General features: G+C 48.6%; 49 protein-coding genes and 1 pseudogene (2 of these 50 running past the window's edge). 20 read left to right on the top strand and 30 right to left on the bottom strand.

Features of this window, described 5'->3' with window-relative positions; translation table 11 throughout:
- Together folK and ACYU8Y_RS11815 are read right to left on the bottom strand one after the other, a co-directional pair.
- A protein-coding gene (folK, locus tag ACYU8Y_RS11820; RefSeq protein WP_460937348.1) for a 2-amino-4-hydroxy-6-hydroxymethyldihydropteridine diphosphokinase crosses the window boundary here: on the bottom strand, positions 1-410 show its 5' portion. 67 nt of this gene lie to the left of the window's left edge; only the first 410 of its 477 coding nucleotides appear in the window; its start codon is at positions 408-410; its stop codon lies beyond the left edge, outside the window.
- A 115-nt stretch (positions 411-525) separates the two neighbouring features.
- Positions 526-2,334, bottom strand: coding sequence for a hypothetical protein (locus ACYU8Y_RS11815; protein ID WP_460937346.1), 1,809 nt, complete (start codon positions 2,332-2,334; stop codon positions 526-528).
- A gap of 1,006 nt (positions 2,335-3,340) precedes the next feature.
- On the opposite strand from ACYU8Y_RS11815, the gene ACYU8Y_RS11810 reads away from it, so the two are divergent.
- Positions 3,341-3,595: a transposase gene (locus tag ACYU8Y_RS11810; RefSeq protein ID WP_460937344.1), complete on the top strand. Its 255-nt coding sequence runs from the start codon at positions 3,341-3,343 to the stop codon at positions 3,593-3,595.
- A gap of 297 nt (positions 3,596-3,892) precedes the next feature.
- On the opposite strand, the gene ACYU8Y_RS11805 is transcribed toward ACYU8Y_RS11810, so the two are convergent.
- Entirely contained in the window at positions 3,893-4,897 is a 1,005-nt protein-coding gene (locus ACYU8Y_RS11805) for a formylglycine-generating enzyme family protein (RefSeq protein WP_460937342.1), read from the bottom strand.
- 178 nt (positions 4,898-5,075) lie between these two features.
- On the opposite strand from ACYU8Y_RS11805, the gene ACYU8Y_RS11800 reads away from it, so the two are divergent.
- Both ACYU8Y_RS11800 and ACYU8Y_RS11795 read left to right on the top strand, forming a co-directional pair.
- Positions 5,076-6,959, top strand: coding sequence for an ABC-F family ATP-binding cassette domain-containing protein (locus ACYU8Y_RS11800; RefSeq protein ID WP_460937340.1), 1,884 nt, complete (start codon positions 5,076-5,078; stop codon positions 6,957-6,959).
- A 127-nt stretch (positions 6,960-7,086) separates the two neighbouring features.
- Positions 7,087-7,734 (top strand): DedA family protein, encoded by a 648-nt coding sequence (locus tag ACYU8Y_RS11795; RefSeq protein WP_460937338.1) that lies wholly within the window; start codon positions 7,087-7,089, stop codon positions 7,732-7,734.
- A 2-nt stretch (positions 7,735-7,736) separates the two neighbouring features.
- On the opposite strand, the gene ACYU8Y_RS11790 is transcribed toward ACYU8Y_RS11795, so the two are convergent.
- Together ACYU8Y_RS11790 and ACYU8Y_RS11785 are read right to left on the bottom strand one after the other, a co-directional pair.
- Entirely contained in the window at positions 7,737-9,095 is a 1,359-nt protein-coding gene (locus tag ACYU8Y_RS11790; RefSeq protein WP_460937336.1) for an NAD-dependent succinate-semialdehyde dehydrogenase, read from the bottom strand.
- A 61-nt stretch (positions 9,096-9,156) separates the two neighbouring features.
- Positions 9,157-9,477, bottom strand: a complete 321-nt coding sequence (locus ACYU8Y_RS11785) for a MarR family winged helix-turn-helix transcriptional regulator (protein WP_460937334.1) — start codon at positions 9,475-9,477, stop codon at positions 9,157-9,159.
- A 355-nt stretch (positions 9,478-9,832) separates the two neighbouring features.
- Here ACYU8Y_RS11785 and ACYU8Y_RS11780 point away from each other — a divergent pair, with 355 nt between their 5' ends.
- From ACYU8Y_RS11780 to ACYU8Y_RS11765, 4 genes are all read left to right on the top strand, one after another.
- Positions 9,833-10,945, top strand: a complete 1,113-nt coding sequence (locus tag ACYU8Y_RS11780; protein WP_460937333.1) for an HlyD family secretion protein — start codon at positions 9,833-9,835, stop codon at positions 10,943-10,945.
- Positions 10,946-10,971: 26 nt separating this feature from the next.
- On the top strand, positions 10,972-12,552 hold the full coding sequence (locus ACYU8Y_RS11775) for a DHA2 family efflux MFS transporter permease subunit (RefSeq protein WP_460937331.1): 1,581 nt from the start codon (positions 10,972-10,974) through the stop codon (positions 12,550-12,552).
- 77 nt (positions 12,553-12,629) lie between these two features.
- Entirely contained in the window at positions 12,630-13,958 is a 1,329-nt protein-coding gene (locus ACYU8Y_RS11770) for a TolC family protein (RefSeq protein ID WP_460937329.1), read from the top strand.
- Between the two features lie 145 nt (positions 13,959-14,103).
- Positions 14,104-14,334, top strand: coding sequence for an acyl carrier protein (locus ACYU8Y_RS11765; protein ID WP_046577358.1), 231 nt, complete (start codon positions 14,104-14,106; stop codon positions 14,332-14,334).
- 57 nt (positions 14,335-14,391) lie between these two features.
- On the opposite strand, the gene ACYU8Y_RS11760 is transcribed toward ACYU8Y_RS11765, so the two are convergent.
- The 5 genes from ACYU8Y_RS11760 to ACYU8Y_RS11740 all read right to left on the bottom strand — a co-directional run bounded on the left by ACYU8Y_RS11760 (position 14,392) and on the right by ACYU8Y_RS11740 (position 20,723).
- On the bottom strand, positions 14,392-15,102 hold the full coding sequence (locus ACYU8Y_RS11760) for a 2-phosphosulfolactate phosphatase (protein WP_460937327.1): 711 nt from the start codon (positions 15,100-15,102) through the stop codon (positions 14,392-14,394).
- Positions 15,103-15,212: 110 nt separating this feature from the next.
- Positions 15,213-16,319 (bottom strand): glycine cleavage system aminomethyltransferase GcvT, encoded by a 1,107-nt coding sequence (gene gcvT, locus ACYU8Y_RS11755; protein ID WP_460937325.1) that lies wholly within the window; start codon positions 16,317-16,319, stop codon positions 15,213-15,215.
- A 332-nt stretch (positions 16,320-16,651) separates the two neighbouring features.
- On the bottom strand, positions 16,652-18,106 hold the full coding sequence (locus ACYU8Y_RS11750; protein ID WP_460937323.1) for a TonB family protein: 1,455 nt from the start codon (positions 18,104-18,106) through the stop codon (positions 16,652-16,654).
- A 66-nt stretch (positions 18,107-18,172) separates the two neighbouring features.
- Positions 18,173-18,814 carry a deoxyribose-phosphate aldolase gene (locus ACYU8Y_RS11745; protein ID WP_460937321.1) on the bottom strand — a complete coding sequence of 214 codons (642 nt, stop codon included), beginning with the start codon at positions 18,812-18,814 and terminating at the stop codon, positions 18,173-18,175.
- Positions 18,815-18,911: 97 nt separating this feature from the next.
- Complete coding sequence (locus ACYU8Y_RS11740; RefSeq protein ID WP_460937319.1) at positions 18,912-20,723, bottom strand: pseudouridine synthase; 1,812 nt, start codon at positions 20,721-20,723, stop codon at positions 18,912-18,914.
- Positions 20,724-20,986: 263 nt separating this feature from the next.
- Between ACYU8Y_RS11740 and ACYU8Y_RS11735 the strand changes: the two genes are divergently transcribed.
- A complete protein-coding gene (locus tag ACYU8Y_RS11735) occupies positions 20,987-22,957 on the top strand; it encodes an acetoacetate--CoA ligase (protein WP_460937317.1) in 1,971 nt (656 codons plus the stop codon).
- A 100-nt stretch (positions 22,958-23,057) separates the two neighbouring features.
- Here ACYU8Y_RS11735 and ACYU8Y_RS11730 read toward each other — a convergent pair whose 3' ends face one another.
- From ACYU8Y_RS11730 to ACYU8Y_RS11710, 5 genes are all read right to left on the bottom strand, one after another.
- Positions 23,058-23,609, bottom strand: coding sequence for an RNA polymerase sigma factor (locus tag ACYU8Y_RS11730; protein WP_460939028.1), 552 nt, complete (start codon positions 23,607-23,609; stop codon positions 23,058-23,060).
- An 899-nt stretch (positions 23,610-24,508) separates the two neighbouring features.
- Positions 24,509-26,374 (bottom strand): LysM peptidoglycan-binding domain-containing protein, encoded by a 1,866-nt coding sequence (locus ACYU8Y_RS11725; RefSeq protein WP_460937315.1) that lies wholly within the window; start codon positions 26,372-26,374, stop codon positions 24,509-24,511.
- 758 nt (positions 26,375-27,132) lie between these two features.
- On the bottom strand, positions 27,133-29,583 hold the full coding sequence (locus tag ACYU8Y_RS11720; protein WP_460937313.1) for a 3-hydroxyacyl-CoA dehydrogenase/enoyl-CoA hydratase family protein: 2,451 nt from the start codon (positions 29,581-29,583) through the stop codon (positions 27,133-27,135).
- A 112-nt stretch (positions 29,584-29,695) separates the two neighbouring features.
- Positions 29,696-30,166, bottom strand: coding sequence for a MarR family winged helix-turn-helix transcriptional regulator (locus ACYU8Y_RS11715; protein ID WP_460937311.1), 471 nt, complete (start codon positions 30,164-30,166; stop codon positions 29,696-29,698).
- A 202-nt stretch (positions 30,167-30,368) separates the two neighbouring features.
- Complete coding sequence (locus ACYU8Y_RS11710; RefSeq protein WP_460937309.1) at positions 30,369-31,625, bottom strand: peroxiredoxin family protein; 1,257 nt, start codon at positions 31,623-31,625, stop codon at positions 30,369-30,371.
- A gap of 129 nt (positions 31,626-31,754) precedes the next feature.
- Between ACYU8Y_RS11710 and rsmH the strand changes: the two genes are divergently transcribed.
- Positions 31,755-32,660, top strand: a complete 906-nt coding sequence (rsmH, locus tag ACYU8Y_RS11705; RefSeq protein ID WP_460937307.1) for a 16S rRNA (cytosine(1402)-N(4))-methyltransferase RsmH — start codon at positions 31,755-31,757, stop codon at positions 32,658-32,660.
- Between the two features lie 168 nt (positions 32,661-32,828).
- Here rsmH and ACYU8Y_RS11700 read toward each other — a convergent pair whose 3' ends face one another.
- The 3 genes from ACYU8Y_RS11700 to ACYU8Y_RS11690 form a co-directional block, all read right to left on the bottom strand.
- Positions 32,829-33,716 (bottom strand): FKBP-type peptidyl-prolyl cis-trans isomerase, encoded by an 888-nt coding sequence (locus ACYU8Y_RS11700; RefSeq protein WP_460937305.1) that lies wholly within the window; start codon positions 33,714-33,716, stop codon positions 32,829-32,831.
- Positions 33,717-33,809: 93 nt separating this feature from the next.
- The gene (locus tag ACYU8Y_RS11695) at positions 33,810-34,739 is read right to left on the bottom strand and encodes an FKBP-type peptidyl-prolyl cis-trans isomerase (protein ID WP_460937303.1); all 930 of its coding nucleotides are present in this window, start codon (positions 34,737-34,739) and stop codon (positions 33,810-33,812) included.
- Between the two features lie 89 nt (positions 34,740-34,828).
- A complete protein-coding gene (locus tag ACYU8Y_RS11690; protein WP_460937301.1) occupies positions 34,829-35,785 on the bottom strand; it encodes a fasciclin domain-containing protein in 957 nt (318 codons plus the stop codon).
- Positions 35,786-36,066: 281 nt separating this feature from the next.
- Between ACYU8Y_RS11690 and ACYU8Y_RS11685 the strand changes: the two genes are divergently transcribed.
- The 5 genes from ACYU8Y_RS11685 (at position 36,067) to ACYU8Y_RS11665 (ending at position 42,734) form a co-directional block, all read left to right on the top strand.
- Positions 36,067-36,804 (top strand): isoprenyl transferase, encoded by a 738-nt coding sequence (locus ACYU8Y_RS11685; RefSeq protein ID WP_460937299.1) that lies wholly within the window; start codon positions 36,067-36,069, stop codon positions 36,802-36,804.
- 110 nt (positions 36,805-36,914) lie between these two features.
- Positions 36,915-39,506, top strand: a complete 2,592-nt coding sequence (gene bamA, locus ACYU8Y_RS11680) for an outer membrane protein assembly factor BamA (protein ID WP_460937297.1) — start codon at positions 36,915-36,917, stop codon at positions 39,504-39,506.
- Positions 39,507-39,635: 129 nt separating this feature from the next.
- Positions 39,636-40,208 (top strand): OmpH/Skp family outer membrane protein, encoded by a 573-nt coding sequence (locus ACYU8Y_RS11675; RefSeq protein ID WP_460937295.1) that lies wholly within the window; start codon positions 39,636-39,638, stop codon positions 40,206-40,208.
- Positions 40,209-40,227: 19 nt separating this feature from the next.
- Complete coding sequence (locus tag ACYU8Y_RS11670; protein WP_460937293.1) at positions 40,228-40,899, top strand: OmpH/Skp family outer membrane protein; 672 nt, start codon at positions 40,228-40,230, stop codon at positions 40,897-40,899.
- Positions 40,900-41,147: 248 nt separating this feature from the next.
- Entirely contained in the window at positions 41,148-42,734 is a 1,587-nt protein-coding gene (locus tag ACYU8Y_RS11665; protein WP_460937291.1) for a hypothetical protein, read from the top strand.
- Positions 42,735-42,794: 60 nt separating this feature from the next.
- On the opposite strand, the gene ACYU8Y_RS11660 is transcribed toward ACYU8Y_RS11665, so the two are convergent.
- The 5 genes from ACYU8Y_RS11660 to ACYU8Y_RS11640 all read right to left on the bottom strand — a co-directional run bounded on the left by ACYU8Y_RS11660 (position 42,795) and on the right by ACYU8Y_RS11640 (position 45,584).
- A complete protein-coding gene (locus ACYU8Y_RS11660) occupies positions 42,795-43,664 on the bottom strand; it encodes an aldose 1-epimerase family protein (protein ID WP_460937289.1) in 870 nt (289 codons plus the stop codon).
- 92 nt (positions 43,665-43,756) lie between these two features.
- Positions 43,757-44,224, bottom strand: coding sequence for a 30S ribosomal protein S7 (gene rpsG / locus ACYU8Y_RS11655; protein ID WP_012928933.1), 468 nt, complete (start codon positions 44,222-44,224; stop codon positions 43,757-43,759).
- Between the two features lie 124 nt (positions 44,225-44,348).
- Positions 44,349-44,777: a 30S ribosomal protein S12 gene (rpsL, locus tag ACYU8Y_RS11650; RefSeq protein ID WP_046577394.1), complete on the bottom strand. Its 429-nt coding sequence runs from the start codon at positions 44,775-44,777 to the stop codon at positions 44,349-44,351.
- 163 nt (positions 44,778-44,940) lie between these two features.
- On the bottom strand, positions 44,941-45,261 hold the full coding sequence (locus ACYU8Y_RS11645) for a DUF3467 domain-containing protein (RefSeq protein WP_460937287.1): 321 nt from the start codon (positions 45,259-45,261) through the stop codon (positions 44,941-44,943).
- Between the two features lie 47 nt (positions 45,262-45,308).
- Positions 45,309-45,584, bottom strand: coding sequence for a DUF4870 domain-containing protein (locus ACYU8Y_RS11640; protein ID WP_460937285.1), 276 nt, complete (start codon positions 45,582-45,584; stop codon positions 45,309-45,311).
- Between the two features lie 183 nt (positions 45,585-45,767).
- On the opposite strand from ACYU8Y_RS11640, the gene ACYU8Y_RS11635 reads away from it, so the two are divergent.
- A complete protein-coding gene (locus ACYU8Y_RS11635; protein ID WP_460937283.1) occupies positions 45,768-46,349 on the top strand; it encodes a Crp/Fnr family transcriptional regulator in 582 nt (193 codons plus the stop codon).
- A 68-nt stretch (positions 46,350-46,417) separates the two neighbouring features.
- Positions 46,418-47,137 (top strand): sterol desaturase family protein, encoded by a 720-nt coding sequence (locus ACYU8Y_RS11630; protein ID WP_460937281.1) that lies wholly within the window; start codon positions 46,418-46,420, stop codon positions 47,135-47,137.
- A 115-nt stretch (positions 47,138-47,252) separates the two neighbouring features.
- Here the strand turns inward: ACYU8Y_RS11630 and ACYU8Y_RS11625 are convergent, their stop codons facing one another.
- Complete coding sequence (locus ACYU8Y_RS11625; RefSeq protein WP_460937279.1) at positions 47,253-50,702, bottom strand: pyruvate carboxylase; 3,450 nt, start codon at positions 50,700-50,702, stop codon at positions 47,253-47,255.
- Positions 50,703-50,902: 200 nt separating this feature from the next.
- Positions 50,903-51,925, bottom strand: a complete 1,023-nt coding sequence (locus ACYU8Y_RS11620) for a hypothetical protein (RefSeq protein WP_460937277.1) — start codon at positions 51,923-51,925, stop codon at positions 50,903-50,905.
- Positions 51,926-52,041: 116 nt separating this feature from the next.
- On the opposite strand from ACYU8Y_RS11620, the gene ACYU8Y_RS11615 reads away from it, so the two are divergent.
- On the top strand, positions 52,042-52,701 hold the full coding sequence (locus ACYU8Y_RS11615; RefSeq protein ID WP_460937275.1) for a DUF1345 domain-containing protein: 660 nt from the start codon (positions 52,042-52,044) through the stop codon (positions 52,699-52,701).
- A 13-nt stretch (positions 52,702-52,714) separates the two neighbouring features.
- On the opposite strand, the gene ACYU8Y_RS11610 is transcribed toward ACYU8Y_RS11615, so the two are convergent.
- On the bottom strand, positions 52,715-52,888 hold the full coding sequence (locus tag ACYU8Y_RS11610) for a hypothetical protein (RefSeq protein ID WP_460937274.1): 174 nt from the start codon (positions 52,886-52,888) through the stop codon (positions 52,715-52,717).
- A 75-nt stretch (positions 52,889-52,963) separates the two neighbouring features.
- On the bottom strand, positions 52,964-54,199 hold the full coding sequence (locus ACYU8Y_RS11605; protein ID WP_460937272.1) for a nucleoside recognition domain-containing protein: 1,236 nt from the start codon (positions 54,197-54,199) through the stop codon (positions 52,964-52,966).
- A 171-nt stretch (positions 54,200-54,370) separates the two neighbouring features.
- Between ACYU8Y_RS11605 and ACYU8Y_RS11600 the strand changes: the two genes are divergently transcribed.
- Complete coding sequence (locus ACYU8Y_RS11600) at positions 54,371-54,964, top strand: M15 family metallopeptidase (protein ID WP_460939026.1); 594 nt, start codon at positions 54,371-54,373, stop codon at positions 54,962-54,964.
- A gap of 84 nt (positions 54,965-55,048) precedes the next feature.
- Positions 55,049-55,216, top strand: a pseudogene (locus ACYU8Y_RS11595) (M28 family peptidase); the annotation flags it as partial.
- 36 nt (positions 55,217-55,252) lie between these two features.
- Here ACYU8Y_RS11595 and ACYU8Y_RS11590 read toward each other — a convergent pair.
- From ACYU8Y_RS11590 to panC, 3 genes are read right to left on the bottom strand one after another with little or no spacing between them, the layout of a single operon-like run.
- Entirely contained in the window at positions 55,253-55,756 is a 504-nt protein-coding gene (locus ACYU8Y_RS11590; RefSeq protein WP_460937270.1) for a DUF6169 family protein, read from the bottom strand.
- The gene (locus ACYU8Y_RS11585) at positions 55,731-55,913 is read right to left on the bottom strand and encodes a hypothetical protein (protein ID WP_460937268.1); all 183 of its coding nucleotides are present in this window, start codon (positions 55,911-55,913) and stop codon (positions 55,731-55,733) included. Before ACYU8Y_RS11585 ends, ACYU8Y_RS11590 begins: the two co-directional genes overlap by 26 nt.
- A 37-nt stretch (positions 55,914-55,950) precedes the next feature.
- Positions 55,951-56,790 (bottom strand): pantoate--beta-alanine ligase, encoded by an 840-nt coding sequence (gene panC, locus ACYU8Y_RS11580; RefSeq protein WP_460937266.1) that lies wholly within the window; start codon positions 56,788-56,790, stop codon positions 55,951-55,953.
- A 141-nt stretch (positions 56,791-56,931) separates the two neighbouring features.
- Here panC and ACYU8Y_RS11575 point away from each other — a divergent pair, with 141 nt between their 5' ends.
- Positions 56,932-57,671: the 5' portion of a glycogen/starch synthase gene (locus ACYU8Y_RS11575; protein ID WP_046577411.1), read on the top strand. Its footprint extends 67 nt past the window's final position; the window shows 740 of its 807 coding nt (coding positions 1-740); its start codon is at positions 56,932-56,934; its stop codon lies off the right edge, out of view.

Raw genomic sequence — 57,671 nt, 5'->3', positions numbered from 1 at the left:
AGAACAGGGTGCATGAAATCTGGTGCGATCTCCGCTAAAGGAACGAGTGTAAATCGTCGCTGATGCAAATACGGATGTGGGATCGTCAGTGTATCGCTTTGCTGAACGAGGTCGTCATAATAGAGAATATCAATGTCAATGACGCGTGCGCCCCACTTTTCAAAACGGACGCGCCCCAACTCCTGCTCAATAGTCTGAGTCTGCCCCAGTATGTCTTCGGGCAGTAGCGTAGTGTCAACGGCCAGCACCTGATTCAAATAAGTCGGTTGATCCGTCACACCCCAGGGCGCAGTTTCATACAGAACCGATTGCTGCGTAACCGGCCCAACGTACTCCGCAATCAGGTCAACCGCCCGTTGAAGGGTTTTAGTACGATTGCCGAGGTTAGCACCCAGAAGAAGGTAAATCATAGAGAGAATTTTCCGGTAAATAAAACTACCCACAAAATTACGGGGTAGCATTTAAGCGATTTTAATTTAATTGACCACTCTTATCCAGATTCCGAAATAATCTCCTTTTGCCCAATTACTCATTTGACACCAATTGTAGGCTATGAGTCACGTTGAACGTTTTCAAACTATATATTGCCTTCCATTGACCATTAAGCTTATATAATACCCCCATCTGGTAAGAAGTTTCAGGTAGCATATCAGCAAAAAGGGTGACTAGGTTACCATCAGGTGCTGGTTTTCCATTCATTAAAAAATTAGCTAATTTCCTGGAACTTTGGTCTACTGGCCAGACAAAGACGTGCTCTTTCGATCGTAATAATAAATAAGCGCCATCCCTATCAAGCCCAATCGATGGCAAGGCGTTTTTTGCTAGTATCAGCTCATCACGCTGGCGTTCGGCATACTTAGAAACACTATCTCTTTCCACTAACTTCAAGCTCGCATCAACCCGTATCAATGGGCTGACAACCTGACGTTCAAATTCAGGCATGGGCAAATGGTAAATATTTTGCTCAATAGCCTGCCGGAGTATCATACCATAATATTTATTATAAAACTGCTCGCCAGGTGACATTGAAATAAGTAATCCATTCTCACGCCAGTTGTGAAAATCACTAATCAGAGATTTCTGAATATTCATTACTTCCCCAATGTTGAACCAATAGGAAGTTAAATTAAAACAAAGGCTGAAAAACAAAACTACTCGGCTCACTCGCAGCCGATGAACGGGTCTCAACCAAATCATAATCAGCAAATAACCAACAGCGATCAGTACTGTTGTAAACCAGATAAAACGCGGCAACAACAAGGCATAATGCCAGCCAATACTTCGTGCATAGGCGATGCCCAAAATCGTAATTGTCAAATAAAAATAGCAGGCAATAAGTGGTAATGCTCTAGCCTGACTGGAGGGAACCGACCATTTTGTTAAAACTGCCTGTAGAGCCACTGGCATGCGTTTCAAAGAAGATGAGAACCCCATCAAATGAACCAAGAAAGTTCCAGTCACAGCTGCCAACAACAGAGTAATAATTATACCAAGTAAACCAAGTTCGGCAATTGACTCGGTAAAGAGGGTAAATAGTGAGCCACTCATTAGAAAAAAACCACCCAGTACCCGAAACGGATGCGTCATGTTTGCAGGAACGCTGGCTGTTGACTGGTGTACATGAGTAAAATAATAATATAGGAGAAAAGAGAGAATAGAAAATACTGACCAAATTGTTAAACGAATGAATTTTCGAGAAACAAGTAACAGAAGAAAACCTGAAATAAGCACGGCCAGTCCGTTTCCATTAGAAAAGGTAGCCAAAAAGGCAACTGGAAAACTAAAAGCAAACAAGACCATGGATGGTTGAACTAGTAACCAGAAGGCTAGAAAAGTAAAGAACAACGCTGGCACATGCTGAAGGGCACAAATGGCCCAGCTTATGGTAATCTCATAATACTGGGGCTGAAATAGTAATAGGGATATTGGTAAAATTTGTACTCCTGATAAACCTGCCCGGCGGCCGACATAATAAAGAAGCAGAACTGTAGCAATCAGCGCACCATTACCCACAAAGTAGAGTGTTCTAAAATTTAATTCTCCCTCAATCAGATAATCAAGGATGGCCGTAAGCCGACCGAACACAAGCATATGCTCATTATGCGGACCATGCGGAACCAAAAGTATGTCCGCTACTTCACGAACTGTAAAGGAACCAGCTTTCAGGTGTATAACGTCAACCAGAAAAGTATAATCGTCCATATAAGGCATATTAACCGCTAAACGGTAGACTGTCCAAACATGGAAGAAAATAAGTATGCATAAAGAAATCGACCAGACATAGTGGTAATTACCCAACGTTTTTTTGAACGTTGGGTGTGAAGCAGAAATCATGGTGTGAAGAGAAGTAAATTAAAAAACGCAGTGAGATCACTACAGCTACCTACAGCGATTAATTGAGTGTGCTGAGTTTATTATCTATATAATAGTGACCCTATATTGTCCAAATTAGCAACTCATAATAGAGGCCACCTTCGTTTGTTCGGTACTGATTGGCTAAGCAGTCAATAGACCAATCACAAGTGATTAAAGTCCTGACAAGTTATGTTTCACGATTCTGTTGCCAATAAGTTGACCCCTCTAATCTCGCAAAATCAATGGTTTGGATAAGGCAATTGTCCCTATAGTAAAGATGCTGCAAATAGATGGCGAGCTCAACTGACATCATCAAATTCAATACAATATTTGTAAACTTAGATACATACAAAGATACAAAAACGACGTTATTTTTTACTAAAAAAGATAATATAAAGTACTGTCTACCTTTTAGGCTGAGGATAGAAAGGAAAATAGTCGCTCGTTTACCATCAAATAGCGACTATTTTCTAGCGTGTTAGAAAAGCATATATTGAGTAAGGGTGTCCTACAAAGCCGACTGATGTATGACCGTGCCGACAAGCGCTACCATTAGGTCAACCGCCCGTTGAAAGGTTGTTTGGGGAAGAAGTTCTTGAAATAAATGTGAGAGTCGGCACCTAGCTTGAGGTAACCAATCTATAAGCTCATGTCGACCCGATTTCGTCAGATAATCGACTCCTACCAGGCAACTGGCGCTGTGGCAAGTTGTCAAAAATCATTGGCCCGTTGAGGGCCAACAAACATTCGATGAGAACGATGCTTAACACCATACTCTGGCTGTTAAACACTGGGTGCCAGTGGTACAACCCGCCCCCATTTCCCGATCTGGGCCAGCGCTCACTAATACTTCCGACACTGGTAACTAAGCGGTTAATGGCATATCCTGCTGGCTCAACTCGTTCGCCAGGAACGACAGCGACTGGGCTGTCCGCTGATCCCCACTTACCTGGTGCTTCGACTGTCAGGGCGTTAAAATGGCCCCATGATCCGGCAAGCCAAAGGCTTAGACGGTTTCAAGCTCATTCGGGAACGCAAGCGCCATGTGCTGGTCGATGAAGCGGGTTTGCCAGTGGGTCTGCTGATTAGTCGGGCCAACCAGAGCGACAGCAAAGCGGCTAAACACTTGTTGAGTCAACTAGCCACTACCACCCGGCATCGGCCCCGACTGTCAGTGGATACGGTTTATTCGCGCACGTTTGTGAGCTGGGCTGCTTGGGAGCTGACCTGGCCGGTATAGGTCTTGTTGAAGCCTAAGGGGCATTATTTTATGTTGGTGTCCCGCCGTTGGGTGGCCGAGCTGGTGCGGCAGTTTTGGCTGGTTGAGTTGGTATTGTCGGTTGAGCGTAGACCACGAGGAGATGGTTGCCAGCGCGGAGTCCATGTTACGCATGGACTTCATTGCCATTCTGCTCAATGAAATTTCCCAAAAACCATTCCTCAAATAACCCGTTGAAGGGTTTTAGTACGATTGCCGAGGTTAGTACCTAAGAGAAGGTAAATCATATCGAAAGAGTACTCTTTCGCCCTTTCCCTATCAATAGTCTTTGATTGGTTTGATTCCGTAATACGCGTTAATTTCTTCTTCGCTGGGCGTTTTGGCCGGCCGGACCAGCCGGAAGCCAACAAACGAGGCTGATGTTAACCACCAATCGGACTTAGGACTCTGTGGGTCAAGCACTTTCCAGGCCGGGGCCGAAGGCGTCCGGGCAGCCGACCGAAGTATGGCTGCTTCATCGTCCCAGGAGCCACCACGTACCGAGTTGGGGTAAAGCGTGGTGGTCGGGGCAAAGGGTTCTTTCACTTTTCCGCTGGCCACCTGTTTGTAATAATCCTCGATGTACTGGTCTTTCGTCCACTCCATCACATTGCCGTGCATATCGTACAGACCAAAGGGATTGGGCTTTTTTGTCCCCACTTTCTTGTAGGCACCGTCACTGTTACCCGTAAAGACGGCGAACTCACCCAATTTTTTTACGTCGTCACCGAACGAGTACGCGGTTGTGGTATTGGCCCGGCAGGCATATTCCCACTCAGCTTCCGTCGGCAGTCGGTAGAAAACGCCCGTTTTAGCATAAAGCCAGGCGCAGAATTTGATGGCGGCATACTGGGTCATGTTTATAGCTGGATAACCCGCCCGGCCCATTCCAAACGACATGTCTACGTAGGGAGGACTTGGCCGGGTGGTAGCATCTGTCTTGGCTAAGTTAGCCTCCGATTCGGTATACTTGGCCGCCATTTCCTTCTCCATATTAGTGAAAGCAAACAGGTCGTACAAATCCCAGGTCACCTCATATTTCCCAATGTAAAAGGGCTCGATATGTCTTTTGTGCTGAGGTCCCTCATCGGCACTGCGTCCTTTCTCGGTAGCAGGGCTACCCATTAGATACGTTCCGCCCGGAACAGCGACCATGGCATACGTCTGGTTGCTGCCGGGTACGGCCTGCGTGTAGGATTTGATTGAACTTGTGGTTTGAGCGTTTGTACTAACGACCACCCCAATCAGAAAAGCGATGCTTGAAAAGAGATATTTCAGACGCATTGTTGGTTATTCAGGAAAAGGAAGTTGTATTGATTAACAGGTAAAAGTACGAACGATTTCCTTTGTTGTACCTTTGTAGAAATAAATGAAAACGTGGCTGGGCTAACCTATCCGTTAAGACGATCAGACTGACTCCCAGAAACAGCCTTTTCGGTTATGTCCACTACCCGATTAACGAATGAATTATTTATCAGCCGAAAATTTAGCGAAGTCCTACGGCGACCGTACTCTGTTTAAAAACCTTACGTTCGGTATAAACCGGGGCGATAAAGTAGCCATCGTTGGCGCCAATGGTTCAGGCAAAACCACGTTGCTCTCTATCCTGGCCGGGTCTGCCCCACCCGACGCCGGTATTGTCAGCCATCGTAAAGACATCAGTATTGGCTACCTCGACCAACAGCCCGATCTCAATGATGCCCTGACGATCATGGAGGTGGTATTGGCAGGTGAAAGCGCTCAACTCGATGCGGTACGCGCTTACGAACACGCCCTGGCAACCGAAGATCAGGACGCCCTCGAAAAAGCCATGTCGAGCATGGAAAAGCTCGAAGCCTGGGATTATGAAGCTCAGATTCGTCAGATTCTGGGCGAACTGGGGATTCAGGATGTCAATCAGATCGCCGGCTCCTTGTCGGGTGGCCAGCGTAAACGCGTTGCGTTGGCGCGGGTATTAATTCAGAATCCAGATTTACTGATTCTGGATGAGCCAACCAACCACCTCGATCTGGAGGCCATCGAATACCTCGAAAGTTATCTGAATACCAACAACGGTACGCTGCTGATGGTCTCCCACGACCGGTATTTTCTGGATCGGGTTTGCAACCAGATCGCCGAAATGGACAACGGGCAGCTTTATACGTACAAAGGCAACTACGCGTACTTTCTGGAGAAAAAGGAGGAACGCGAAATGGCCGCAGCGTCAGAGTTATCAAAAGATCGCAACACGTTCCGGCGCGAGTTGGAGTGGATGCGTCGCCAACCCAAAGCCCGGGGCACAAAAGCACAATACCGAATCGACGCCTTTGAAGAGCTGAAAGAAAAGACCAGCGGCAAACGCAATGACGGCGAACTGGATCTGAACCTGCGCATGGCACGCCTGGGCAGTAAAATACTGGAAGTTGAAAACCTGAGCAAACGCTTTGGCGACAAAGTCCTGCTCGACCATTTCAACTACACCTTCAAGCGTCCTGACCGCGTGGGGTTGATTGGTAAAAACGGCATGGGAAAAACCACGCTGATGAATATGCTGACCGGCCAGTTACGGCCCGATTCCGGGAAAATAACGACGGGCGGCACCGTCAAATTTGGTTATTACACCCAAACAGAACTGGACTTGCCCGAAAATCAGCGGGTGATCGACGTGGTGCAGGATGTGGCGGAAGTGATGAAACTAGCCAACGGCGACACCATCACGGCGACTCAGCTTCTTAGCCGGTTTCTGTTCGACCGTTCCAAGCAGTATGACTTTGTCGCCAAGCTGAGCGGGGGCGAAAAAAGACGGCTGCAACTGCTGCTCGTACTGGTTCAGAATCCGAACTTCCTGATCCTCGACGAGCCGACCAACGATCTGGATATCATGACGTTGAATGTACTGGAAGAGTTTTTGCTTAACTTTCCAGGCTGCGTCCTGATTGTAACCCACGATCGGTATTTCATGGACCGGCTGGTCGAGCATGTTTTTGTGATGGAAGGTGAGGGAAAAGTTCGCGACTATCCCGGCAACTATACCGATTATCGCGATTGGCGGGATTCTCAGCCCAAAACTACACGCCCCACCAAAGCAGCTCCGACGGAGGCCAAGCCTTCAGCAACGGTAACCTCTTCTGCAACGGCCAGCGCAACCGCTGCTAAACGGAAACTATCGTTTAAGGAAATGAAGGAGTACGAAACCATTGAGAAGGAAATCGAATCGCTGGAAGAACACAAAAACAACCTCGTGAACTCCCTGAATTCGGGAGGGCCACATGAACAACTAACAGCATGGGCGCGGGAAATTGAGTTAATTGACCAGACCATTGCCCAAAAATCAGACCGCTGGCTGGAGTTGGCGGAATATATTTAAAGAGTGAATGAAAGAGCGAGAGAGTGCTTAATACGCTAGCACTCCTTATCGATGACCGTCCGCGGCTGCGGTCCGATTTCGCTCTTTCATTCACTCCGCATCGGCGGCCCGATTTCACTCTTTACTTATGGATCAGTTTATAACTTTCTTCCAGACGCTCCTCAACTCCGAAGAGATTATCCGAACGGGTGGGTTGGTGTTGATTACGGCCATTGTCTTCGTCGAAAATGGCTTTTTCTTCGGCTTCTTTCTACCAGGCGACTACCTCCTGTTTTTGTCGGGCGTATTTGCCGGTATCAAGCTACTGAACGTTCCGTTATGGCTTCTGCTAAGCTGCATTTTCGGGGCGGCCGTAATTGGATCGTTGATTGGTTACCTGACAGGCTATTATTTTGGCGGGAAGATCAAAAATCGGCCGGACTCGCTGTTTTTCAAGCAGAAGTACATCGAAAATACACGTGAAGCCTTCATTAAATACGGCAACAGCGCCTTAATTATTTCCCGGTTTCTGCCCATCGTCAGAACCTTCGCCCCACTGTTGGCTGGCCTGATTCACATGCCTGCTCGTTTCTTTATGATCTACAATGTTGTTGGCGGGGGCATTTGGGTACTTACGCTGGTAGGCGGAGGATTTTTCTTCGGTGAGCGGTTTCCCTGGATCGTTGATTACGTTCAGTATATTATTCTGTTTTTCCTGGCCATTACAACCTTCACCGTTGTCAAGGGTTACCTGAATGCCCGGAAAGAAAACCAAAGCAAAACCGGTGACGCCTAGTGTCAGCGCTTTTCAACCCAAATCGTTTTTATATTCACGAACTCCTTAATGCCTGCCTCCGATAATTCACGGCCAAACCCGGAATTTTTGATGCCGCCAAAAGGCACGCGTGCATCGGAGCGCATCAGCCCATTTACGAAAACCGAGCCAGCCTGAATCTGACGAGCCAGCCGGTCGGCCCGTTCTAAATCCTGCGTCCAGATGGCCGAGCCCAGGCCGAAGTCAGACTGATTTGCCAACCGGATGGCGTCCGTTTCGTCTTTAGCCTCAACAAGCACTGCCAGCGGACCGAAGGTCTCTTCATCAAAAGCGGCCATACCGGGTTTCACGTTATCCAGCAGCATGGGCTGCACATTGCATTGATCTCGTTCACCGCCCGTCAGTCGTTTTGCCCCTTTTGCCAGCGTAGCCTGGTATTGTCGTTCAATGGCATCGGCCAGATCGAGCCGCGCCATTGGCCCCATCGTCGTTGAGGTGTCCATTGGGTCACCTTGTTCGATCTGGCTAATCTGGTGCAGGATCCGTTCGGTGAACAGCTTTTTTACGGACTTTTCAACGATAAATCGCTTGGCAGCAATGCAGCTTTGTCCGGCATTCTGCATCCGGGATTTGACGGCCACTTCCGCAGCTTTATCCAGGTCGGCGTCGGCCAGCACGATTAATGCATCGGACCCGCCCAGTTCCAGCACAGATTTCTTGATTTCCCGCCCAGCGATGCTGGCTACCGACGCTCCCGCCCGTCCGCTACCGGTGAGTGTCACCGCCTTCACCCGTTTATCGCTCAGTAAGCCATCCACAGCGGGGACATCGACTAGAAGGGATTGAAAAACGCCCACGGGCAGGTCGCACGCTCGAAACGCTTCTTCAATGGCTTGCGCACAGCCCAGTACGTTGGGGGCATGCTTGAGCAAGCCCACATTTCCCGCAATCAACCCCGGAATGGCAAAGCGCATGACCTGCCAGAATGGGAAATTCCAGGGCATAATGGCCAGCACCGGCCCTAGCGGCTGGTACGTTGTGAAACTGGTCTGTGCATCAGAATCGATTAACTGATCGGCCAGGAATGCTTCGGCATGATCCGCGTAAAACGTGCAGGTCGTCGCGCACTTATCTACTTCGCCAATTGCTTCGCTGAGCGTCTTACCCATTTCGGCGGTTATCAGTTCGCCATAACGCTGGTTGTTACGGGTCAAATACTGACCAACCTTTCGCAGGTAATCGGCACGCTCCCGAATTGACAAAGCCGACCAGTCGGCAAATGCCCGGTCGGCTTGTTTGAGCCTGCGCTCAAGTGTACTGGCGCTATCGGCCCGGTAGGTCTTGAGCGTTTTCTGCGTGTAGGGATTTATGGACGTAAACATCGGATGCGAAATTATACGGTAGGCTGTACGATACAGTCCTATATCATACATTCTTTATCCTTTATTGTTCTTCACTTTCCAATTTATTGACCAGCTCAACCATGGTGTCGATAACCTGCTCCATTCGATCATACCCCACGATGAGATCAAATTTATCACGGGCCTCCTGCATGCATGCTTTAAGGCTTACGAACAGCGCTTTACCCCGCTCGTTGAGAAATATAATGCTGGACCGCGAGTCATTCGGATTCTTCTCCGTATATATATAGCCCTCGGTTTCCAGCAACCCAACGATTTTGCTCATCATCTGTTTGGTAACACAAGCCCGTTTGGCCAACTCATTATTGGTAATGCCACTCTCTTCGATATTTGAAAGAAACATGAGGTAACTCATCTTAAAATCAGTATACCCCAATGCGTGAAGGCGCGGCTCGATGAAGTTACTTGTATATCGTTTGAGACGCCAGAAAATTCGCCCGATAGATCGTTCACGAACCGTGCGATACTGGTTGAAATCAAAGGATTCTTTATCTATTTCCACGAACGTATTAGCAAATTAGAAAACACTGAAACAATTTTCGGCAAAAGATTGTACAAATATAGTCAACCTTCTTGACCTTGTAGTCAACTCGGTTTACTTTTGCGAAATAGTAGTCAAAAACCGGGGCGCCGGAGCGATTGACAACCATTTAGTTCTTTACCTCAAAGTAGGCTATGACTAAAACATTACTGATTCTATGGCAACTTTAACGACAGAAATGGAAACCTCAGAAGAGAAAAGCGGTATAAAAGCGTATTTACCTCGCATCATTATTGCCCTTGTCGTACTGGTTGGCGGCTACTTTGGCTACAAAGCTTATGTACACAGCCAGCATTACGAATCCACCGACAATGCTCAGATTGAAGGCAACTCAGCTCCCGTATTGGCCCGCGTCGCCGGTTATGTGCAGTCGGTCAATGTTGATGACTATGCGCTGGTCAAAAAAGGCCAGCTTTTGATAACGATCGATCCAGAAGAATATGATGTCGCGCTGGCTCAGGCCGAAGCCGATTATCAACAATCACTGGCCGATCTGGCAACGGCACGCGCCGATTTGCAAACAGCACAGGCTACGGTTCGTAACGTCACCCAGAACGCCCGTGTTGCTCAATCCAACGCACAGGTGCAGGCCGTCCGGCGTAATAAAGCCCAGCAGGATTTACAGCGCGACCAAAACCTGTTCAAAGAACAGTCGCTCACGAAAAAACAACTGGAAGACACCCAGAATAATGTGGAGGTGCAGTCCGGACAATACAACGCCAGCGTGGAACAGATTAATCTGGCCAAAACGTCAGAAGGTGTTGCCAAAGCCGGTGTTGCCCGAGCCGAAGCAAATATTCAGAAGATCCAGGCGGTGCTGAAAGTGAAGCAGGCTGCCATCGACAACGCTAAACTGCGGGTAGGGTATGCACGCCTGGTAGCGCCGGTCGCCGGTAAAATTGGCCGTAAAAACGTTGTTGTGGGTCAGTACGTACAACCCGGCCAGAATTTATTCACCATTGTTGCTGATTCAACATTCTGGGTTGTAGCCAATTTCAAAGAAACCCAGCTGGAGAAAATGCAGTTGGGTCAGCCGGTTGACATTAAACTCGACGCTTACCCTGAGCTCGACATCAAAGGCCGTGTTTCTTCCCTTTCAGATGCCACCGGCGCTCGGTTTGCGCTGTTACCCGCCGATAATGCGTCGGGGAACTTCGTTAAAATTACCCAACGCGTACCGGTAAAAATTGAAATCCTCAATCCGGAAAAATACAAGAACCAACTGCGGGCGGGTCTGAGCGTCGACGCTGAAGTACGGGTAGCCAATTAAGGAACGCACCAGGAACGAGCAGGATCATGTCTCAACCAACAGGATTTCGCCGGTGGATTGTGGTCATCACGGCTATTTCGGCGGCTATTATTGAATTGATCGACACATCCATTGTGAACGTTGGCCTGACCGACATTGCCGGGAACCTCGGCGTCACAATTGAAGATGTTTCGTGGGTGGTAACGGCCTATGCCATTGCCAACGTTATCGTTATTCCGATGACGGGCTTTTTACAACGGTATTTCGGACGTAAAAACTACTACATCGGCTCCATTATCCTGTTTACGGTCGCATCCTACGGGTGTGGTTTCGCGGATAGCTTATGGACGCTGGTTGCCTTCCGCTTTTTACAGGGCATTGGCGGAGGAGCCCTGCTGTCAACATCGCAGGGGCTGATGTTCGATGCCTTTCCGCCCGCGCAGCGGCCGCTTGCTTCAGCCTTGTTCGGGATGGGTATCGTGCTCGGTCCAACGCTTGGCCCTACCCTGGGTGGGTACATCATCGACAACTACCACTGGAGCTGGATGTTCTACATCAACGTACCGATCGGTATTATTGCTGTCCTGTTGAGTTCAGCGTTTATCGACAAGAAAGAAGATGAACTGAATATCGACCGCAAAAGTATACCCATTGATCAGATAGGCATTCTCCTGCTGGCCGTTGGTATCGGGAGTTTACAGTACGTTCTGGAACGGGGCGAGGCCGACGACTGGTTCGACAGCGATGTGATTGTGTGGCTGACGGTTGCGGCTGTCATTGCGATCCCAGCCTTTATCTGGTGGGAGTTTCGAGGGACAAAGGACCCCGTAGTGGACCTTCGAACGTTGAAGAACCGCAACCTGGCCCTCGGCTCTATTCTGATGGTTGTTATCGGTTATGGCTTGTTCACGTCGGTATTGTTATATCCGCTTTTTGCCCAGCGCATTGTTGGCCTGACGGCTACCCAAACGGGTAAACTTCTGATTCCGGGGGGGCTGGTTACCTTGCCGATGTTTGCCCTAGCGGGTCGTTTGCTGGCCAAAGGCGTGTCGCCCAAAATCGTTGTTATTGGAGGCTACATTGCGTTTGCTACCTTTTGCTTTATCATGTCCACGTATAACATGGACGCTTCGAACAGCGACTTTATTTACGCGCTGATTATTCGGGGAATCGGGCTTGCCTTCGTGAACGTACCGCTGATCAACCAGTCGGTTTCTACGCTGGAACCGCGCCAGTTGCCGACCGGCATTGCCATTGTCAACATGATGCGGCAGGTTGGTGGTGCCTTCGGCGTAGCGATCACGAACACCTACGTTACGCAACGGACAGCCGTGCACCGGGGTGATCTGGTGTCGAATCTGCAACCGGGTGATATGCTTACGACGGAACGGCTTAATGCCATAACCCAGAGCCTTATAGCCAAAGGCGTTAATGCGTTTGATGCCGCAACAGGTGCTTACAAGAATATGGATCTGATCATTTCACGGCAGGCACTTATGGTATCGTACCTGGATACATTCAAGCTGGCAGGTCTGTTTTTTGTGGTCACCTTTCCGCTCCTGTTCTTACTTAAAAACAAAAAGATGGATGCCGCAACTGCCAAAGCGGTTGCTGATGCCGCCCACTGATTCTGGTTTTCAGTTTGTGGTTCGGCCTTAGTAGCCGTAAACCGATCACCAACCGAAAGCCCTAAACTTCATTTACTATGAAACCAGGACTTCTTACACTAACCTTGCTTCTAACGCTGGGAGCCGCTCAGGCACAGAACCAGCCGGTACCCATACCCGACGATTTGCGCGCACTGGTTCAGCAAGCTAATACGAACTACCCCGCCCTGAAACAGCAGCAACAGCAGATTCAGGCGGGTGAACTGCGGGTCGACATTGCCCGAACAGCGATGCGACCCAGTGTGAATCTGAACGGAAACTACACGTACGTAACGCCCGTACCACAATTTGCCATTCCAATCAATGGGCAGGATGTGGTGGCCAAACTGGCCCCCAATAACAACGTGAACACAAACGTATCGGTTGGGCAAACGATTTACGACTTCGGCCGCACGGATGCGGCTATTCGGCAAGCCACGGACAACGTACAGCTACTGCGTCGAAATTTCGAACTGACTCAGCAGTCGCTGGCCTTTCAGGTAGCGGCTGCGTACTACGGCGTTGGTTTTTTACAACGCGGCCTGATTGTTCAGGACTCGGTTATCAGAACGGCTACGGCCAATGTAAAGCTTTTATCGACACGGCTCCAAAACGGTGACGCCCTTCAATACGATGTGCTCACAGAAGCCGTACGGGTGAAAGCAGCGCAGAACCGTAGAATCGAGATACAAAATCAGTTAGAACGTCAATTAGCTGTCCTGACGTACTTAACTGGAAATCCACAGCCCGAAACGAGCCGCGCGCTGGAGCAGTTTCAGCTTGGCGTTCAGTCCGGAACGGTGTCCCTGTTTGATCTGAATGGCCAGTTTCAAACAGCCATTGCTGGCAATAAAGCTGTATTACTGGCGCAAGATCAGGTCCGGGCCGCCGAAACGGAGCTTTTGGTCACTAATCGGGCTGGTCAGCCGAGTATTACATTCAGTGGTACGGCCGGTTATAAAAACGGCTACCCGCTTCAGGTTGAAAAACTCCGGGCCAATACCGCGGCTGGCATTAATTTTATTGCTCCACTCTATGCTGGCAAGCGTTACCGGCTACAAAATCAGGCGGCTCAGCTTACGTTAAACGCCAGCCGCTACGCCGTTGAGAATGCCAGTGCTCAGTTACGTCAGAGCATTGCTCAGGTCAATGCCGACATCAGAAGCAATCAAACCCGCCTGGCCAACCTGGAAACTCAGGTGGAACAGGCCCGGAAGGCACTCCAGATTGCCAATGCCCGTCTACGAAACGGCGTTATCACCAATGTCGAATTGCAGAGTGCCGAAACGGGGGTTGAGGAAGCTGAGCTTGGTCGGTTAAACTTCCAGTACCAGCTAATGCTTAATCAACTGGAATTGAAGCGTTTACTGGGCGAAAACCTGTTTTAAACGGTTTTCTCGTCCAGTCATGGTATGGCTAAACGAAAAACTCCCTGACATTAAAGTATGTTAAAAATGCAGTAGCGGACATACTAAATTGCCGGAAGGAAGGATTCTATACAAAAGACACTGGTTGATAAACGAACAACGCATCATGAAAAAACGAGTGATAGGAATTCTGAAAGAATTTGGTGTACAAGAGTCTGCGATAACGGACCAAACTCATTTCTCGCGCGATTTGGGTCTTGACAGTCTCGATTCGGTTGACTTGATTATGCAACTCGAAAAGGAATTTGGCATTCGCATTCCTGATGAAGACTATGGAAAATTAACGACCATGCAGGGTGTATTGACCTATCTGGAGTCAGAGCAGGCAACGGCCTGATTTCATACTGACCTCAACAGAAAAGGGAGACGAATTCGTCTCCCTTTTCTGTTGACACTACATCTGCATACTCACCAGCGCATTGCCCCTTAACACCGGAACAACGTCGTAGAGATCGTGCTGCAGACAATACGTAATATCTTTCTGAATACCCAGTCGCTGGAGTCGTTGAATGTGCGACGAACTGGACAGGTAGCTGGGCAGGTTGTCTTTTCCCTGGCAGTAAAGCCGCCAAGCCATGATAGCGCTATCCTCGGCCATTGTGTAGCTATCTTTCAGGCGTTCGACCAATGCACCAGCGTAGAGGGTATCTTCCATGTTGACGCGCCCTTTCCAGCCGGCACACAAAACCATAACGTCGTAGCGTTCCGTTTTCAGGAATTGTACAACCGCATCCAGATTCAGGAACGACCCGACAAGTACCTTCACGGCCGAACGTGACTTGGTAATAGCCAGCGTGCCGTTGGTCGTTGTCATAGCTACGTTAGCGCCCCGGATTCGTTCGTCCATATACGTGAACGGCGAATTATCCAGTTCAAACCCATCTACCTTTCGGGCATTTCGTTCAGCCGCGGCCAGATAGCCCATTTCCTGGTAGCGCTGACATTCCTCAATGGTGGCAACGGGAATAATGCTGTTTACACCATAGGCAAAGGCGGTTACCATACACGACGTAGCCCGGAACACATCAGCGACAACGACAATTGTATTTTCAACTTTGTGCAGGTGCAGTAAATCGGGCGTTAAGCAAACATCGATTTGTTTCATAAGCTTTTTTGTCATGCTGACGAAGGAAGCATCTTAAATTTTCTTAACAAACTCAATTGGATACGTTAAGATGCTTCCTTCGTCAGCATGACAAAAGAATAAGTAATAAGTTATTTTTTCACGAAAGGAGGTTTAATGACCTGTGCTTTTAATAAGCGATCACGAACTTTTACAAAAATCTCAGAACCCGGTTTGCTGAACGCGGTTTGCACATAACCCAATCCAATGCCTTTGCCAAGTGTAGGCGACTGCGTACCCGACGTAACCTCGCCAATAAAGACACCGTCGGCATCTGTCAGTTCGTAATGACCGCGGGGAACGCCCCGTTCAAGCAGCTCGAAGCCAACGAGTTTACGTGGCACACCCTGTTGCTTTTGTGCCTTCAGAAGATCGGCATCAATGAAGTCGTGCGTGAATTTTGTCACCCAGCCCAGACCGGCTTCAATGGGCGATGTTTCGTCGGTAATGTCATTGCCGTACAGGTTATACCCCATTTCGAGACGGAGAGTGTCGCGGGCACCGAGGCCAATCGGCTTAATACCGAACGGTGCTCCGGCCTGCATGATGGCATTCCAGACGCCTTCGGCCTGGTGGTTTGATACGTAGATTTCGAAACCACCCGCCCCGGTATAGCCCGTTGCCGATACAATGACGTTGGCGTAACCAGCAAAATCAGTTTTCTCAAACGTGTAGTACTCCATCGAATCCAGATCAACGTTGGTAAGCGATTGAAGGGCTTTTGCCGCCAGTGGTCCCTGTACAGCAAAGAGGCACATTTCATCGGATACGTTGACCATGCTGAGTGGTGCGCCTTCCTGCTCGTAGTCAGATACGTATTGGCTGATCCAGTTCCAATCTTTTTCAATGTTGGAGGCATTGACCACGAGCATGTATTCTATGTCGCTGATCCGATACACCAACAGATCGTCCACGATGCCGCCCCGGCCATTTGGCAGGTAGCTATACTGTACTTTACCATCGAAGAGAATGCTGGCATCGTTGGCCGAGACACGCTGGATCAGGCCCAGTGCGCCCTCTCCTTTGAGGATGAATTCGCCCATGTGGGATACATCGAATACACCAACGCCATTGCGGACGGTATTGTGCTCATCGAGATCGGAGGAGTAACGAACGGGCATCTCAAAACCCGCAAACGGCACAATTTTCGCGCCTAACTGTTGGTGAATAAGATGAAGAGGGACTTGCTTAAGCGACATGTACAGAGGGATTATCCGGCAAATTTACCGAAAAAGGTGATTTTCCTCAGTATACCTTTGGATAACCTCTACAAATTAAAATTAATGGGCAAATTGTACTTTACTCTCACTTACTTCCCCTGCTGTATACCCGGCACCTAGTTCCCATTCATTTTTTGACGACTCGTAACACTTCCCGATCCATATCAGGCCGAACACTTTTTATTATTTCACAATCGCATAGGGTCCCATCCATACAAACGACAAAGAAACCAACGGACGCACCAACTTGACGTCCAACGGTAGGCTGGCTATAAATTATTGTATCGTACCCGATTATGGGTGGTTTGAGTTTATTGCACACTAAAATTGATCGGCAAATTGTAGTTCGTGCTCACCTTCTGCCCTCGTTGAACGCCGGGTTTCCAATGCCCATTGGTTTTCTTCACGACACGCAGGGCTTCTTCATCGGCACCGTAGCCCATCCCTTTCAAGACGCGGACATTCTCGACCGCCCCGTCTGCGTTTATGACAAACGAAATAAATACCTTGCCCTGGGCCCGGGCTCTGACGGCATCTGCCGGATAGTGTAAATTCTGACTTAGAAACTGCCCTAATGCCTGCATACCGCCAGTAAATTCGGGCGGTTGTGCCACAACCGTATACTGCGTTGCGGCTCCACCTACGCTCCAGGCTTTGCCTCTCTGACAAATTCCCTTCTCATACTGCTCCTCATAGCCATAAGAACCATCCTCATATTGACCTCGCCAAACACCCTGTTTGTATCCATTTTGATAAGCGCCCTCCTCAAGTAAAATCTTAGACTGGTCTGTATCGGCAGTTGACGGTACACGGGTATGATACGTTACGCGGCCCACACCGGCTACAATTTGCTGGTGGCCCGTACTATCCCAATAAGCACTTACCTGTTCCGGACCACCGGCTTGTTGAGGACTGGACTTAGGAGCCGTTCGCACCTGCCTTATCTGTCCGTTCGTATACCAGGACGTGGTTGTGGTGGCTGCATCAAATTCCTCAATTTTTTCAGCAACAAGACCGGTCGGATAATAGATCAGTTCCGTACCGGCCCGCTTTCCATCCTTGAAATAAGCTTGCCGGAGAAGCGCGCCCTGATCGTCCAGGCTGATTAATTGCCCATCTAGTTGAATAATGGCATTTTGATAGCCAATCAGGTAGCCGGTCTTCCCCGACTTTCCCCGAAAACCGCTTTCCTGCTTAATCAGTGGCAGGCGAAATTCTTCTTTCCAGGCATTCCGGTTAGCTTTATACACCACAATATCACCGGAGGGAATACCAATTGAGTCAATCGGCGAAATTTGTTTGTAACGCGCCTGACTACTGTCGGTAAGGGGCTTATTATCGGCGTCAAAGTAGTCGATTCGTGAGCCGTTTTCGTAACGAAAAGGAGTGTTTGGCTTGAACGTTATTGGCATGGTAATCTGTTGGCGTACTGGCTTTCCGCCTTTTAATGCCGGTTTCCAGGCGTTAAACAGCTTAAATACACGCAGGGCTTCGTGATCACAATCGGGCCGGAAGGTCTTACCAACTTTTACATCCGTTAAGCGGCCATCGACGTCAACAATGCCGCTTACAATTACGCGCCCACCTTCACCTCTTGCCTGGGCGGCTGTGGGTTTGCGCAGATTCGTTTGAAGAAAAGTGTTGAAGAAAGGAATGCCGCCACGAGGTTCGGCAACGCTATCGGCTTCAAACGGCTGGTAAACGGTCGTTTGAGCAGCAGCAAATGAGACGTAAAGAAGTACGGATAGCGTAAGCCAGTATTTCATAACGGAACGATAAATAAATCGTCCGAAATATATCAAATTGACTTTCGGCAGCCAAAATGTCTTTATTTATTCTGGATAATGTCCTATTGATAAACGATCCACACCGGCTGAAACCAAGGCTTCCAGTTGAGGTTCCGTAGCCCTGTCTGCACTAATCTTTACCCCTACGGATGTAGGAACAAGCTGACGGAAGTGGAGGGCGGCTTCGAGTGAAAACTCGACGTTCAGCGCCCCGGTGGCGTTTTTAAGAAAATCAGCCCCGGCATCGGCAGCAAGTTTAACTATCTTCTGGATCTGTTCCTGATCGAGCAGCGACGTTTCCAGAATGACCGTAAAAAACTTTTCCTGCGCATGAACAAGCGCTACCAGCTTGGCCAGTTCGATCTTCAGCCAAACGGAGGTTGGCGAGAACAAGGCCGACGTATTCAGCACCACTTCAATTTCAGTAGCTCCGTCGCGTAGCGCCCACTCGATTTCCATTTGCTTGGCTTCCGTACGCTGATAACCAAACGGAAATCCAATGACGGTAGACAAGATAGCCGGGTGATTCTCGCCCAGTTCGCGCCGAAATTTCTTAACCCAAAAAGGCGCTACCGTCAGGCCTGCCATACCCAGCTGGATAACTTCATCGAGCGCGTTGTACTGCTCCCCAATGGTCACACCAGGATGCAGCAATGTCCGTTCGATATAAGGGAAAAGGTGGTTCATAGCATTAATGCGTGAATGATAGAATGATTGAGTGAGTGAATAGTTGATGAAAATCTTATTCACTCACTCAATCATTCTATCATTCACGCATTAGCGTTTACGAGTTAAGATACTTCAGTTTCACGACCTCTTTTGGATCGAGGAAGCGCCATTTACCGCGAGGTAATTCTTTCTTGGTCAAACCGGCATATGTCGTGCGATCAAGCTTAGTCACCTCATAACCAAGACTTTCGAAGATTCGGCGCACGATACGGTTGCGACCCGAATGGATCTCAATCCCAACAACATAAGCGTCGGGCGTAACGATACTTACCGCGTCGGGTTTAATCGGCCCGTCTTCCAGCTCAATACCTTTTTTGATGGTAGTCAGATGTTCTTCCGTGATGGGTTTATCCAACTCGACCTGGTATATTTTGCGGATATTGTTCGATGGATGAGTCAGCTTATCTGCCAGTTCACCATCATTCGTTACCAGTAATAGACCCGTTGTGTTGCGGTCAAGGCGCCCGACTGGATACATGCGGAAGTTACCCGCATCGGCCACCAATTCCATAACAGTTTTGCGTTCTTCAGGGTCTTCGGTAGTTGTAATATAGTCTTTCGGCTTATTCAGCAATACGTATACGAACCGTTCAGGGTTTAGCACTTTGGTGCCATACTTAACCGTGTCTCCTTCTTTTACTTTATAACCCATCTCGGTTACGACCTTGCCGTTTACCGAAATATCGCCCCTGGCAATAAGCTCGTCGGCTTCCCGACGCGAGCAAACACCCGAGTTGGCAATATAACGGTTCAAACGCGTCGCACCTGGGCCGTCGTTCTGATCAGACTGACGTTTGTCATCCGACCGATTCCGTTTAAACGTGTCGGCAGCCCGTGTTTGCTCCAGGTTATAATCGGGGGCTTTGGTGTAATTACCCGTGCGCCGATCGCCCGACTCCTTCCGTTGCTTACCCGTAAACCGGCTTTCACGATCCTGATCATTACGCGGTCCGGCCTGGAAAGGTCCGTCGTTACGCGGTCCGTCGTTACGGCGGTTGTCGCGGCTCTGATCGTTGTTACCGAATCGATTTCGCTCATCAGCTTCGCGACTGAAACCACCCACGCGCTTAAAAGCTGGTTTGTCAGGTCTGGCCGATCCCCCCTCGCGCGAAAAACGGGATGAACCCGTCCTGCCCGTGTCGCTTCTCCGATCGTTCGTACGAGGAAAATCACCGCGATTTATGCGTGGGCGATCACCATCCGGGCGTTCTTCCCGTTTTGGACGGTCACTCCCAAATCGATCATTGCTCCGGCCTCTATCGTTCGAAAAGCGGGGAGAGTCCGCGTCCCGATTACGCTGGTCCGGGCGATCTTCCCGGTTGAAGCGTGGCGCACCGGCGGGTTTATCGCTACGAGGTCCGGCACCGGCTGGACGATAGGTACGGTCATCGCGATTAAAACGAGGCCGATCACCGTCAGCAGGGCGGTTGAATTTTGGACGATCCGTATCCCGGCTACTCCCTCCCGTGCGATCACCGTCGGCAGCCCGATTGAACCTGGGCCGGTCGTTATCCCGGCTAAACCGAGAACGGTCACCATCGGCAGGTCGGTTAAATTTGGGGCGATCATTCTGACCACGATCGAAACGTGGTCCGTCATTTCGGGCGCTATCCCGTGGGCCGCTGTCGCGGTTGTCCCGATTAAAGCGGGGCCGGTCGCTATCAGCAGAGCGAGCGAGTTTCGGTCGATCATTGTCCCGACTGAACCGGGGGCGATCATCGCTCCGATTCGTATTTGCGCGTGGTCCCGTTGGACCACTGGTGCGGGCGTCATCCCGACGCCCGAATGAACGACCGTCCCGCCGTTGCGGATCACCATCACGGCTTGGTCTACCTCCCCGATCGTTCTGTTCAGAATCTTGACTCATGGAATAATACAGTAAATCAGATTTTCTTTTGATAAATCTGGCTGATTATCAGCCTATCTGTTACTAGAAAATACAAAATGGGCCACAAAGGTATAGCTTTTAGATATAACCCGGCTATGGCTGCTTTGTTGAAACGCTTTTTATCGTAAAAACAATCCACAGAAGGCCTTAGTCGTTAGTCAATACCGAGCTATTGGTACAGTTCATTTCCAATGTTATCAGGTAGGCTCCCAACACTCCTTATTCTATCGAAAACTACGTTTATGTCCCGACCCACGTTAACGCCACTCTACACGCCTACCAGAAACGCGATTGGACAGTCGCTTTTAAAACGCTATATGGATTGGCTCTTTGTAAAGAAAGGCCTGTATTTTCGGGATTATGATGATTTATGGGATTGGTCGGTAACGGATCTGGAAGATTTCTGGGAAAGCATCTGGCAGTTTTTCGATGTGCAGAGCCACACACCTTATCATCAGGTAATTTTCAGACCGAATCGGGAAGACATGATCGGCGTGAACTGGTTTTCGGAAGCTACCCTGAATTATGCCGAACATATCTTTCGCCACCGGAGCAACCAGCGTCCAGCCATTCTTTTTGCTTCTGAGCGTCAACCCGCGGTGGCAAGTCTATCCTGGGAAACGCTGGAACGGCAGGTAGCGGCTCTATCTGCTTTTTTACGCCAACAGCGCGTAGGCGTTGGGGATCGCGTGGTTGCCGTATTGCCCAATGGCCCCGAGGCTATTATCGCCTTTCTGGCAACGAATGCCATTGGTGCCGTCTGGTCGAGCTGTTCACCTGATTTTGGTACATCCGGAATAATCGACAGGTTTCAGCAGGTAGAACCTAAAATTTTGATTGCTGCCGACGGCTATAGTTACAATGGCAAAGTGGTCGACAAAACTGAATCCATCCGGGAACTTCGGGCTCAGTTACCAACACTGCAACACGTGATTTGGGTACCGTATGTCGATCCGGGAAGTGAGCTGGCTGGCGCAACAAGTTGGCCCGATGCACTGGAAACCCCAGCGCCCGATGGTCTGACGTTTGAACCCGTTCCATTTGATCATCCAATCTGGGTTCTCTATTCATCAGGCACCACCGGCAAACCTAAAGCCATCACGCACAGCGTTGGTGGGTGTTTGCTAGAGCACCTCAAAGCGCTGGGGCTGCATCAGGATGTACGCATCGGCGACCGTTATTTCTGGTATTCTACCACAGGCTGGATGATGTGGAATTATGCCCTTGGTTCTATGCTCGTGGGGGCTACTCTCGTACTTTATGACGGAGCGCCGGGCTACCCCAACCTGAATGTACTCTGGAAGCTGGCCGATAATGCTCGAATCAACCATTTTGGCAGTGGGGCGGCTTATTATCTGGCTTGCTTACGAGCGGGACTGCGCCCCGCTGATATCGTCAACTTAAGTCATTTACGAACCATCGGCTCAACAGGCTCCCCCCTGCCGGCCGAAGGTTTCCGCTGGATATATGAATCCGTAAAGCCAACGATCTGGTTGATTTCGCTAAGTGGCGGCACGGATGTATGCAGCGGTTTCGTGGGCGGTAACCCACTTTTACCCGTTTACGAAGGGGAAATTCAGTCCCGGTTGCTGGGTTGTAAGGTAGAGGCCTTTGATGAGAATGCCCGGCCCGTTCGGGGCGAGTTGGGCGAAATGGTCATTCTGGAGCCAATGCCCTCAATGCCTATTTATTTCTGGCATGACCGCAACAGTGAGCGGTATCGGAAAAGCTATTTCGATGTCTATCCCGGCATCTGGCGGCACGGCGACTATATTCGCATCACGGAGCGCAACGGCGTCATTATATACGGACGTTCGGACGCCACCCTCAACCGCGACGGCGTCCGCATTGGTACCAGCGAAATTTACAGTGCCGTCGAGAGCCTGCCCGAAATAGCTGATAGCCTGATTGTTGGTCTGGAGCAACCCGGCGGAAAGTATTTTATGCCCTTGTTTGTGGTTCTGCGTGATGGCTTTTCATTAACTGACGACTTGATTGCGCATATAAAGCAGTCGTTACGAAATCAATTCAGTCCGCGCCATGTACCCGACGCGATCTATGCCATTACCGATGTTCCTTACACCATCAGCGGCAAAAAACTGGAAACGCCGGTGAAGAAAATTTTATCCGGCACGGATGCCTCACTGGCAACGAGTAAAGATACCATTCGTAATCCAGCCTCATTAGATCAGTTTATGAATTTTACGAGATGATTTACGCGGCCGAGCAGGCTTCCAGTACGCCTTAAACGCAAATTCGCCAACGACCTAAGGTGTTGGCGAATTTGCGTTTGACAATGAACTATAGGGTAGGCTAAACCGTGTACATTTTCTCATATAAGTGATAAATCTTATCACGGCTTCGTTTTAGCCGCATTTTAACGGTACTTTCTTTCAGATTGCAGAGATCGCTAATGGCGGCAATACTCATACCGTCTTCGTATTTTAGTTTCAGCAAATCCTGCTCACTTATAGAAAGCGACTCCATAGCTCGATTGACCAGGTAGAGCGTTTCTTCGTGAACCTGTTCTTCCTTTGTTTCGGCGATATCGTGCTTGAAATCATCGTCCATACCCGTTATCTGAAGTCGTCTGGCCAACCGAATCTGATCAGAGCAATAATTAAAAGCAATGGAATAGAGCCAGGTGGAAAAACTTGACCGTTCCTGAAAGGCATCCAGCTTGTGAAAAACCTTCAGAAAAATATCGTGAGTAAAATCCTCAGCTTTTAACGGGTCTTTCGTCATTGACAGACAACGTCTATAGACTTTATTCACATAACGATTGTAAAGAGCCTCAAAACAATGCGAAGGCTTACTGGTCAGATACTGACGAATCATTTCTTCGTCACTTAATGGCTGATTGATCATTTATCTTTATGGGTTAGTTAATTTACAGGCTAGGCAAATTTCTGTTTACAAGTTAAGCAAAGGCTTATATATTCGGTTTCGTTTTATGAGTGTAAATATATTAAGTGGCATAGAAATTGATAGATTGCAACTTATTTTCATGATAAATATTAAATTAATGCAATTTATCTTGCTTATAATATAGCAAAAGGGCAATATTGTTACTATATAGTACAATAAATCAACTAAAAAAGACTTAAAAGTGATAAATAGTAAAATAATATATACCCTTATTCAATATCGTTTCATTTTTGTATAAAAATATTGATTAACTTATTCGAAATCAGCGACGAACAAAATCTTAAGTATCTAAAAATCTACAAGTGAATATAAAGTGAAAAAAGGCTTATTGCTGATCTATTTACGCGCGTTTAATCACATGTATGAATTTATTATTAGCGTTTAAACGCGAAAAATAGCAGGCATATCTATATATACTATTCACCGATACCAATACAATACGAATTGCATTTTAAGCGGTTAAAACTTTCTTTTTTATATAAAAATAAGGACATTTTATGTCAAGGCTCCGACCGTAAAGCTTGTAGAGGAAGGAACAATTTTAAATTTTCCAGCGCCCCATTGTCCAAACGAACCTTAGCATGGGGCTGATCTCGTAAGACCCGCCCCTATATGGGCACGTAGAGTAGGCTACTCTGATTTATCGGCAAGAAAAGTAATTATATCAGGGAATCTTAATCTCGAATCTAAAGTCCAATACAGAAGAATTGAGAGGATTGTCAGGAAGATTTAGCGCTATGGTAATCTTTCACAGATATAGTAGCAAACACGCTGTACAACTTAAAATAAATTGATACTTGTTGAGCGCTAAACTCATCTACCAAATCAACAAGTGTTTATTTTTGAATCAGCAATTTTTGACCAACTTCAATGGTAAACGAAGTTAGTTTATTCCAGCGCATTAGATCATTCACGCTGACCTTATTAATCAGCGCAATACGATATAAAGTTTGCCCAGCTTTTACAAAATAGTAGGTGGCTTTCTCTGGCTGCTCAACGACAAATAAATTAACTATATCATCCTTATTCGCTGGCGCTGGAGCGGTTATTTTTTTCTGAGCGATACTTGGTTTCTCCTTGTAGAATTGCTTCTGAGGTTTGGACACAATTAATTTCTGACCTACTTGTAGCGGAATATATTTAGATAAGTTATTCCAGATATAAAGTTGCTCAACTGTAATATTATACAACCGGGCAATAGAGAAATAAGTTTGACCAGCCCGCGCCACATGAATCTTACTATTCTGAGTATTCTTATCGAAATCAATTATACCAGCGTCCGACTTAATCGCTGGCTCCTTTACGGTTGCCCATTCGTCGGTCGATGAGTTTATGGTCGTATCAATAGGCACTTTAGGGGCAGAGTTATCGGGAGAATTTAATTGACTAGGTTCAGTTGACGTATTCGTCACTATAGTAATAGGCTCATCGATAGGTTTTTCTTCCTGGTCAACAGGCATCCTCCTGTACTCAACTGGCCGATTTTTAGGTTGTTTAGTTTGTAACCATAGTATCCTCCCCATTTGTACCCGTTGATTAGAAGCCATGTTGTTGTACTTGAGGAGTGATTTTAACCTGACCCCGTATAGCTGGGCAATATCATGCAACGTCTGATTCTTTTCGACAACGTGAAATGGCACTTTCGCTCGTTTTGCTTTCCGCTCGAGGTAATAAATTTCACCAGGCCGGGCTACATCATGTAGAGTTAAATCATTATACTTCAGAAAGGTCTTGATGGAAATATTTCCGTAAAAAGCCAGGGTAATAAAATTGTCGCAGTTTTGGGCTTGTATACCTTTACAATCATTTATCTTGTAATAAATGGCTGACGAGCGCATTCCAGTGCGCCGTTCTTTTATTTTTATCAGAATAGGAAAGCCAATATCCCGTTGATTTACTGCGGTTGTTTTTTCTTCCGACCTCGCAATTGAGCGGACACTCGAAAATTCGTCCGGTTTCACCTGAATTAAAACGGAGTACTTTTTCGTAGCTGGCACGACTGTGCTTTTAAGCCATTTATTGAAGGCTTTAACTTGCTCAACTGAGATGCGCAGGTTGCTGGCGATGTTTTCAAGCGTTTTACCAGCCCCCTGTTGATAATCGAATAATACATAATTCGCCAAGGGCTTGTATAACCGCTTCTCATGGTCAAATACTAACTTACGCGCTAAAATTTTCCAGAGCAGAACGGGATTTTCTGGCCCTAATAGAATATAAAACGGATCTACTGAATCTGCGGGTGTCGTGTTCGTATCTTGATTCAAATAATGGATCAACACACTAACAAAATTCCCTTGTATTTTTTGCAATTGGTCAAGCTTAATCAAGGCTACTTCGGCACTTAGCAGTAGATGAAACCGCTCGTCAACGGTTTCATCTATACGCAGTTTAAGATTGGTCGCTTGTGTTGTCGATAAGGCCCAAAAACCAACTGTATCAACATCCGAAAATGGTAAAGCTACATGTATAAAATCGGCCGGTATATCTGCTCTGGTTAATAACGGATTCAGTAGCGGATTTACCTGATGAACTGTATTTATATAATTCTCAATAAGACCATGGTGCAAATACAAGTGTTGTACCTCTTTCTGTACTTGCAGGCGAGCTGGTTGAGTTAAATGAACGGTCATCCCAGCAAAGTCAAGGTCTAGAGGTACTTCGGGTAGAGACTGAGCGTATATAGCCGTACTAAGTACAGTCATACATACTCCCCAAATTAATCTATATATTAACTTAAAATTACTGGTATTAAATAAATGCATATTAAAATCCTTAGTTGTGTAACTATATATAATTATTAAACAACCTGATAATTGACCAGTAAATAGCCAACAGAAGATGAAGCGATTTTGATCTACCTTTTACCCTCGTGCGCTTTCACCCTTTATTGAGTAGATCAATAATGTTCAGTTTCTCTTTATCAATAATGCAGCAATAGAAATAGGTTCCTACGCGGGTTTAATTAATCAAAATAACAGGAAACTTAGGGGTCTAAATGCATGAATAGCAGAAAAATGACATGAACTAGAGAATTCTATATACTAAACGTTATCAAAATGATATTGACAGCCAATTGTAACACTCTTTATATAAGTCCGTATTGTAAATCAATTGTTAATGCATTTTACGTATCTGGTACTTTTGTATAAGTAATAGACTATTGAAATAAGCGGCTATTTGGGTTACTTAAAACGTTCGCTAAACCAATTAGCTTATTAGGCAAGCTAGTTTATATCAATAGGTTATACTCATTTTTATTACCCGGCATCGCTGATTATATAGCTGGTAAACTGAAATCTCAGTAACAATAATTAAATCGGCTCCTGATTTTTATCTTCAAGCTAGCTTTCTGTTGGCCAGAATCAACTATAGATTTTTCTCTTGAAAGCTAAAAAGCCGCAAAGTCAGTAGAGTGATACCACCTCTACTGACTTTGCGGCTTTTTAGCTTTTATAACTACTTAATTACGTAATGGCTTACCACCCGTCAGCAAACTCTGAATTCGTTCCAGCGTTTTCTTCTCACCAGTAAGTGAGAGAAAGGCTTCACGCTCCAGATCGAGTAAATACTGCTCCGAAACGGTTTGCGGTGCACTCAAATCGCCCCCGCAAATCACATAAGCTAGTTTATCTGCGATTTTCATATCATGATCCGAAATGTAACGGCCCATTCGCATGGCAGTCAAGCCAGCTTTGAACAGCGCAATACCTGTTTTGCCCTGTACTTTGATATCCGCCCGTGGTTTGGGTTGGGTATAGCCATTATCGGCCAGTTCTAGGGCAGTCTGCTTAGCCTCAGCCAGCAAACGACTGCGGTTGAGGACAATCTGATCGGTTGGACGCAGGTAATTCATCTCTCGGGCTTCCTGCGCTGACGTTGATACCTTGGCCGTGGCAATGTTCATAAACACATTTTGCAGGATGTTTAGCTCAGGGTCGCCGGTTTGGTAAAGATCCGACGCACGAGCGGCCATTTCCTTAGTGCCGCCACCCGCCGGAATCAGGCCGACCCCAACTTCTACCAGACCGATGTAGCTTTCAGCATGGGCCACAACACGGTCGGCATGCAGCACGGCTTCGCAGCCGCCACCGAGTGTGAGCGTATGGGGGGCAACAATGACCGGCACAGATGAGTAACGCAGACGGGCAATGAGTTTCTGGAACTGGGCGATCATCAGATTTACCTCATCAAACTCCTGCTCAACGGCAAACATGAAGAGGGTAGCTAGGTTCGCACCCGCCGAGAACGCTTCAGAAGAGTCGTTGCCCACGACCAGGCCACGAAAGTCTTTTTCAGCCATCGTCACTCCTTTCAGCAGCGCTTCGGATACACCCTGTCCGAACGTGTTCATTTTGCTGCGAAATTCAACGTTCAGAATGCCATCGCCAAGGTCATAGATCGAAGCATCCGCGTTTTTCCAGACAACATTGTTGCTTAAGTTTTCCAGAATCGTGAATTGTTCTACGCCCGGAATGGCCTTGTAGCTTTTGGTTGGAATATCGTAATACTTCCGCTTGCCGCCTTCAACTTTATAGAAGGAATCGAAACCAGCGTCGAGCATATCGTATACCCATTGAGCGGGTTTCCTGCCCTGCGCTTCGATCATAGCAAGACCTGCTTTCAACCCAATGGCATCCCAGGTTTCAAATAAACCCAATTGCCAGCCAAACCCAGCCGTTATGGCGGCATCGATTCGATAGAGTTCGTCCGAGATTTCGGGGATGCGGTGCGTAGCATAGGCGAAGCCATCCGCAAAGGTTTTGCGATAGAACTCGCCGGCTTTATCTTTTCCAGCAACCAACACCGGGAAACGCTTTTTGAGGCTATCAATCGCTTTGGTGCTCTCTAACGTTGCAAAGCGGATGGCCGCCCCCGTTCCCTTCTGTGACGGTTTGTACTCAAACGTTTTCAGATCGAGGGCCAGAATCTGCGTCTGTCCTGTCGTGTCTTTCGTTTTCTTATAATAGCCCTGGCCGGTTTTATCACCGAGCCATTTATTTTCCATCAGCTTTTGTACGGAGGCTGGTAAGTCAAAACTCGCCCGCGACTCGTCATGCTCCATTTTGACCAGATTACTCGCTACATTGACGGTCGTGTCCAGCCCTACGACATCCGATAATCGGAACGTACCCGACTTTGGTCGCCCGGCCACCGGACCAGTAAGTTTATCCACCTCCTCAACCGTCAGTCCCAGCTCCTCCGCTACCCGAATCGTTTGAATCAGCGACTGGATTCCAAGCCGGTTAGCAATGAAACCAGGGGTGTCTTTGCACAATACGGTCGTTTTGCCGAGGTACAAATCCCCATAGTTCATCAGAAAATCGATCACGGCCGGATCGGTATCGGGGCCGGGAATAATTTCGAGCAGCCGTAAGTAACGGGGAGGGTTGAAGAAGTGCGTACCGCAGAAATTCCGCCGAAAATCCTCGCTTCGGCCCTCGGCCAGCAGATGCATCGGAATACCCGATGTATTGGATGTGATGAGCGTTCCCGGTTTGCGAAACTGTTCGACACGCTCATAAACCGATCGCTTGATATCTAGTCGTTCAACGACGACTTCAATGACCCAGTCGTAGGCAGCAATCTCTTTCAGGTTATCATCGAAGTTCCCCAATTTGACACGCTCGGCAAACTTGGGACTATATAACGAGGCCGGACTGGCTTTCAACATGGTTTGGAACGCATCCGTAACGATCCGGTTCCGCACAGCCGGGCTATCGGTCGTTAATCCTTTGGCCTGCTCGGCAGGATTCGGCTCTTTCGGAACGATGTCCAGCAGTAAAACATCGGCACCAATGTTGGCGAAGTGAGCGGCAATACGTGAGCCCATAATGCCGGACCCTAAGACGGCTACGCGCCGAATCGTGCGGTTTTTGGTTTGGGCCCTGGGTTTCTCTAAGGTAGCTTCCATGCGGTTTAGTTTACTCGGTCAGGAACGTGAACAATACGGATTAAGACAGCATTTTCACTCATCCGTTTTATCCGCGTTCTATTGGTTTGGTTTTAATTAGGGTCTTTTACGATCAGTCCAAAGGCAATTCTTCTGGCTCGCCAGCTTTGATCTTCATATTTTCTTCTTCAACTAACTTGTTGATGTCTTTCATCACCTCGAAAAAGATAACCAGTTTGTCGAGGGGAATTTTCTCGCGAATCATATTATTGAACAGGATAACGCCATCACGGGCCATCTCCCGTTTAGCTTTTCCTTCTTCGGTCAGGTAGATTCGCACGAATCGTTTGTCATTCCCATCTACTTCCCGCCGGATCAGGCCGCGTTCTTCCAGGCTTTTCAGCATCCTGACCAGCGACCGGGGCTCCATCCCCAACAGCGGCCCTATTTTGGTAGCAGGCGTCCCTTCCTCAAGGTCGATGTTCAGCAGCACGTAGCCAATCGCCATAGTTATCCCGAAGCGAGAAGCATTGGCATTGTACATGCGCGAAATGGCATGCCAGCCCCATTTTATATGAAAGTCAACGGTCTTCTCTTTTTTCATGGTTGGTGTTGTCCTGTTCCCTTATGGATGTAAATCTACCATTTTTTTTGAAAACAGTATGCACGCATACTAATAAGTCAAAACCGCACAGGCCACCCTGCGGGCTTCATACGATTACCCTGATTCTTATGATTCCGACAGGATTATTCACAAGAATCAGGGTAATTAGGTAAGGTCAGCAGGGCCTTCTGTGCGGCAGGGTTTATTCGGCCAGTAATTTATCCACCAAGCGATTGAACTCTTCTACATACTGATCGTAATATTTGCCCGTCCCCGGTCCCGAAAAACCCGTATGGATATGCCGTACCTGTCCTTTTTTGTCAATAAAAATAGTCGTTGGGAAAGCGACAACGGCATTCAGGTCCGGCAACGCCTTTGAGGCCTGCGCCTTATCGTTTGTACCCGCCAACGCTACCGGATAATCTATTTTAAACCGCTGCTTCATGCGCTCGATCTTGGGACCCGATTCGGCCATATCCGCCGAGCGCTCAAAAGAGAGCCCTACTAGTTCGACACCGCGTTGTTTGTTGCGCTTGTACCAGGGGCTCATGAAGTTCGTTTCGTCCATGCAGTTAGGGCACCAGGAACCCATGATCTGCACAATAGTCACTTTATTTTTGAAGCGGGGATCGGTATTTGAAACCGTTTTACCGTTGGGTTCGGGAAACGAAAAATTGAGGGTTTTAGCACCAGGCTTCAGGTACGTCAGTTTGGCCGGATCAGGCAGATCGGCCTTTGGGTCAAAGCGGGCCACCCACGATTCGTAACCCGATACGCCAGCCCATTGTCCACCCGTCAGTGTTTTTGTGGCTGCCTCATAACGAGCCTTGAACAGATAGAGGTGTGATCCATCAAAACAGGACAGAAACAAGCTATCGCCAATGACATTTCCGTCGAGATAGCGGTAGTCGCCCGTAGGTGTCAGGAAGGTGCCACTCAGTTTATTTCCTTTTTGGGCAAATACCCCAACGGCATTAACCGTATCTACCTTCCCTGTTTTACTGCCGAAATTAGTTGCCCATTTACCCGTTAAGTCAGCTTTAGCAGCTGGTTTGCCTTCCGTTTTAAACCGATACGTCAGTCCATGCTGTGCTTCGAAGGGCAACGTTTGCACCTGCTGCGCTGTCCGGCGTCGGCGCCATTCGCCCCGCAACAGATTACCGTCTATCTTTGCCACTAATTCCGACTCAAACAGGGCCATTGGTATTCGAATCGAATCACCCTGTACGGTGGCGGGGTCCATAGGCAGGCGCTCGTTTCCATTGATGGCGAACACGGCGTAGGTCCGGGCGTCGCCCGCAGTTGGCTGGATGTCCAGGCCGAACGGTAGCTCGCCACCTTTGGTTTTCAGAACGGCCCGGTACGTACCAGGTTTTACCGTTGCCGGAGCCGATTGACCGGAACAGGCAGCAGGTAGCCACAGCAGGGTAACGGCGGCCAGAGGAAGAAGATGTTTCATAGTTTTCAATAAATTCAGGATGCAGGTTATCATTGGTAAGCAAGTATACGTTCGAATGGGGGCATACATCGTTTACTAGCAGAGCGTCAACGTCCAAAATAACGACCAATAAATACGGTTAGTTTCTGAATGAGTAATTACCACGAACCAGTTTTAGTACAGGCCTGCATTGATGGCCTGAATCTGCAACCCGGCGGCACCTACGTTGACATTACGTTTGGCGGGGGTGGTCACAGTCGGGATATCCTCAACCAACTGGAAGGAGGGCGACTCTTCGGCTTCGATCAGGACGCCGATGCCCGCGCTAATGCCCAGGCTATCGGTGATCCCAGGCTTACATTTGTGGCCTCCAACTTCCGCAATATTAAACGATACCTGCGGCTTTACAAAGCCGAACAGGTAGACGGCATTCTGGCCGATTTGGGTATTTCATCGCACCAGATCGACACACCGGAGCGGGGATTTTCGACGCGTTTCGATGCAGACCTCGACATGCGGATGAACCAACAGGCCGACCGGACTGCCCGTCAGGTGGTCAACGAGTATTCGGAAGCAGATCTGCACCGGATACTGGGCATGTACGGCGAAATTACCAATGCCCGCACTGCCGCCAATGCGCTTGTATCCGCCCGCTCAAACCGGCCGCTCAACACGGTCAACGACCTAAAAGCTGCCCTGCAACGCTACGCGCCACGCGGCAAGGAAAATAAGTTCTTCGCGCAGGTATTTCAGGCATTACGTATTGAAGTAAACGAAGAGTTGCAGGCGCTGGAGGAATTTCTGGAGCAGGTGCCGGATATTCTTAAACCAGGTGGCCGACTGGTCGTTATGTCCTATCATTCGCTGGAAGATCGGCTGGTGAAGAACTTTATCAACAAGGGAAAATTTCAGGGAGACGTCGAGAAGGACTTATTTGGCAATGATATCAAGCCATTGCAATCGGTAACGCGTAAACCCGTCGAAGCCTCGCCGGAGGAAATTGCCCGAAATCCCCGCGCCCGAAGCGCAAAGCTGCGTATTGCAGAAAAGATCTGATTTTCGATTAAGATCAGAACTGGCTCTGTGCCGGACAAATGGTCCGTGAGGACACGGACTACAGGTATACTACCCTGTTTCTTTAGCTATCCAATAGTATTATTAACAAGAAGGGGCTCTGTATGTACAGAGCCCCTTCTTGTTGTGATTTGTTATACGTTTACGACCTTACTGAGCCGAGACTAATTCGATGTCGAAACGCATGGGTGCATAAGGCGGAATAACGGATCGTCCTGCACTGCCGTATCCTATTTTAGAAGGCATTATGATGGTGGCCTTTTCGCCAACTTTTAACTTAGCCAGTCCCTCATCAAACCCTGGTACAGCCTGGCCCAGGGTGAATCCATACGTACCCGTCCCTGTGCTGTCGAAAGCTGACTGAGACCGTAGTAATGTTCCTCGATAGCGCACATTCAGCGTTTGGTTCGCCGTTGGGGCAACACCCGTTGGATTCGATACCGTTTTTATAAACCGAAGACCAGTCACGGTCACCTCCGTCGGCGTCAGTTTGTTAGCCGTCATATATTCGTTAATCTGCTCATCTTCGGTACGGATTTTTTTGAGCGTTACGTTCAGGCGAACGGGCGCATTAGGCGGCACTTTACCGTCACTGCTTCCGGTTGACCCGAAAGCATAAGCAGAAGGCAATAACACGGCCGCCTGCTCATTCTCGTGCATCCGAAGTAATCCCTCCGTCAAGCCCGGATTGGTGGCTACCAGGTACGCATAGCTGGACTTGGTCATGTACGTTGAATCCACGAAACTCTCGACAACCACATTACTGCTGTTACGCGTTAATGCATAAATCGAGTAGTTAAACTCTACTTCCTGACCATTTGCCGGTGTTACGGTGGAGGTACCCGCTTTGGTCGATGCCACGTAAACACCAGTATTTGTCATGGACCCGGTGAGCCCTTTGCTGGTCGCGTAAGACTGAATGTCAGCCTGGTTCGACTGCAGAACCGAGTTATCGGAAGAGGTAATGTCATTTTGTTGGCAAGCCGTCAACCCGCCGATTACCAAAAGACTGAGAATAGAAAATGTATGGTTACGCATGAAAATAAACTGAAGTCAAGTACACGACAACTAGCGATGCACCCTTGGTGATTTATTGATTAATAATAGAAAACAGGAAAACCAGTGTATCCTCTATTTTGCCGAAACGACCTCCAGATCAAAACTAAGGGGCGAGTAAGGGGGGATAACGTAGACACTATTCTGGGCAGCGCCTGTAGCCCCATACCCCAGCGACGAGGGAAAGATAACCGTAGCCTTTTCGCCTACTTTTAGACTCTTTAAGCCCTCTTCAAAACCGGGCACAAATTTAGTTGTCCCAACCGTTTTGGTATCGGTTCCCGTACCGCCGGTAAAGCCGGTTGTGGCCCGTAAGAGTTTACCGGCGTAATTCAGCGTTATCGTTTGATTAGCTGAGGGTGTTGCACCGGAGGGGTTTGCTTTTGTTTTAATAACGAGCACACCTGATTGTGTTGTATCCGTAACAACCAGCTTGTTGGCGGTAATATAATCGCTTATCTGCTGGGCCTCCGTCCGTGTCCGTTTTAAGGTTACATCAAACCGAACGGGCGAGTTGGCGGGAATATTACCATCTTTTTGACTACCAAACGCTAAAATCGAAGGCATAATCAATCGGGCAGACTCTCCTTCGTGCATTTTCAGAATACCCTCCTCCAGACCAGGCTTTAGGGAGCCGGCAAAAAACGGAAAGAACGTAGAGGTCGTGGCATATGCCGAATCCACCTTTGTACTCGTTACGGATGTCGCCCCACTGTTGTTGCTAGGGCCATTCAGGACATACAACGTATAAGTAAACTCGATCTCCTGCCCATACGCAGGTACTACTGTTGTTGAACCAGGGCTGGTTGACTGAAAAAAGAGCCCCGACGCGGATGTCGTTCCTGAGAGCGGTGGACTTTGACTAGCTACGTAATTTTTAATATCGGTCATATTAGCCGTGTACGTAGCAGCTGCATCGGCGTTAGCGTCAATATTTGGCTGTTGGCAGGAAGCCAGTCCACCAAGCAAAAGGGCCCCTAAAACGAAAAGTTGAATGATACGCATGAAAAAAAGAGTAACAAAGAATCAGTAAATACTACGCTCAATGACCCCGAAACGTGGCAGAACGTTGTAAACCGTCTAATTTTTATTGATTAGGGTAACAAGACCTGATCAATAACATGAATGACCCCATTGGTCGTAGGCTGGTCACTTTGTTTGATCGTAGCCGGTGTTGCGTTTTTGTTGCCCTTAATCGTTAGCTGATTGGCCGTAGCGGTCACGGTCAGTCGGTTGCCGTTGAGCAATGTTGTCAAATTACCCGTCTGAAGCTGATTGGCAAACAAAGCACCCGACACTACATGATACAGCAACGTATTAGTCAGCGTTTGCACGTTGGCCGAGCGAACAGCCGCCAGATCACTATAACCCGCCGACTTAAACGCGTCATCATTCGGCGCAAATACGGTGACGATATTGGAGGTCGACTCATTGCTCAGGGTCGTCAATAACGTTGGATTACTGGTACCAACCCTTTGAATGGCCGCTGTTAGAAAGGTCAGATTCGGATTGTTCTGAATCGTTGTCAACAGGTTACCCGACGACGGTATCAGCACCCGGTCGATGCTGTGAATATATCCATTCGCCACTGCAATATCGGCCTGAATGAGTTGGGCATTGTTGATGAAGATCTTTCCATCCGACGATTTATTGAGAAAGGCAATGCTTTTGCCAACCGTCGCAACGGGGTTCTGGCCCGATGGTATGGTGGAGGCCGAAACCGGGCCACCTAGCACATGGTATAGCAGAATGGCTCTCATTTGCTCCTTCGAGTAAGCTGTGATAGCCCCCGGTGTCGCCAGACCCGATGCCTGGAATGCCGCATCATTGGGCGCAAACAGGGTCAAATTACCGCCTTTAAAAACATCACCGACTTCGGCATAAACCATGGCGGCCCGCAGCAGGCTGAATTGGTTATCTTCTATAATTCGATCCGTGATGGTTTGCGGAGTGGCAACGGTATCATCGCCATTCTTGCAACTCAATAAGGCCATAAATAGCAGTACGATCGTAGCGATCCGGCGGGTACCTATCAAAAAAGCAGCGTTCATTACAACAGACGGGGTTAATGAGGGTCTGTACCTAAAAACGCCAGCCCTCGGCTTATTAGTCTTCAACCGCAAAGATACAGCGGTCGCGGGTAAGTTGATAAATGGGAAGTAGGGTTGCCTGCGTTTACAAAGCGTCTCTACCGAACGCGCCAGTTACGTATAACCTACTGACTTATGGCTAACTGTTTATCGGCTTACCAGTTGTTCAACAAACTTATTAACTGACTAAAATTCCGTATCTTCGCGGTCTTGTTAACTTTTGTTAAAACTCCCCCATTGGGATGAAAGAACATATTGACCCGAGCAATCTGCCCCAGCATATAGCCGTTATCATGGACGGAAACGGACGCTGGGCGAAACAACAGGGCGCTGCCAGGGTGTTTGGCCACCGCAACGCGATCAAGGCCGTACGCGAAACAACGGAAGGATGCGCTGAATTAGGTGTAAAATACCTGACCCTCTATGCGTTCTCGACCGAAAACTGGAATCGCCCAAAATACGAAGTCGATGCGTTGATGACGCTCCTGGTTCATACCATTCGGGGGGAGATCAAAACACTGATGGACAACAACGTAAAGTTGGCGACCATTGGTCATACCGGTAGCCTACCAGCTGATTGCCAGCGTGAGTTGGCTGAAGCAATCCGCGAAACAAGTCAGAATACTGGATTGACGCTGATCCTGGCGCTGAGTTATAGTGGTCGCTGGGAAATTCTGGAAGCGACCCGCCAACTGGCGGCTGCTGTGCGCGACGGTAAGTTAACGCCGGATCAGATTGACGAGACAGTCTTTGCGCAGCACCTCAGCACGGGGGGCATTCCCGATCCCGAGCTCATGATACGAACCAGTGGCGAAATGCGCATCAGCAACTTTATGCTCTGGCAACTGGCTTATTCTGAACTATATATGCCCGATGTACTCTGGCCCGATTTCCGCAAAGATCATCTGTATAAAGCGATTGTCAGTTATCAACAACGCGAACGTCGATTTGGTAAAATCAGTGAACAATTAGTTAAGTAAGACAGCGGGCGGAGTTCGTGCTAAAATACCAGAAATAGGCTGTACTGCTTACAACCTTTCTATCGAACATTGACTCCTCGTAATCAACAACATAATAGGTATTACACAACTTGGAACACCGTATAAAAGTACTAGTAGGAGCCGTTTGCCTGCTCATAAGTCTGTTGCCCGCTCATGTTCGGGCACAGGTACGCGTTGGCGCTGGACGTGGCGTTGTTGCTCCTACAGAAACGAATGATTTACTCAATTACGCCAGCCCTAAAGAATATGAAATTGCTGGTCTGACCGTAACGGGCACCCGCTATCTGGACCCAAACTCACTGGTTTCGTTAGCTGGTCTGAAAATGGGTGACAAAATTCGTATTCCGGGCGAAGCAGTCGGCTCAGCGGTTCGTAAATTGATGGAATCCGGCCTGTTGGATAACGTGGAAATGTTCGCCACCAACGTAGTCGATAACAAGGTGTCACTCATGTTTAAGGTACAGGAGCGTCCCAGACTGTATCGAGTTAGCTTTCTGGGCGTAAAAAAAGGTGAGCAGGACAACCTGAAAGACAAGATAAAATTGAATCTGGGTAAAATCGTAACCAACACGATCACGAAAAACACTCAGATGGCAACCCGGAAATACTTCGTTGACAAGGGTTACCTGAATACGAAAGTAAAAATCACGACGATTCCCGATAGCACACGCAATAACGCTACCATGCGGGTATTGGTCGATAAAGGCCAAAAGGTGAAGATCGCCAAAATCAACTTCGAAGGACTGAACGAAGTGGATGAGTCGACGGTGCGGATGAAGCTGAAAAGCACGAAGCAACAGCGCTTCGGCCGGCTGTTCACCCCATCGAAATTTGTTCCCAAGAAATACGAGGAAGACAAACAAAAGCTTGTCGAGTATTATAACAAGCTTGGCTATCGCGATGCCGCCATTGAAGATGATACCATCATCAACAACGGTAGTAATGCCATTACCATTAACATGAAGCTGAACGAAGGGCGTCAGTATTTCTACCGGAATATTGATTTCTCGGGCAACTACCTGTATACCTCCGACCAGCTTCGTTCAGTACTGGGCATCGTCAAAGGGGATGTCTATAACCCAGATGACCTCGACAAACGCCTGAATGGTAATCCTGGACAGGATTTGAGTTCGCAATACATGGACCTTGGGTACCTGTACTACAACGCCCAACCCATTGAGCGAGCGATCGAGGGCGATTCGATCGACCTGGAAATCCGTATTTTTGAAGGGAAGCAGGCAACGATTAACAAAGTCATTCTGAATGGGAATACAAAAACCAGTGACCACGTGGTTATGCGGACCATCCGGACGTTGCCAGGGCAGAAATTCTCCAAAACGAACCTGATTCGTACGCAACGCGAATTATCGACACTCGGTTATTTTGACCCGGAAAAAATCGGCATCAACCCCGTTCCGCAAAGCGATGGTACCGTTGATATTGAGTATACGGTTGAAGAAAAACCTTCTGACCAGATCGAATTATCAGGTGGTTGGGGCGGTTACGTGGGCTTCGTCGGTACGCTCGGTCTGACGTTCAACAACTTCTCGGCCCGGAATATTCCGAACCTGAAAGCATGGCGGCCATTACCAGCTGGAGACGGCCAGAAAGTGCAGCTGCGTTTTCAGGCAAATGGCTCGCAGTACCAGGTGTATTCGCTGTCGTTCACAGAGCCCTGGTTAGGTGGTCGCAAGCCCAATGCGTTGTCGGTTAGTGCCAGCCACACGGTCTACAAAACGTTCTACGATCCCTTAAACCCTGCCAGTATTTATCAGAGTTTGCAGGGGCGTAAACCAACGGGTTCATATACTAATACCGCCATTACCATTGGGTTAGGACGGCAGTTAAAAGTCCCCGACGATTACTTTAGCTTAAGCAATTCGATCTCGTTTCAGCGCTATGACCTGAACAACCTCGATTTGTTTTACATCGGCTATAAAGACGGGATTTCGAACAATATTACGTTCAACACGACCCTGTCGCGCAACAGCATCGATAACCCGCAATTCCCACGGGCCGGGTCGTCCTTTACGCTGAGTGGTTCATTTACCCCTCCTTATTCAGCCTGGCGCACGACAACCGCGACGGAAGCTCCAAAAGACAAATACAAGTTTGTTGAATACCACAAATGGATGTTCGATGCCAGTTGGTTCCAGACAATTTTCGGTAAATTAGTGCTGAATACACGGGCGCACTTAGGCTTCCTGGGCAGCTACAACAAACGGACGGCTATCGGCCCATTTGAACGGTTTGTGCTGGGCGGTTCCGGCCTGGCGGGACAAGGACAATTTGCTCTGGCTCAGGATATTATTGGCCTTCGCGGGTACGATGACCGGAGTGTATACACCGCCGACTATGACCGTGCGGTAGATGCAAACTCCCGTAGCCAGGGTGGTGTGGTTTACAACAAGTTTGTGGCCGAACTTCGCTATCCAGTCTCGTTAAATCCATCGGCAACCATCTTTGTTCTGACCTTCCTCGAAGCGGGTAACAACTGGGGAAGCTACAAACAATACAACCCATTCGACCTGAAACGGTCGGCAGGTTTTGGCGCACGTATTTTTATGCCAGCCTTCGGATTGATCGGTATTGACTACGGATACGGTTTCGACAAGATTCCAGGTGTTAAGGATAAAGCCTCCGGTCAGTTCCACTTCACGATTGGGCAGCAGTTCAGATAAGATTCGGGCTTATTAAACGTTTTTAATATACATGTTAATAAATGGATAAGGTATGTTGCCAAGCCATATTCATTTATTAACATCGGCCTTGGAAATCAATTACTTCCTGCAAATATTGACGTACAACCAATGAGAAAATCCCTATTTTTCGTACTTTTGTGCGCTGTTTGGCTGTCCACGCCAGCGCAGGCACAGAAATTTGGGTACGTGGACAGTGAGTTTATTTTTGGCAAAATGCCCGAGTACCAGAAGGCTCTCAGCGAGATCGATAAATTCGCTGATAAGTGGTCAAAAGATATTCAGGATAAATATGTTGAAATAGATAAACTCCAGAAAGCGTATCAGGCGGAAGAAATCCTGCTGACCGAAGACATGAAACGGGATCGGCAACGGGCCATCAGTGATAAGGAACGGGAAGCAAGAGAGTATAACAACAAAGTGTTCGGGTACCAGGGATTACTTTTTGAGAAAAAGAAGGAACTGATGAAAGTGCCCATGGAGTTAATTAATCGGGCCGTCGAAAAAGTATGTATTCAGAAAAAATTGGACTTCATCTTCGATAAAGCGTCTGACTTCGTTATGCTTTACACCAACCCAAGGCACGACTATTCGGATTATGTGATGGAAGAATTAGGGCTAGACACTAAACCAACGGCAACCAATACAAATCCAACCAGTAAAACAATCACAAAACCTAAGTAATACAAACAACTAATTCGAGATGAAGAAAAACCTCGTCATGGCGTTTGCAGCAGCCCTCCTACTGGGCGGCTTGAGCGCACAGGCACAAGCCCAAACGACAACACCAGCTACGACCGCTGCAGCTGGTCCATTGAAATTGGGCTATACGAACATTGATTACGTTCTGTCGCAAACACCTGAAGCTAAAGATATTCAAAACCAGTTGACCATTCAGCGCACGCAATCAGAGAATGAGCTGAAGCGGATGCAGAAAGAACTGGAAGACAAATACGGTGCTTACGAGAAAGGCGCGGCTCAGATGTCGGATGTCATCAAGAAAGATCGGGAAACGGAATTGCAGGGCCTTCAGGCTCGTATCCAGGAGTTCGGTCGTACAGCCGAGCAATCACTGCAAGCGAAGTATCAGCAGTTGGTGAATCCGGTGGTGCAAAAAATTCAGAAAGCCATTGATGCCGTGGCGAAAGACAACGGCTATCAGTATGTATTCAATCTGGACGCTGGTGCCAACACCATCCCCATTCTGTTGGTTGCTCCCGAAGAGAACAACATCACGGAACTGGTTCTGAAAAAAATGGGTATCGATCCTGCTAAAGCAGCTGCTGCCGCGAAACCAGCGAATACAGGCGGTAGCACTCCTGCCGCAAAGCCAGCTTCGGCAACGGGCTCGGCCGCTACACCGAAGAAAAACTAAGGTATAGTAGATACGTTGAAAAGGCTGCCTCTTTCTGAAAAGAGGCAGCCTTTTTTTATGGACTGCTCATACTCTAACTATTCGGCTCAAAAAAGGCGGTAGCACTCCTTCTGGGAAAAATATAATTATAATTGACTGAATATTGAAATTAACTAAGAAAAATCTCAAAACCGGTTTATAATCCGGCCGGGACGAAATCTTAGGCTTATTTTTACGTTTTCCAAAACAGACCACCCTTGAACGTCGCTATGAACCGAACTGCCGGTATATTGGCGTGGTTGCTCCTTATCAGTACCGTAGGTAGCCTCCATGCGCAGGACTCCAAGTCACTCCAATTATTCCTACCCACGCAGACCAATTGGAACGTTGTGCCAGAAGGCAGCACAATTCGGTTTGATTTAAAAGCCACAGGTTCATCCAACGACACGCTGAGGTTTGCTTTCGGGAATGACAAGCAGGATGGCATGCAACTTGATTCCCTTGGCCATTTTAGCTGGACACCCGGATTTGATCTGGCCGACCGTATTCAAACAACTAAAAGTTACCCTGTCAGTTTTGAAGTGCGCAACAGTCGCGGCCAGGTAGCTACCCAAAACGCCGAGTTCAAGATCGTTCACGTCAATCGGCCGCCGGTTATTGGCGAACTGCGTCCGTTTTACGTGAGCTACCGGACCCAGAATATTTACAAGATGGATTCGCAGACGGTGCGCGATGACGATGGCGATCCGCTGGCGTTTATTCCCATTGCCGATCAGATGCCCGAAGGCAGCAAGCTATCGTCGCAGGGCGAACTAAGCTGGACGCTGTCGCTGAATCAGTTTAATCGGCTGAAACAAGCACCCCAATACATTGAATTCTGGGTAGAAGATCAGCCCGCTAAAACTCGGACCAAGGGCAGGTTAAAAGTAGAAGTCACGCAGATGGATTTGCCGCCCGATATTGCGGTTATTCCAAAAGATACGCACTATAAGTTAAAGGAAAATGCTACAGTAAACCTTAAGTTCTACCTGTCCGATCCGAATGGCGAAGATGACGTTTCCACCTTTGGCTTTTTATCCGATAACCAGCAAATTCCTAAAACGGCTTTAGTCAAAAATACTGATAACCAATACGAATTTATCTGGCAGCCAGGTTACGATTTTGTGCGGGATCCCTACGATTCGTTGAATACGCAAATAACCTTTTACGTACTCGATAAAGCCCAAAACCGCGAGGAACGACGTATTACGTTCACCGTATTGAACACCATAAACGAAGCCGAAAAAGACCGTTATTATTACAATCAGTATCGGCAGGTACTGGTGCAGGCTTGGGGATTGATTGAGCAGTTAGGCGATAAAGAGGAACAGCTTAAGCGTGATTACAAGCGAGCCAAAGGCGGCAAGCGGAACCGTTCGGTGGCGAATGCGTCACTGGGCGCGGTGACGGGTGTAACACCGGCCGTAACAGGTTCAAGTACCAGCCCACAGGCGCAGAATAACGGGCGTCTTATTTCTGCCGTGGGTGGCACAGCTGTTCTGACCATGGGAACACTGGAAGCCACCGAAGTCATTGGCAAATCGATGAAAGATTTGCTCGACCGCTATAACTACGTGTTAGGTAAGCGCAGTGAACTGCAAAACAAAGGTGACGTATTCGCCCGTGAGTTCGCGTTGAAGTCGACCCGTCGGAATGGCGAGTTTATCAGGAAATTAGACGACTTCCGTAATTCCATGAGTCTGAGTGGTCTGGTTGCTTTGGAACTGGATGCCAATTGGCAGAGCAAAAAAGAAGCTACAGATAAAGCCCTTAAACGGACCTTCAAGGACTTCACCCCTCTGGATGAGACGCAGTAGTTTACGGTTTGTGGTTGGCTACTGGAACGAACCACGAACCACGAACCGTAAACTACAAACCTATTTCACCTCGATCGTGAAAGCGGCCTCAAATACGTTATCTACATCAACGTGCTGGATAGCCTCCTTCTGTTGGATTGGCTTGGGCTCTCCCTCACTGTCGGCACAACCCAACCACGGCTCGATACAAACGAACGATGCCCCAGGCTTGGCCCACAAGCCCAAATAGAGAAATTCGGGGTAGGATACCGAAATGGCATGATCGTGTTTACTGCTCCGAATAGCAACACGCCGAGAAACCAGGTTTTTGAACACCAGCGCATCTGCATCAAATAGATGCTTTGTTAAGGGAAGCTGATTGCCCTTAGTAGGAACCAACTTTGTTTGGCCCGTAAAATACCCCGCTGACGAGAGCAGGTGCGTTTCTAGTGGTTCTTCTCGTTCAAATTCAACAACGTAATCCTCATAGGCTTCACCCGACGTAAAAGGCACCGCAAAAGCCGGATGAGCACCCACCGAAAAATAAATGGGTTGCTCGTCTTCGTTCACAACCCGGTAAGTAACGGTCAATGTGGAACCATCCAACTCATACGTTACCTGAAAGTCAAACTGATACGGAAAATGCTCCTGTGTAGCGCTGCTTGACCGTAGCGAAAAAATGGCGTGCGTTTTCGTCGATTCGGTAATCTCAAAAACAGACTGCCGGGCAAATCCATGACGCTCTATGGGATACGTTTTCCCATCAATCAGCAGCTGGTTGTTCAGGCAACCGCCCACTACCGGAAACAGGTTAGGCGCGTGCCAGGGCCAAACCGCCGGATCGGCCTGCCATAGGTGTTCAATACCGCTTGGCTTATGAAAAATAGAGGTCAGTTCGGCTCCTTTGGGCCGGATCGAGACGCGCAGGTAATCGTTTTCTAGAGTTGCCATATAGCACAGAAACAACAAAAGCTACCCAATGTTGGGTAGCTTTTGCAAAGTTAACGGCCATCGGGATTTTGGCCAGTATAGTTGTATTTGGTTTAGAACCGGAAGTGTGAGAACGCCTTGTTTGCTTCTGCCATACGGTGCGTATCGTCCTTCTTTTTAACAGCTGCGCCTTCGCCTTTAGCGGCTGCGACGATCTCGGCTGCTAACCGGTCTACCATTGTTTTCTCACCACGTGAACGAGCATACTTAATAAGCCATTTCATGCCTACCGCGACTTTTCGGTCTGCCCGTACTTCGGTTGGCACCTGGAAGGTAGCTCCACCGACACGACGGCTTTTTACTTCAACTGATGGCATGACATTGTTCAATGCCTTTTTCCACGTATCTAAGCCACTTTCGCTGGTGCGCTTGGCAACCACGTCGAGGGCGTCGTAGAAGATGGAGTACGCCAGGCTCTTTTTACCTTCGTACATCAGGTTGTTTACAAATTTGGTTACGAGGACCTCTTTATACTTCGGGTCGGGTAATACGTAACGCTTGGGCGGTTTCGCCTTTCTCATGATTTCTTCAGATTTTTGATCTTACTCTGGATGCAGTCTTTCCAACACCCAGTCATTCTTTGATATCAGATGTCAGATATATAGCCTGGTGACTACATTCTTTACCTTCGATCAGATACCGATCTTACTTTTTCTTTTTCGCTGGTGGTGCACCTTTGCCGCCTTTAACGGGAGCCTGACCTGGTTTTGGCCGTTTAGCGCCGTATTTCGACCGGCTTTGCAGACGACCGCTTACGCCAGCCGTATCCAACGCACCGCGAACGATGTGGTAACGTACCCCTGGAAGATCTTTCACACGACCACCCCGAATCAAGACGATTGAGTGTTCCTGCAGGTTGTGACCTTCACCTGGAATATAGGCGTTAACTTCTTTTTGGTTCGTTAACCGAACCCGGGCAACTTTCCGGAGAGCCGAGTTTGGCTTCTTCGGCGTCGTTGTGTACACACGTGTACACACGCCCCGACGTTGTGGGCAAGAGTCTAAAGCAGGCGACTTCGACTTGTCGATCAGCTTTTCGCGGCCCTTACGCACGAGTTGTTGTATAGTAGGCATTCTTATTTTTGTTTACGAAAAAACAGTCTTCCCGAATTTTGAGGTGCAAAGATACGGAAAACTGTTTGAATGCCAAAGGGTTTTTCTTTTGTGAAAGAAGGTATCTGGTTTGTAGTTAGCCGACTCAACAAGCTCTCTCGCGCTGGTCAAATTTATAAATCAGCTATGCCTGCCCTACCGGACCACTGAAGCCACTGCCCGGAAACCGGAACTCGTTTGGCTCATTGATACCGCCGTATGCTTCTTCGAAACGGCTTATGTTCTCGCGCAGAGCTTCCAGCAGACGCTTGGCGTGTTCAGGTGTCAGAATGATCCGGGCTTTTACTTTAGCTTTGGGAACGCCAGGCATCAGGCGAATAAAATCAAGAATAAACTCACTGTTCGAGTGAGCAATCATTGCCAGATTGGCATAAACGCCTTCGGCGATCTCTTCGCTCAGTTCAACGTCGATAGCACCTTCAGGATTCTGTTGGGGAGGAGTCATACAAAACTAGTTATCAATAGCGGATGTTGGCCTGAACAGGAGTTGGTTTACGCTATAAACCGGAACGTTAGTGGGTACCGGTAATACTCGCCGTTGTTGGCTTTTACAGACGCAATAATAGTGAAAACGAGCCATACCACACCGACAATGAAGAGCAGGAATACGCCAATGACAAGAATCATGAGCAGAAACGATACGGCCGCAGCAATAGCCATCGTAATTTGAAAATTAACCGCTTCTTTACCATGATAATCGACAAAAGCCGACCGTTCTTTTTGGATCTGCCAGATAACCAGCGGAGCAATCACGCTACCAATTAGCACAAAAGAACCGGGTATAGCACTCAGGGCGCAAGCATAGCCCACAAGCGGGCGTCCGACTCACTCAAAGGGATGGGAGCAGGTGATATTGGCGACTGGTTTTCCATGACAAACAGCGATTTAGTTGGAAAGTAAGTTGCGATAAAACTTTGATTGATACAACGTTACGAGAACTATTTGACACCAATGGAACAACTTATAACGCTTATTGACGCTTTCTGGCCAATCTCACCAGACGTAAAAATTACCTTACAGAAGATTCTCCATCGGGAGGCCCTCCCCCGCAAGCACTGGCTGTTGCAGCCGGGTCAGATAGCCAACCGAATCTATTTCATTGAGCAGGGTGTCGTACGAGGCTACTACCTGAAATCTGGTGGCCAGGGCGACGGACGTGAGGCAACGGCCTGGTTTATGCGGGAGAATGATTTCATTATTTCTATCGTCAGTTTTTATAGCCGCCAGCCCGCCCAGGAATACATTGAACTGCTGGAAGATAGCATTGTGTGGTCGATAACTTATGCCCAATTGCAGCAACTCTATCGCGACTTCCCCGAATTCAACGCCATTGGCCGATTGCTCACCGAGAAATATTATGTGCTGAGCGAACTGCGTACCCGAAACCTTCGCATGCAAACGGCTCCTGAACGCTATCAGCAACTGTTAACCGACTTTCCGGCTATTTTTCATCGGGTGCCCCTCAAATACATAGCCTCGCACCTGGGCATCTCGCCCGAAACGCTCAGTCGCCTGCGGGGCCAGCGAAATTGATATCCGTCAATGTTTTCGCAATGATCAGGCTGTTGCTTTGGGCCATTGATTCACCAACCCCAACAGCTATGTTACCGATCATTTTTGGCGTATTTATCTGCTGCTTTTTGCTGGAGCGACTGGCTCCCGGCTGGAAGCTACCCACTGTGCCAACCTGGACAATCCGGGTACTGGCCATCAATCTGATACAACTAATTATTGTGGTAGTGGCCGGGTTTACCTGGGAGAAATGGCTGTCAGCCTATTCTGTTTTTCATCTTTCGGCACAGGTAGGCAATGTAGCAGGTGGCATTATTGCCTACATCATCGCTACGTTTATCTTTTACTGGTGGCACCGTTGGCGGCATACTGTTGATTTTCTCTGGACACACTTTCACCAGATTCACCACAGTCCACAGCGGCTGGAAGTAATTACATCCTTCTACAAACATCCTCTCGAAATGACGGTCAACTCCATTATTGGCAGCCTGCTGGTATACACACTACTAGGACTGAACGCCGAAGCGGGGGCGATTTATACGCTTTGTACGGCGCTGGGCGAATTTTTCTACCACACAAATGTGAAAACACCCCAGTGGATCGGCTACATTTTTCAACGACCCGAAATGCACAGAATTCATCACGAATACGAAAAACATACGCATAACTATGGCGACATTGTGTGGTGGGATATGTTATTCGGCACCTACCGAAATCCGAAAGAATTCCGCTCAACCTGTGGGTTTGATGAAGAGAAAGAATTACGACTGGGCGATATGTTGCGTTTCAAAGACGTTCATAGAGAATAAGCGTGTACCAAACAGCCTCTGGCTGTTTGTGGGCAGGGTCCATGTTCTAGTCGCCTACTCACAAACAGCCAGAGGCTGTTTGGTACATATTTATCTGCGGGTGTTACTGGCAGAATCAGGTCAACTCAATTACACAGTCATCCTGCTCAACGGTCGTTGCTTCCCGGAGCACAATTTTGGCTACCTTCCCTTCTTTGGAAGCGGCTACGATGCTTTCCATTTTCATCGCTTCGATCACAAAAAGCGGCTGATTCTTCTTCACCACGTCACCTTCTTTGACCAGTATCCGCGTTAGCCGACCCTGCAAAGGTGCCCCCACATCACCGGCTTTGCTCACCTTGGCATTTATGGCCTTTTCGACTTTCGAAGCCCGGTCTCGAACCTGCACCTGCCGACTCTGGCCGTTCAGTTCAAACGTGATCGTTCGCATACCGAACTCATCCGGTTCCGATTTGAACAGCAACCGAACAAGGATATTCTTTCCTTCTTCGATGTTGATCAGAATCTCTTCATTTTCTTTCAGGCCATAGAAAAAGGCCGGCGTTGGAATAATGCTGACATTACCGTACTGCACATTGGCTTTGTAGTAATCGTCATACACTTTGGGGTACATCTGATACGACAGGTAATCGACGAACCCATCGCACTGCGGGTATTTTTCCTGAAAGGCCTTGAAATCAGCGTCGAAGTCGATGGGTTTCAGATGCTCGTTCGGCCGGCCGGTGATGGGCTGTTCGCCTTTTAATACCACCTGCTGGATATCTTCCGGAAACCCGCCAACGGGCTGACCCAGAATACCTTTCATAAGCTCCTTTACGGACTCAGGAAAGGACAGCGACTCGCCACGCGTCAAGACATCATTGGCGGTGAGGTTGTTGGCCGTCATGAAAATGGCCATATCGCCCACTACTTTCGAGGAAGGCGTTACTTTCACGATATCGCCAAAGAGCTGATTGGCAATCGAGTAATTCTTTTTCAGGGTTTCAAACTTGTCGCCCAGGCCCGTGGCAATGGCCTGCGGTTTCAGGTTCGAGTACTGCCCGCCCGGAATCTCGTTTTCATACACTTCGGCACTACCCGCCTTCATGCCCGACTCAAATGGGTAGTAGTATTCCCGAACATCTTCCCAGTAATTCGAATACGCATTCAGGGACGACAGGTTCGTTTTACACTCTCGCTCGTGTCCCTCCATCATGGCAACAACCGAGTTGAAGTTCGGCTGTGAGGTCAGCCCCGACAAAGCACCAAGGGCACAGTCGATAATATCGACACCAGCGTCGATGGCTTTTAAATAGGTAGCGGCCTGAATGCCTGGTGTATCGTGCGTATGCAGGTGAATGGGAATGCTCACCGCCTGCTTCAACTCCCGAACCAGCACTTCGGCCGACAGCGGTTTCAGCAGACCAGCCATATCCTTGATCGCCAGCAGATGGGCCCCTTCGTCTTCTAACTGACGAGCCATATCCAGGTAGTACTGCAGCGTATATTTTTTCTGATTCGGGTCCAGCATATCGCCCGTGTAGCAGATAGCCGCTTCACAAAGGGCATCTGTCCGTTCGCGCACAGCCCGCATACTCACCTTCATGGCTTCCACCCAGTTGAGCGAATCAAAAATCCGGAACACATCGATGCCTGTCTCCCACGATTTCTCAACGAATTTCTCGATCAGGTTATCCGGGTAAGCCGAGTAGCCTACCGCGTTGGACCCACGGAACAGCATTTGCAGCAGCATATTCGGCATGGCTTCCCGTAGCGCTTCCAAACGTTTCCAGGGGCTTTCATACAGGAATCGCATGGCTACATCGAAGGTTGCCCCACCCCAGACTTCCATTGAGAAAAGCTCCGGGTGATTTTTGGCAAACCCTTCGGCTACTTTCTGTAAATCCTGCGTCCGGACGCGCGTTGCCAGCAGCGACTGGTGCCCATCGCGAAACGTTGTATCGGTATAGAGTATGCTCTTCTGGTCAATTACCCACTTCGAAAAGTTCTCCCTTCCCAGCTCTTTCAATCGATCACGATTGCCCGGCGGATACTGACCGTACACGTCGAACGACGGCACAATGGGCGCTCTGAACACCTTACTGTCGTCTTTCTTTTTAACCTCCGGATTGCCATTGACAATCACATCGGCCAGATAATTGAGTACGCGGGTCGAGCGATCCTGTGGCTTGCGAAAATCAAACAGTTCGGGATGGGTTTCGATAAAGGACACCCGTGCTTCACCCCGCTGGAAAACCGGGTTGCTGATTACATTAAGCAAAAAGCCGATGTTGGTCTTGACGCCCCGAATCCGAAACTCGACCAGCGCCCGCGTCAGTCGTTGGGTGGCTCCCTTTAACGTACGGCCCCGTGCCGATACTTTCACAATCATCGAATCGAAGTAGGGCGAGATTTTCATACCCGCATAGCTACTTCCTTCATCAAGCCGGATACCGAAACCGGCCGCATTGCGATAGGCCGTTATCGTTCCGAAGTCAGGTTTAAACCCATTGGCCGGGTCTTCAGTCGTGATGCGGCACTGGATGGCGTAGCCGTTGAGCGGTACGTCGTCCTGGTGGTTTATGTATATCTTGTTATCGGAAAGCGGATATCCCATTGCAATCAGAATCTGCGTTCTGACGATGTCGATGCCGGTTATTTCCTCGGTAATAGTATGCTCAACCTGAATCCGGGGATTCACTTCAATGAAGTAGATATTCTCGGCTTTGTCGACCAAAAACTCCACCGTTCCGGCATTGGAGTAATTAACAGCCCGGCCCAGTTGCAGGGCGTACGCGTAGAGTTTATCCTTGGTATCCTGCCGCAGCCCAAACGACGGCGCCACTTCGACGACCTTCTGAAACCGCCGTTGCACCGAGCAATCGCGCTCGTAGAGGTGAACGATATTACCGTGCTGATCGCCCAGTAACTGCACTTCAATGTGTTTGGGCTCCTCAATGAATTTCTCCAGGAAAATCGTATCATCGCCGAAGGCATTACGGGCTTCGTTTTTAGCTTCGGCAAAGGCTTTTTCAAACTCTTCGACCTGCCGCACCACGCGCATACCCCGGCCACCGCCACCGGCAGCCGCTTTTACCATAATCGGAAAACCAATCCGCTGGGCTTCCGTCAGGGCAAATTCGGGCGACATGTTTTCTTCGCGCGAATCCGGAATAAGGGGCACACCCGCTTTGGTCGCCAGATTCTTGGCCCGCACCTTGTCGCCTAGTGCGTCCATGGCTTCCGGCGATGGTCCAATGAATATTATCCCTTCTTCACGACACCGCGTCGCCAGTTTCACGTTCTCGGATAAAAAGCCGTATCCGGGGTGAATAGCGTCTATTTTATGTCGTTTAGCCAGCAGAATAATGCCTTCGACATCCAGATAAGGTTTCAGCGGTTCCTCATCCCGGCCAATCTGGTACGCTTCATCGGCCTTATAGCGGTGAAGCGAATACCGATCTTCGTAGGTATAAACGGCAACGGTCGTGATGCCCAGCTCGGTGGCGGCCCGCATGATGCGGATGGCAATTTCGCCCCGGTTAGCGACAAGCAAACGGTGAATGGGTCGGATATAATCTTTCATGATTCTCAACAAAAGCGGCTTCAGGCTACAAGACTGCTAAATAAGATAGCAAGATTGTTGAAAATTTTGAAAATGTTGTCCTGTCCTGTATAATCATTGGAGAAGACAGCTTTTTCGAAGAATATTACAGAAACTGATTTATGCTTGATGGGTAGTTGAACCGGGCTCAGGCGCCCAGAAAAACCAGGCCGGCACTCACCTTATCGGTAACCTTTCAGCCACTGTTTCAGCACACTCAGGCTGGCCAGTGCTTTTAAATCCTGTTTCAGTTGTTTGATGTCCCGCTTGAGTTGGGCAATGTCGCTGTTGAGGCTAAACTCAAACCCAACCAATGAACCAACGGCAAACGCAGACTTACCGGTTATAGCGGCCAGTTCCTGCTGGAGTGCCAAAACCTCACCGTCCAGTTCCTGCGCCTGTTGCCGCAGAATTTTGTTGTAATACGTAAGCTGGCCTTCGGCAAGGGACTCCAGATGTGCCTGGTCGATACGCTCGAATTCCAGTTGCAACCGAAACAGTGCCAGTAGATCGCTTTTTTCGTAAGCGGCTATGACGCGGTGCATAATTTCGGTTTTCCGTACTTTTTCGGCTTCATCGGGCTCGCGGTCGGGGTGAAACGCTTTTACCAGATCCATGTACAGCGTGCGAACCGCCTTTGTGGTTTTCTGCTCATCGGCCCGCTTCTTAGCTTCCCGTTCCAGTTGTTTGGCTGACTTTGGCCTATTCGCCCGTTGGCGCTGACGCTCAGCTTCGGCGGCTTCCTGCTGACTTATATAATCGTCAAGGTCGTCAGGTGCACCGGAACCCACTTCTCTTGTCGCTAGTTGCTGGTCCTGACCATCGTCAAACTCCGGTCGATCATACTTGTCATAAATGATCCTGAGGCTGTCCAGGCCATGCACAGAGATCAGATCGGAAGCCATGTCGCGGATTAACTCGGCAAGCTTCTTTCGCTCTGGTTTCGTCGTCTCTTCATTTTCGTAGGCGCGATCGAACAAACACACCAGATCGGCCTGGAGCCGACTATACTGCTCAATCAACGGGTGATAATCGGCTTGAACCCGTTGCCGAATATGTTCCGAAACACCACGCAGTTCGTGCAGTTGAGTCGTAAGCTGTTCAATTTTTTGGGTCAACCTGTTAAATTCTTTCTGCGATTTGGAAAGAGGCTCGTTTCCGGTACCGATTCGGACAACCTGGTATTGCGCCGGGAGAGACGACATAGTAGCTTACGTTCGTTGATGTGGTAAAGATACTAGCGATGTAATCAGCAACCGAAAATTTGGGGCGTATGCCGCGAAGGACGTACTTCGCTTTTTGCCCGGCCTTTTTCCAACCAATGAGAACGACCCTACTTCAATCGATTGCTCGCTTTGACTCCCATTACCGCTTACTGATTGGCCTGGCCGTAGCAGCCATTGCTTATGTTGCTGTTCCGGGAAGCTATTCCGTATCGGCCCGGTTTACCCTTGTCTGGGTTTCCTTCGCCGTAACGATCCTCTTGCTTATGTGGATAAGCATCAGCATTGCCCACCCGCGCGATTTGCCCAAGCTGTCACAACTGGAAGATTCGAGTCGAACGCTGATTCTGGTTTTCGTGGTCGTGGCCGCTATAGCCAGTCTCTATGCCGTCATTGTGCTGCTGGATTCGACCGACAAAAACAGCCCGGAATGGCCGCGAAATCGATTACTGGCCATTTCGGCCATCGCCAGTGCCTGGCTTCTGGTGCATACAGTTTTTACACTCCGTTACGCCCATTTATACTACGGCAATGACCTAGGTCAAAAAAAGAAACCCGGCGGTCTGGATTTCCCGGATGATCCGGAACCTGACTATCTGGACTTTGCTTATTTCTCCTTCGTGATTGGGATGACCAGCCAGGTTTCCGACGTTTCGATCAGTTCCAAACCCATACGCCGAATGGCTCTGGCTCATGGGTTGCTCTCGTTTGGGTTCAACGCGATTATCATTGCCCTGACGGTAGGCGGCCTTTCCTAGGCAATGTATTACATCAGCGCTGCCCCGTCCGCCCTTGCTTTTTAGCTTTTTCCAGTTGCTCTTTTTCGTATGCGTCACGCTGCTGTTTATCCGACAGTAAGTTTCGGTATAAGCCGTTCAGCACATAGATGTCGTCAACTTCGTCGATCAGTAGATGAAGTTTTTCCCGTACCTGGTTAATATTCATTCAGTCAGTCCGCCGAAGCGGTTCGTTTGTTGCGTTAGCTAGCTGAATCACTAACACGTTTCGGCGTTTTTTCGCTCAGTGAAAGAAGAAATATCCCAGGGCAATGCCGGCAATGACACCCATCAAATCGGCGAATAACCCAAAGGGGATTGCATACCGCGAATGGCGAATACCTACCGAGCCAAAATACAGGGCCACAATGTAAAAGGTTGTTTCGGCCGCCCCCTGAAACATACAGGCCAGTCGACCGACAAATGAATCGGGGCCAAATTGTTTCATGGCGTCGATCATCAGGGCTCGCGAAGCCGAACCACTCAGCGGGCGCATCAACGCCACCGGCAAGGCATCGGTAAATTCGGTATTCATGCCCGTCAGGCTAAAAACATATTTCAGCCCGTCGACGACGTAATCCATGGCACCTGAATTTCTGAACGCGCCGATAGCGACCAGCATACCGACCAGGTAAGGAATAATGCGTACAGACGTGTCGAAGCCACCTTTAGCGCCTTCGATAAAGGCGTCGAAAATGTCTACTTTCTTGCGCACGGCGCCGAGCAGAAACGAGACTACAATCAGCATCAGAATCAGGTTGCCGCTTACTTTCGAGATAATTTCAATTTCTTCTTTTGTTTTGGTCGACAGAAACCAGAGTACCAGACCGATCAGGCTGGTAAGACCGCCTAACCAGCCCAATACCGTACTGTTTATCAGATTGATTCGTTGTTTTATGGCTACGGCAACCATACTTACCACGGTAGCAACGTAGGTAGCAATCAGGCAGGGAATAAATATGTCTGACGGGTCTTTAGCCCCCAGAATAGCCCGTTGTGCCATGATACTGAGCGGAATAATAGTCAGCCCCGACGTATGCAGCACCAGAAACATAATCTGCGCGTTGGAAGCCGTTTCTTTGGTCGGGTTCAGTTCCTGCAAACTGGCCATGGCTTTTAGTCCGAACGGGGTCGCGGCATTATCCAACCCAAGCATATTGGCCGAAAAATTCATGATCATCTGCCCGTTAGCGGGGTGATTTTCGGGCACTTCAGGAAAGAGTTTATGAAAGAACGGGCCAATGATGCGGGCCAGAAAATTGATCGCTCCTGCCTTCTCGCCAATGTTCAGTAAGCCCAGAAAAAACGTCATCACTCCCGCCAGCGGCAAGGCAATATCCATGACCGCCACTTTCGACGAATCGAACAGGCCCTCGACAATAAGTTTGAATATTTCGGTATCTCCCAGAAAAATCAGCTTGGCTAGCGCCACCAGAAAAGCAATCAGGAAAAAGGCAACCCAAATGTAATTTAAGGCCATGTTACGGGCGGTTTAGCAGGCAAAGTAGTGCGTTTTGGCGTTATTTGCGTTATGATGAACCGTAAAAAGATTATGACGCAGAGACACACAAAGATTTTTCTCCATGTATCTCTGTATGTCTCTGTGTGTCTCTGTAGCTTAACGCTGAAAGCACAGGATTTCGAAGCCACCATGGCCAAACAGGGCCTTGTCGATGTGCAGAAAGTCGACCCCACCATTCTGGTCGAACTCAAATATTCGACGACGGACAATTTTGTTGGCAAAGATGTTTATGGCGACCTCACACGGGCCTATATGCAACCAATGGCTGCCCAAAAACTCGCCGAAGCCAGCAAATACTTACAGGCCCATCACCCCAATCTCCGGTTGCTGGTGTACGATGCGGCCCGCCCCCGATCGGCCCAATGGAAGCTCTGGAACGCCCTCCCCGAACTACCCGAAAACGAGCGACAGAAATACGTAGCCGATCCCCGCAAAGGATCCATTCATAACTACGGCTGCGCCGTCGATTTAACCGTAGCGAATCAGGACGGAAAACCCCTCGACATGGGTACTAAGTATGACTTTTTCGGTGAACTGGCGTACCCATCCCGCGAAGCCGAGCTGCTTAAATCAGGGAAGTTAACGCAGCAGCAAATCGACAATCGGCAGATTCTGCGCACTGCCATGCGCCAGGGCGGATTCAGTCCCATCGAATTCGAGTGGTGGCACTTCAACGCGCTTTCCCGCGAGAAAGCCAAGATGGTGTTTCGGATTGTGGATTGATCGTTAGTACGAGTCCGTTATATACCAATCTGACCAGCACCAGGCTGCGATGTCAAGCCAGACCCGAAGCGATACGTTTATCGCTCCGACCATTTCAATTTTGCTAAGGTAGGCATACCTGTCCTGTTTTTCACAGACGGCGAACACCCCGATTATCACCAGCCCGCCGATAAGATCGTTTCCGAGCTCTTGCAGAAACCGGCAACGCTGGTTTTTCAAACCGCCTGGCGAGTCGCGAATTTAGACAATTGACAGGGTAAAGAATCGACGTATTATTATGAAAGTGACTTACTTATCTGTGTTATAGCGCTGTGCTAGCAGATTAACTTCATCAATGATGAGATGCCGACCAGGATGATTCAATCGAAAAATTAGCGACACATAGTAAGTGACATTATTTGTATCCGGAAAGTTAGCGTCGATCTTGAGAAATTGAAAATCATTAAACTCACGAAACCAGGCGTCAAACTTACGAACCCGGGCCAGGTGGCGGGCGTCAGCCGTTTCACAGATATAGAGTAAGATACGCTCTCTGTTACTAACAAAATCTTCGCAAACAGCAGCAATCGTAGCAGGAATAAATGCATCCGACGGTATCTTTCCTGATCGGGAATAAATCACATCAATAACAAGTTCAAAAGATTCCTGCCCTAAAGCTGGATAATTCGGGAATAGGTAAGGAGTAGGCTTGAACTTAATTTGATAAATAACGTCATTGACCGTTTCAAATACGTATGAGTTAGATACCCCACCAACATATTCAAATTTATACGGATTTCGATTCAGATTCATAGTTACGATCTCTCAGCCGAGCAATGGCTTTTTGCACTTCCGGGTCAGTCTCAAAAGCCACCCGCATCTGGCGCTTCGTTTCGCGCTTTTCGGCAGCCAGCCGACGTAATAGCACAATGGTTTCGTTTGGAGCTTCTGGAGCATTGGTCTGTTTCATAATACTTGTCGTTTTTGTAAAAATAACTATTTACTCCTCAAAACACCAGGTTATCAATCAGTCTGACATTCCCCAGATGAGCCGCCAGACAAATGGCCGTTTGGCCGGGAGCCAGCACCTCACTGGCTAGCTGAAGTGTATCGGCATTAACGATTTCGACGTACTCCAACCGGAAATGAGGATTACCCGTAAAAAAGCCCGTTACAGCCGCTTTCGCCTGCGTAGTGCTATGGCCTTCCACCAGCAGGTCGTGAGCCAGCGAGAGGGCTTTAAACAGCGTTGTAGCCTGCTCTCGCTCGGTGTCGGTAAGATTACGATTGCGCGATGACATCGCCAGTCCATCGCTTTCGCGGACAGTTGGGCACCGAACCAGTTCTACACCGAAACTCAGATCCCGCACAAGCCGTCGAATGACGGCTACCTGCTGCAGGTCTTTCTGGCCAAAGTACGCCTTATTGGCCTGCACCATGTTGAACAGTTTGGCAACCACGGTGCCTACGCCATTGAAATGTCCTGGTCGGAAAGCGCCTTCCATGACCGTTTCCAGCTCGCCAAAATTGAGCCGCAACGTCGTCGGCTCAGGATACATTTCCGCCACCGAGGGTGTAAAAACGACATCACAACCGGCGGCTGCCAGTTTCTGGCAGTCGTCTTCCAGCGTGCGGGGGTATCGGGCCAGATCATCGGGATTGTTGAACTGGGTCGGATTGACGAAGATACTGCTCACCACCACATCATTTTCCGAACGAGCCGCGTCGATGAGCGTAATATGTCCTTCGTGCAGGGCACCCATCGTTGGCACAAAACCAATAGTCTTTTCAGAACGAAGTGAATTCAGGTGGTGGCGAAGCGCAGAAACCGTGTCGAAACGATGCATAGCTGACGAGTTTTTTATAGGGCTGCAATGATACGGCAAGCGCATCTTTTTTTGCACAAAATGTATTGAAATACGGGGAAAATTTGTATAATTTTGCAAGTTTTTTGGTTCACTCAGACAGCACACACGCTTTCCCTACTTATGAGCAAACTTCGCATCCTTTATGTTGCCAGCGAAATCAATCCTTTCCTGAAAACGTCTGACGTCGCTGATTTCGTCCGCAAATTGCCGCAGGCCATGCAGGAGCGTGGGATGGAAATTAGAATTCTGGTGCCGCGCTTCGGCCTGATCAACGAGCGTAAAAACCGGTTGCACGAAGTGGTACGGTTGTCGGGAATTAACATTGCCGTAGGTGATGATGAAAAACCGCTGATCATCAAGGTTGCGTCAATTCCAACGGCTAAATTGCAGGTGTACTTTATTGATAATGAAGACTACTTCCAGCGAAAATATGTTTTCCACGACAAAGAAAACCGATTTTACGACGACAACGACGAACGGGCGATTTTCTTCTGCAAAGGTGTTCTGGAAACGGTTAAGAAACTAGGCTGGGCTCCCGATATCGTTCACTGCAATGACTGGATGACAGCCCTGATCCCCCTGTATCTTAAAACAACCTATAAAAACGACCCGATGTTCAAGGACACGAAGTCGGTTTTTACCGTGTATAACAACTCGTTCGAGCACCGTTTTGAGGGCGATATCATCGAAAAAGCCCGCATGATGGACATTGACGATGAAATGCTGGCCGAGTTAAAAACGGCTGATTTTGAAGGCTTTATTCGCATTGGTTCTACGTATGCCGACGCGGTTGTTCGGGCGGAAGAAGAAACCAGCGAAAGTCTCAACGCGATCCTGACGGACTTCCCGGAACATAAATT

The organism is Spirosoma humi (assembly GCF_054776575.1).
This window is presented reverse-complemented; position numbering and strand designations above follow the sequence as displayed.

Bases quoted from the DNA above. Each gene is read 5' to 3' on its own strand.
- ACYU8Y_RS11815 (WP_460937346.1), bottom strand. From the start codon at position 2,334: ATGATTTCTGCTTCACACCCAACGTTCAAAAAAACGTTGGGTAATTAC.
- ACYU8Y_RS11810 (WP_460937344.1), top strand. From the start codon at position 3,341: ATGATCCGGCAAGCCAAAGGCTTAGACGGTTTCAAGCTCATTCGGGAA.
- ACYU8Y_RS11805 (WP_460937342.1), bottom strand. From the start codon at position 4,897: ATGCGTCTGAAATATCTCTTTTCAAGCATCGCTTTTCTGATTGGGGTG.
- ACYU8Y_RS11800 (WP_460937340.1), top strand. From the start codon at position 5,076: ATGAATTATTTATCAGCCGAAAATTTAGCGAAGTCCTACGGCGACCGT.
- ACYU8Y_RS11795 (WP_460937338.1), top strand. From the start codon at position 7,087: ATGGATCAGTTTATAACTTTCTTCCAGACGCTCCTCAACTCCGAAGAG.
- ACYU8Y_RS11790 (WP_460937336.1), bottom strand. From the start codon at position 9,095: ATGTTTACGTCCATAAATCCCTACACGCAGAAAACGCTCAAGACCTAC.
- ACYU8Y_RS11785 (WP_460937334.1), bottom strand. From the start codon at position 9,477: ATGTTTCTTTCAAATATCGAAGAGAGTGGCATTACCAATAATGAGTTG.
- ACYU8Y_RS11780 (WP_460937333.1), top strand. From the start codon at position 9,833: ATGGCAACTTTAACGACAGAAATGGAAACCTCAGAAGAGAAAAGCGGT.
- ACYU8Y_RS11775 (WP_460937331.1), top strand. From the start codon at position 10,972: ATGTCTCAACCAACAGGATTTCGCCGGTGGATTGTGGTCATCACGGCT.
- ACYU8Y_RS11770 (WP_460937329.1), top strand. From the start codon at position 12,630: ATGAAACCAGGACTTCTTACACTAACCTTGCTTCTAACGCTGGGAGCC.
- ACYU8Y_RS11765 (WP_046577358.1), top strand. From the start codon at position 14,104: ATGAAAAAACGAGTGATAGGAATTCTGAAAGAATTTGGTGTACAAGAG.
- ACYU8Y_RS11760 (WP_460937327.1), bottom strand. From the start codon at position 15,102: ATGAAACAAATCGATGTTTGCTTAACGCCCGATTTACTGCACCTGCAC.
- gcvT (WP_460937325.1), bottom strand. From the start codon at position 16,319: ATGTCGCTTAAGCAAGTCCCTCTTCATCTTATTCACCAACAGTTAGGC.
- ACYU8Y_RS11750 (WP_460937323.1), bottom strand. From the start codon at position 18,106: ATGAAATACTGGCTTACGCTATCCGTACTTCTTTACGTCTCATTTGCT.
- ACYU8Y_RS11745 (WP_460937321.1), bottom strand. From the start codon at position 18,814: ATGAACCACCTTTTCCCTTATATCGAACGGACATTGCTGCATCCTGGT.
- ACYU8Y_RS11740 (WP_460937319.1), bottom strand. From the start codon at position 20,723: ATGAGTCAAGATTCTGAACAGAACGATCGGGGAGGTAGACCAAGCCGT.
- ACYU8Y_RS11735 (WP_460937317.1), top strand. From the start codon at position 20,987: ATGTCCCGACCCACGTTAACGCCACTCTACACGCCTACCAGAAACGCG.
- ACYU8Y_RS11725 (WP_460937315.1), bottom strand. From the start codon at position 26,374: ATGACTGTACTTAGTACGGCTATATACGCTCAGTCTCTACCCGAAGTA.
- ACYU8Y_RS11720 (WP_460937313.1), bottom strand. From the start codon at position 29,583: ATGGAAGCTACCTTAGAGAAACCCAGGGCCCAAACCAAAAACCGCACG.
- ACYU8Y_RS11715 (WP_460937311.1), bottom strand. From the start codon at position 30,166: ATGAAAAAAGAGAAGACCGTTGACTTTCATATAAAATGGGGCTGGCAT.
- ACYU8Y_RS11710 (WP_460937309.1), bottom strand. From the start codon at position 31,625: ATGAAACATCTTCTTCCTCTGGCCGCCGTTACCCTGCTGTGGCTACCT.
- rsmH (WP_460937307.1), top strand. From the start codon at position 31,755: ATGAGTAATTACCACGAACCAGTTTTAGTACAGGCCTGCATTGATGGC.
- ACYU8Y_RS11700 (WP_460937305.1), bottom strand. From the start codon at position 33,716: ATGCGTAACCATACATTTTCTATTCTCAGTCTTTTGGTAATCGGCGGG.
- ACYU8Y_RS11695 (WP_460937303.1), bottom strand. From the start codon at position 34,739: ATGCGTATCATTCAACTTTTCGTTTTAGGGGCCCTTTTGCTTGGTGGA.
- ACYU8Y_RS11690 (WP_460937301.1), bottom strand. From the start codon at position 35,785: ATGAACGCTGCTTTTTTGATAGGTACCCGCCGGATCGCTACGATCGTA.
- ACYU8Y_RS11685 (WP_460937299.1), top strand. From the start codon at position 36,067: ATGAAAGAACATATTGACCCGAGCAATCTGCCCCAGCATATAGCCGTT.
- ACYU8Y_RS11675 (WP_460937295.1), top strand. From the start codon at position 39,636: ATGAGAAAATCCCTATTTTTCGTACTTTTGTGCGCTGTTTGGCTGTCC.
- ACYU8Y_RS11670 (WP_460937293.1), top strand. From the start codon at position 40,228: ATGAAGAAAAACCTCGTCATGGCGTTTGCAGCAGCCCTCCTACTGGGC.
- ACYU8Y_RS11665 (WP_460937291.1), top strand. From the start codon at position 41,148: ATGAACCGAACTGCCGGTATATTGGCGTGGTTGCTCCTTATCAGTACC.
- ACYU8Y_RS11660 (WP_460937289.1), bottom strand. From the start codon at position 43,664: ATGGCAACTCTAGAAAACGATTACCTGCGCGTCTCGATCCGGCCCAAA.
- rpsG (WP_012928933.1), bottom strand. From the start codon at position 44,224: ATGAGAAAGGCGAAACCGCCCAAGCGTTACGTATTACCCGACCCGAAG.
- rpsL (WP_046577394.1), bottom strand. From the start codon at position 44,777: ATGCCTACTATACAACAACTCGTGCGTAAGGGCCGCGAAAAGCTGATC.
- ACYU8Y_RS11645 (WP_460937287.1), bottom strand. From the start codon at position 45,261: ATGACTCCTCCCCAACAGAATCCTGAAGGTGCTATCGACGTTGAACTG.
- ACYU8Y_RS11635 (WP_460937283.1), top strand. From the start codon at position 45,768: ATGGAACAACTTATAACGCTTATTGACGCTTTCTGGCCAATCTCACCA.
- ACYU8Y_RS11630 (WP_460937281.1), top strand. From the start codon at position 46,418: ATGTTACCGATCATTTTTGGCGTATTTATCTGCTGCTTTTTGCTGGAG.
- ACYU8Y_RS11625 (WP_460937279.1), bottom strand. From the start codon at position 50,702: ATGAAAGATTATATCCGACCCATTCACCGTTTGCTTGTCGCTAACCGG.
- ACYU8Y_RS11620 (WP_460937277.1), bottom strand. From the start codon at position 51,925: ATGTCGTCTCTCCCGGCGCAATACCAGGTTGTCCGAATCGGTACCGGA.
- ACYU8Y_RS11615 (WP_460937275.1), top strand. From the start codon at position 52,042: ATGAGAACGACCCTACTTCAATCGATTGCTCGCTTTGACTCCCATTAC.
- ACYU8Y_RS11610 (WP_460937274.1), bottom strand. From the start codon at position 52,888: ATGAATATTAACCAGGTACGGGAAAAACTTCATCTACTGATCGACGAA.
- ACYU8Y_RS11605 (WP_460937272.1), bottom strand. From the start codon at position 54,199: ATGGCCTTAAATTACATTTGGGTTGCCTTTTTCCTGATTGCTTTTCTG.
- ACYU8Y_RS11600 (WP_460939026.1), top strand. From the start codon at position 54,371: ATGGCCAAACAGGGCCTTGTCGATGTGCAGAAAGTCGACCCCACCATT.
- ACYU8Y_RS11590 (WP_460937270.1), bottom strand. From the start codon at position 55,756: ATGAATCTGAATCGAAATCCGTATAAATTTGAATATGTTGGTGGGGTA.
- ACYU8Y_RS11585 (WP_460937268.1), bottom strand. From the start codon at position 55,913: ATGAAACAGACCAATGCTCCAGAAGCTCCAAACGAAACCATTGTGCTA.
- panC (WP_460937266.1), bottom strand. From the start codon at position 56,790: ATGCATCGTTTCGACACGGTTTCTGCGCTTCGCCACCACCTGAATTCA.